This is a genomic window from Lysinibacillus sp. NPDC097214, assembly GCF_050277945.1.
Lineage (GTDB): Bacteria > Bacillota > Bacilli > Bacillales_A > Planococcaceae > Lysinibacillus > Lysinibacillus xylanilyticus_B.
On record NZ_JBNNSS010000011.1, the window covers coordinates 1 to 57,671 of the forward strand.

Here is a 57,671-nt window from a genome sequence, read left to right on the forward strand (position 1 = left end):
CGCAACCAAAATGGTCCCGTGGTGTAGCGGTTAACATGCCTGCCTGTCACGCAGGAGATCGCCGGTTCGATCCCGGTCGGGACCGCCATTTTTTTTTTTTGCCGGTGTAGCTCAGTTGGTAGAGCAACTGACTTGTAATCAGTAGGTCGTGGGTTCGACTCCTATCGCCGGCATCATCCCTTGGAGGGGTAGCGAAGTGGCTAAACGCGGCGGACTGTAAATCCGCTCCTTAGGGTTCGGCGGTTCGAATCCGTCCCCCTCCACCATTTTTAGGGGCATAGTTCAACGGTAGAATAGAGGTCTCCAAAACCTTTGGTGTGGGTTCGATTCCTACTGCCCCTGCCAGGTTTCTAGGTACTCGTTATCAAATACTGCCGTGATTATATATAGTGGCGGTTGTGGCGAAGTGGTTAACGCACCGGATTGTGGTTCCGGCATTCGTGGGTTCGATTCCCATCAGTCGCCCCATTTTAATAATTGGGGTATAGCCAAGCGGTAAGGCAACGGATTTTGATTCCGTCATGCCTAGGTTCGAATCCTAGTACCCCAGCCATTCATTTTTTAATACGAGCCATTAGCTCAGTTGGTAGAGCATCTGACTTTTAATCAGAGGGTCGAAGGTTCGAGTCCTTCATGGCTCATCAGTTTTTATAAATGCGCCCGTAGCTCAATTGGATAGAGCGTCTGACTACGGATCAGAAGGTTATGGGTTCAACTCCTGTCGGGCGCGCCAAAAAAGCCTAATAGTATCGGAATGTAGCTCAGCTTGGTAGAGCACTTGGTTTGGGACCAAGGGGTCGTAGGTTCGAATCCTGTCATTCCGACCATCTTTCCTAACAAGGGGCCTTAGCTCAGCTGGGAGAGCGCCTGCCTTGCACGCAGGAGGTCAGCGGTTCGATCCCGCTAGGCTCCACCATTTATATATTACGGAGGTATACCCAAGTTCGGCTGAAGGGATCGGTCTTGAAAACCGACAGGCGGGTAACACCGCGCGGGGGTTCGAATCCCTCTACCTCCTCCATTTTTTTCGGGTCAGTAGCTCAGTTGGTAGAGCATTAGATTGAAGCTCTAAGTGTCGGCGGTTCGATTCCGTCCTGACCCACCATCTGCGGGTGTAGTTTAATGGTAAAACCTCAGCCTTCCAAGCTGATGTCGTGAGTTCGATTCTCATCACCCGCTCCAAAATAATGGGCCTATAGCTCAGCTGGTTAGAGCGCACGCCTGATAAGCGTGAGGTCGATGGTTCGAGTCCATTTAGGCCCACCATTATTCCGAAGTAGCTCAGTTGGTAGTAGCACCTGACTGTTAATCAGGTTGTCGCAGGTTCGAGTCCTGCCTTCGGAGCCACGGCCCCTTGGTCAAGTGGTTAAGACACCGCCCTTTCACGGCGGTAACACGGGTTCGAATCCCGTAGGGGTCATCAAGCATGTTGCACATTCGTGTAACATGCTTTTTTTATGCCAACTATAAGCTAAAAAGGATCACCCTTCGTTAAGGAAGTTTTATTTTTAATGGACGTGTAATAACGTCTATTCCTAAGTATTGCGAAGGGCTTAATCATGCTAAACAAAATTGGCTATGTAACTGAAGATGTCTTTTGTATAACTAATTTCTACATACAAAAAGGTTTTGTCCTCTATAATCCCCCGAAATTTTCATAATAGCTACTTGAAGGGAAGGTATTTATCTTTTCCCTAATCCCAAAAATAATAAGAAATATTGAACAAAGTATTTCATATATAAAATATGTATGTTTTCAGGCGGATTTTTTCGTGGTGATAATAGTTCCATTCCTCTAATATGAGGGTAGATGGAGGAGTTCGATATGAATTTACATGAAGTACAACGATTTTTAGAACTTTATCAAGTAGAACAAAACGAGTCGAAAACATGGCTAGAAAATAAATTACAGCATATTAAAACTGCTGGGAAATATATACCGACAACGGAAGAATTAATTTTTGGTGCACGAGTGGCCTGGCGTAATAGTAATAAGTGTATTGGTCGTCTGTTTTGGCAATCGCTGCATGTTGTAGATGCCCGTGATCTTTCAAATGAAGAGGATATCTTCAACGCTTTGCTTAAACATATTCAATATGCAACAAATGATGGGAAAATCCGTCCAACAATAACGGTTTTTGCACCAGGGAGAGTTCGCATATGGAATCATCAGCTAATCCGCTATGCTGGCTATGAAACGGAATCTGGAATTGTTGGTGATCCGCATTCCGTTGAGTTTACAAAAGTATGTGAATCACTTGGCTGGCAAGGTGAGAGAACAGCATTTGATGTGCTTCCGCTTGTTGTACAGGTGGATGGTAGAGAGCCACAAGTGTTTATAATCCCTGACGAATATGTATTAGAAGTACCGATTCGTCATCCAGAATCTGCTCAAGTCGAGAAGCTAGGATTAAAATGGTATGCAGTGCCGATTATTTCGAGCATGCGCTTCCAAATGGCAGGCATCGACTTTGAGGCAGCTCCATTCAATGGTTGGTATATGGGTACAGAAATCGGGGCACGTAATTTAGCAGATCATGAGCGTTATAATATGCTGCCCGCTATAGCAGAAATTTTCAACCTTGATACAAGCAAACAGGCTTCTCTATGGCGTGATCGAGCATTAGTTGAGCTGAATATGGCCGTGCTACATTCCTTTAAAGAAGATGGTGTGAGCATTGTAGATCATCATACAGCTGCACAGCAATTTAAATTGTTTGAGGAAACAGAAGCAGCAGCAAATCGTGAGGTCACAGGCAATTGGACATGGTTGATTCCACCTCTTTCACCAGCTACAACTCATATTTACCATAAGCCTTATGTTAATGTTTATAATACACCGAACTATTTTTATCAGAAACCATTTTACTAATAGAGAAAGGCAGCTCATTTTAACTTATTTCAGCGGGTGTCCAAACACCCGCTGAAATGAAGTGACCCCAAAAAGTTAGACACGGTTATTTCATTAGGCTGCTTGCTCAAAATGAGTTCGGTATTGTACCGGACTCATTTTTAATTTTGCCTTCATCCGCTTGGTATTATAGTATTCTATATATTTTTCTAATTCTTGCTTAAAATGCGCTACACTTTCGAAGTCCTTATAATAAAGGAATTCGGACTTCAGTATCCCGAAAAAGTTCTCCATCACAGAATTGTCGTAACAGTTTCCCTTACGGGACATACTTTGTTTAATTCCTCTTGTTTGAAGTGCATGGCAGTATTGTTTCATTTGGTAGTGCCAACCTTGATCTGAATGTATCAGAAGTTGGTGAACTTCTGGTAAGCACTCTAACGCCTTCTCTAACATCTCAGAAACAAGTGAATAGGTCGGTCGTGAGCCGATTGTGTATGTAATAATCTCTCGGTTAAATAAATCTAACACAGGCGATAAATATAGCTTTTCTCCAAATAATTTAAATTCCGTAATATCGGTCACCCATTTTTTGTTCGGGGCATCCGCTGTAAATTGACGGTCTAGGTGATTCGGCGCTATTTTTCCTACAGTACCTTTATAAGATTTATATCTTTTCATACGTACACGGCATTTTAAACCTAGCTCTTTCATGATACGTTGTACCTTCTTATGATTTACTATCTTCCCCCGATTCGTTAGCTCATCACGAATACGACGGTAACCGTAAAGACCTTCATGTTCTTCATAAATTGATTTAATTTCAGCTTTTAAATCGGCATCTGAATCAGGACGATTTATACGCTTAACTAAATCATAATACGTACTGCGTGGAATGCCAGCGAGCTTTACAAGTGCTTTCACCGGATATTTGTGCCTTAACTCATAGACTACTTGCGCTTTGTCTTGTTTGGTGATTTTTCCTTGTTTTGAACTAAGGCATTCAACTTTTTTAAATACTCATTTTCCATTTCTAGTTGCTTAATACGTGCTTCTAATGCTTCAACTGATCCTTGAGATAGTGCCTGTTTTGGTTGTTTTTTTGACTCTTTGTTCATGGATGGACGCCCCTTCTGCTTTGGTTCAAGGGCTTCTAAACCACCAAGCTCCAATTGTTTTTTCCAAATATACACGTCTGTGAAATTCGGAATGTTAAAGTGAGCTGCGGTATCCATTAATGACGCACCAGATTGAACCATGTAATTTAGTACGTCTAGTTTAAAACTTACAGGATAATTTGTATAGTTCTTCTTTAAACCAGCCTCTCCGTGTAACTCATAGACTTTCAACCAGTATTGAAATTGCGATCTTGTCACTTTCATTTGTCTTGCGTATTCTTTTAGTGAAATTAATTTAGGATTAAATCCTTGAATAATGGCCAATTTTATTTCAGTTGTAAATCTAGTCATAAAAAAACTGCACCTCCAATTGTTAGAGTGTGTCTAACAATTGGGGTGCAGTTCAAAATAAGATTATGAGCTGCCTTTTTTAATTCACATATTCGTTTTTAGAAGCCCTAAATGAACATAAGAAGAGTATCAATACTACGACAACAAATAACCAACCAGTGGTACTCCAATCACCGAATAAATCATGTAAATAACCAAATAAGATTGGACCAATTGCGGCTAATAAATAGCCTAGTGATTGTGCAAATCCTGATAAATCAGCTGCCTCAAAAGCGGTACGGGTACGTAATGTAAAGAACATCATCGCTAATGAGAATGAGGCTCCACCGGCTAAGCCTAGTAGCACCATCCACAGTATAGCGAGGCTTGTCCATTCCATTACTAGTCCGATAAAGCCAATTAAGTAAAATGCCGTAAACATTAATACGAGAGGTCGTTGAGATGTCATTTTACTAGCGATAATAGGCACAGCTAAAGCCATTGGGACTTGTGAAAATTGCATGATGGAAAACATCCATCCTGCACGATCTGCAGCTAATCCTTGTGCTATATATATTTCTGGAATCCAAGCCGCGGTTGTATAGAATAATAATGACTGAAATCCCATAGCTCCCGCTACTGCCCAAGTAACAGGTGATTTCCATAAAGGTGTACGTTCTTTCGTAGTTTTAACATTAGGCTCAGGCTTATTAAATTTCAACTGTGGAATCCAAATTAAAATGGTTAACGCCACAAGAACAAGTGCGACTGCCAGTGCACCTTGCCAGCCAATTGATGAATGGGCAACAGGATAGCTAATGCCAGCACCGAGACCAGCTGTCAAATTCATCGACATTGTGAAAAAGGCCATAAGTAAACCTACGTGATAGGGAAACTTCAATTTAAGTAATCCTGGAATAAGTACGTTACCGAATGAAATGGCTATACCAATTAGCGCAGTACCAAATACGAGCAAACTAGTTGTGCCGAGGGAGCGTAGTACAATCCCTAGCCCTAAAAGAATAGTTGATAAAAATAATGTTAATTCTAGCCCGAATTTACGTGCGACAATTGGTGCGAAAGGTGAAATAATTGCAAATGCTAGCAAAGGGATTGTTGTTAGAAAGCCTGCTAGTACATAGGATATGCCGAGGTCTTCACGGATAAAGGAAATAATAGGTCCAACAACTGTTAGCGGCATCCGTAATGTCGAGGCAATACAAATTACGCCGATAACTAGTAATAAGGTTGTACCTTTCCAGTTAATTTTCCTACTAGGATAAGTATCGGTATGTTCATGAGTAGTCAAATAAATCCCCCCTGTTAGAACAATTATGATTGAACCACTATACCACTTTATCACAATAATAAAAATAGTGGAAAATTCACAAAATATAGAATATTACTTGAGTTATTGAAATGTCATAGGTCGTATGTTAAAATAAAAAACATCATAAATTTAATAATATGCCTCATGTTTATATTGAGGTAGAGGTCGCGGTATTTAAGAGTATGCTAATGGAAATGACAAGCATTTGAGATATTAGTTGAAAGGAAATACTGCCGAAGTGTGAGGGGACTTGAAAACCTCATGCTGGGGCTGTCTCCGAAAGGAACAGAACTGTCACGTTTGAACAACGTGTTGAGCTATCATTTTGAAAGAACAGAGGATTTATTTAGCCATCACTGCCGTTCATGTGATGGCATTTTTTTGCCTCTTAAAGGAAGGATGCTATATTGTGAGTGAGATAAAAGTCAATCAGCTTGGCCATAAAGCGCCAAAGCTGAAAAAAGAATTGAAAAGCCGTCATATTACAATGATTTCATTAGGCGGTACAATCGGTACAGGATTGTTTTTAGCTAGTGGTGGTGCCATTGCACAAGCAGGCCCTGGCGGTGCACTTCTTGCTTATGCATTAATCGGTATCATGGTGTATTTTTTAATGACGAGCTTAGGCGAAATGGCAGCCTATATGCCATCATCGGGCTCATTTAGTACGTATGCTACAAAATTTGTAGATCCAGCTCTAGGCTTTGCCCTTGGTTGGAACTACTGGTACAACTGGGCAATTACAATTGCAGCAGAAATTTCTGCTGTATCATTAATTATGAAATATTGGTTCCCAGATAGCTCATCAGCACTTTGGACTGTGTTATTTATTGCTGTCGTTTTAACGTTCAATCTATTATCAGTAAAAAGCTATGGTGAAAGTGAATATTGGTTTGCCATGATAAAGGTTGTAACTGTAATCATTTTTATTATCATCAGTTTCTTAATGATTTTTGGTATTTTAGGAGGAAACGCTCCGGTAGGCTTTACGAATTTCTTTATCAGTGATGGACCATTCCATGGTGGATTCCTTGCTACATTTGGTATTTTCTTAGCTGCAGGATTCTCGTTCCAAGGGACAGAGCTACTTGGAATAACAGCAGGTGAAACAGATGATCCTGGTAAAAATATTCCGAAAGCTGTTAAGTCTGTTTTCTGGCGAATTCTTTTATTCTATATTTTAGCGATTGGTGCAATTGGGCTGCTGATTCCATTTACAGACGCACGTTTGCTATCTGAAGATATCGCTGTTTCACCATTTACACTGGTGTTCGACCGTTTAGGAATTGCCTTTGCTGCATCATTGATGAATGCTATCATTCTAACGGCAATGCTGTCAGCGGGGAATTCAGGGCTGTACGCATCTTCTCGTATGCTTTGGCAATTAGCGGTAGATGGACATGCACCGAAATTTTTCGCTAAACTAAGCCGTCGAGGTATTCCGATTTACGCATTAATGGCGACTTTAGCTGTAGGCTCCCTAGCATTTTTAGCTTCATTCTTTGGTGATGGTGTGGTCTACATGTGGCTTCTAAATGCCTCTGGGATGTCTGGCTTTATTGCCTGGCTAGGAATTGCATTTAGCCATTACCGTTTCCGTCGAGCGTTCGAGGTACAGGGCTTAGATCCGAAATTGTTGCCGTATAGAGCAAAGCTATTCCCATTCGGCCCGCTATTTGCCTTTACGGTTTGTATGATTGTTGTTATTGGACAAAACTACAATGCCTTTACGGGGGATACAGTAGATTGGTACGGAGTCCTTGTCTCGTATATCGGTATTCCACTGTTCTTGCTGTTATGGCTTGGCTATAAAATCAAGCATAAAACAAAGATGCTTCCACTTGAGCAATGTGATTTAAAAGTCGATAATGAATAATAAAACTGTCCTGTGAGTCATAAAAAATGACTTGCAGGGCAGTTTTTTTAGTTGAAAAATGAATTTGTAACACCAAACTTACAATCTTGTCAGAGAAAATACTGCCAGTGAACATCTTTTAAGCTCCAAAACCCCGTATCCCCATAATAGCAATCACTGTTACAAATTTGGTTTTTGGGGTCTTCAGATAAGATTACTGGAGAAAATGAAAGGGGACTTAGTTTTGCAAATCGTCCCTCACTTTTGGTGCACAATCTTAATATGGTAAACTGTTATAGAAATGAATAATCGCCAAATATTGGGGATGGCATTTGTTGAAATGTATACCATTTATATAAGTTGATCTTCGTTACGGCTGGGCGACTCCTTGGGGATCAGCGCTAGAGGAACGAAGGCTAAAAGCATCACATCCTGTGATAACGCCTTTGTGACCAACCTCGGTGCTGTTGCTGTCGCTGCGCTTTCGCACAAAAAACCCCTCTGCTGCCGCTACGTTTGCACTACGCTTTCGCGCAGAAAACATCTGTTGGCCCGAGACCCTGGAGCGAGCAACTAGGGGAACGAAGGCTAAGAGCATCACATCCTGTGATAACGCCTTCGTGACCAACATCGTGTTGGCCCAAGCGGCTCATCGGACGCCCCCAGGAAGCTCTGCTCTGCGCGAAAGCGAAGCGTCAGCAACAAATGTTTTAACTGTGCGAAAGCGAAGCGGCAGCAATTGTTTTATCTGTGCGAAAGCGTAGCGACAGCAACAACAAAGCGCCCAGCCGGAACGGAAATCAATCCTCGTTGTGGTAATGATTCATATAAATGGCAAGTCATATATAGACACTTTATGTTGAGAAGAGGTGCATGCACGTGCAAAAGCATATTTTACTAGTAGAAGATGACGAAGCCATTCGTGAAATGGTAGAAAGCTATTTAACAATGGAGGGGTTCCTTGTCACCACTGCAGTAAATGGAGAAGAAGCCTTACACTATTGTTTAAACAATCCTTTTGATTTAGTGATCTTGGATATAATGATACCGAAACTGAATGGATTAGAAGTTTTAAAGATTTTACGAGAGCAAGCATCGCTTCCAATTATCATTATGTCAGCCAAGGATAGTGATGTTGATAAAGCGTTAGGGTTAGGATTAGGGGCAGATGATTATATTGCCAAGCCGTTTTCGATGCTGGAATTCTCGGCACGTGTTAAAGCCGCGATTAGAAGAGCTACAAAATACTCCAGTCAAGTAGAGGATAAGAAAGATCTAGTGGAGATAGACAACTTATCGATAGACCTTGTTAATTTTTCAGTTGAGAAGAATGGACAAAATGTAAAGCTCACGTCAAAGGAATTTGCCATTTTAACGTTATTCGTGACAAATCGTAATCGTGTTTTTACAAAGCAGCAAATTTATCAATTGATTTGGAATGATGCTTACTATGGGGATGAAAATATTATTAATGTACATATAAGAAGATTACGCGAAAAAATTGAAGACGATCCATCCAATCCTAGGTATATTAAAACACTTTGGGGAATTGGCTATAAATTTGAAGGGTAAACTCCATGATTATATTTCTATTACTGATTATTGTATTACTCGTAGGAATTGTTATTTTTCAAGTGAGAGCAAAAAAAAAGCAAGACGCTACTATTCAATACATGCATCAAAAACTGCAAGCAATCATTGATGAACAATCGAGCGAAAAGATTTTAGTGTCGACAGCTAATCAAGAATTACAGCAGTTACTAATCGCGATGAATGCATTGTTAGACCACAATCAAAAAGTGCAAGCAACACATCGGAAAATGGAAGGCTCCATGAAAAAGATGTTGGCCAATATTTCACATGATCTTAAAACCCCTTTAACAGTTGTGCTAGGTTATACGGAAATGCTGCAGCTTAAGCAATCACTTAGTGACGAGGAGCGGCAACGGTTACTCACTGGCGTTCATTCGAAAACATTGGAAGTATTAAAAATAATTCATACATTTTTTGACCTGGCAAAATTGGAGGCTGGAGATACAGATTATCCAATGACGAAAATTAATGTAAGTGAAATTTGCCGGAAAAACATTTTATCATTTTACGATATGATCACGTCGATGGGATTAGAGATTGATATAGCAATACCAGAGATGTCCTTGTATGCACTTGGCAATGAGGAAGCATTAGATAGGGTTTTGAATAATTTATTGTCAAATGCGATTGCCTATGGGGCGGCAGGAAATATCATTGGGCTTACAGTAAGAAATGATGATGCTAATATTTTTATCGATGTTTGGGATCGTGGTAAAGGGATTGACGAATATCATGTTGATAATGTTTTTGAAAGAATGTATACGCTTGAGGATTCCAGAAATAAATCCTTCCAAGGGAGTGGTCTTGGCTTAACGATTACAAAACGTCTTGTAGAATTAATGGAGGGCTCCATCCAACTTTCAAGTATCCAATATGAGAAGACCATTTTTACAATTTCTTTAAAACGAATGACATACTGAGCAGTCATGCTTGTAGAGCAATTATATGGCTTTACAAGCTTTTCTTCTGCGCTTAAGAAATTTGTAAGAATCAAGTAATAAATTAGAGAGTTTCATTTTTTATAATAAGGATAGCTAAATTTAAGGGAGAGATCTACATGACATATATTGTGAAAACAAATCAGCTTACGAAAGTATATGAGGGGAAAGAAGTCGTTTCTGCTGTTACTATGCATGTGAAAAAAGGAGAGATCTACGGTTTTTTAGGTCCTAATGGTGCCGGAAAAACGACAGTTATGAAAATGCTGACCAACCTTACGAAGCCAACGAGTGGAGATATTGAAATCTTTGGTGAGAAATTAAATGACCGCTCATACGAAGTGCTGAAAAGGATGGGGACGATTATTGAATACCCAATTTTTTATGAAAATTTAACGGCAAAGGAAACTTTAGAATTACATTGCGAATATATGGGCTATTATGACAAGAAAGAAATTGCGCATGTTCTAGATTTAGTAAAGCTAACAAACACGGAAAATAAACGTGTAAAAGACTTTTCCCTTGGAATGAAACAACGCTTGGGTATTGCACGTGCAATTATTACGAAGCCGGAACTACTTATTTTAGATGAACCGATTAATGGGCTAGATCCAGTCGGCATTAAAGAGCTTCGAGAGTTATTCAAGATGCTTTGTAAAGAGTATGGCATTACTATTATGATTTCTAGCCACATTTTGGGTGAAATTGAACAGTTGGCAGATACAGTTGGAGTTATTAAGGATGGGAGATTAATGAAGGAAGTATCTATGGACGCTGTCAATCGTAGTCAGTCAAATTATATTGAATTGATTGTTAATGACGGGAAAAAGGCTGCCTTTATTTTAGAAAGTAAATTAAATATTACTAATTTCAAACTAATGGATGACAATTGTATTCGAATTTATGAATTGACAGCTTCGCAAAAAGTGTTATCTAAAACATTGATTGAGCATGATATTGAAATTGAGGGCATTAGCAAAAAAACAAGCTCATTAGAGGATTATTTCTTGAAGTTAATCAATGGAGGTGTCACTAGTGCTTAATTTAATGCGTTTAGAAATGAAAAAATATCATATTGGTTCATATATAAAACGAGCTGTTTTCGCAAATTTTGTAATACTAGCAGTTATGTTTATGCTTATATTTATCACTAAAGTAGAAGGAGATGCAGATTTTAGAACTTATCAGACGGCATTTGGCCTTATAGATTCAGGTGTAAGAGCAGTATTTATTATTTTTGCTAGTGTGTTAATCGCCAAGTTTATTATTGGAGAATTTAAATATAAAACGATCACTGTAGCATTTATGTACCCGATTAATAGAAAAAAACTAATTGCTTCAAAGCTAGCCATTGTTGTTCTTTTTACCTTTAGTGCAATTATTTTATCGACTATTTTTGTCACAGCGATTTTTTGTGCTGTTAGCGAGGTTTTCCAATTGCTTCCGGATACAGTAACGCTCTCATTCATAATACAACGAATTCCCGTTGTGATTATGAATGCAATTTCAGCATCATGCATCGCATTAATACCGTTGTATTTTGGTATGAGAAAATACTCCATTCCGGCAACGATTGTATCATCTATATTAATTGTATCGGTCGTATCATCAAATTCGGGTAACTTCACCTTGTATGATATTATTTTTATACCTATCACTTTAGCCATTATCGGTATAAGCGTGGCCTACTTATCATTTCGAAACATTGAGCAGATTGATATTTAGGGATAAGAAAATAGCGCTTTAAAACTTAAATGCCAGACACAAAACCAAATCAAGGTCTTTGTGTCTGGCATTTTTTTAACCAAATATTGTTTGCCATAATAAATAAAGATTTAAAGTAACGACAATGACCACGACAATCCATCCTAATATAGTTGTAATACGACGATTGACTAGGCTTCCCATGATGTCACGCTTACTTGTAAACAGTACAAGCGGTACGAGGGCAAATGCGATACCAAAGGATAAAATAACCTGACTTAGGACAAGCGCATAAGTCGCATTCACACCAGATGCAATGATAACCAAAGGCGGTAACATTGTAATAGCTCGACGTAAATAAAGCGGTATTTTCTTTCTAATAAAGCCCTGCATCACAACATCACCTGCAAGTGTACCAACTGAAGAACTAGCAAGACCTGCAATGAGAAGGCCAAGACCAAAAGATACTGCCGCCATCGGACCAAGCGCCTCTTTTAATCCGTTATAAGCGATATCTAAATCTTCAACTACTACGCCTTGTGTATGGAATACTGCCGCAGCAATAACAAGCATACTCATATTGATGGCACCAGCAATAATCATCGCGATGATTATATCAATAAACTCAAAACGGAAAATCCGTTTCTTTTCTTCATCATTTCGGCCAACGATACGATTTTGGGTTAATGAAGAATGCAAGTAAATAGCGTGTGGCATGACAGTTGCCCCTAAAATACCTGTTGCAAGTAAAATAGAATCTACACCCTCAAAGCGCGGTGTAAACATGCCCATTGTTACTTCGCCCCAATTTGGCTGTGCTAAAAATGTTTGGAATGCAAATGCTAATACGACAATAAGCACCATGCCAGAAATACCTGCTTCAAACGCTCTAAAGCCTCTGCGCTGTAATTCTAAAATAGCAAATGAACCGACCGCTGTTATCAGCGCTGCAGGCAGCATTGGAATATTGAACAACAAGTACAGCCCTAGTGCCGCACCAATAAATTCTGCAAGGTCTGTTGCAATAATGACCAATTCAGCCTGAATCCATAAAAAGATAGAAGTCTTTTTAGAAAAATGTTCACGTGCTACTTCGGGTAAATTTTTGCCAGTTGCAATGCCAAGCTTTGCAGACAAAGATTGAATTAATACGGCCATTAAATTGGAAAAGGCGATTACCCAAAGTAATAAATAGCCATATTGTGAACCTGCTGTAATATTCGTTGCGAAGTTGCCTGGATCAATATAGGCAACCGCAGCGATGAAGGCTGGACCAAGAAACGGTAAAATGCGTCGCCAGCCTGTTATATCTCCATCTAAAACCGCCTCAGCAGACGATTTTGTCATTCGTTTGTAAACCATGTTGTTCCCTCATTTCAAAAAGTATCACAGGTGAAATAAAGTTTCCTATAGGAAAATGTTATATTCCTATTTTATAGCTAGAACTAAAAAATGTGAAGGAGTTTGCTCAATTTTTTACTGAATTCAAAATGTTTTTGATATAGTAATCAACTTTAATGGAGGAATTCCGCTTGTGAATCAATGTATGGAAGCAGCATAGCAGAATATTCGATTCATTTGAAAATGATTCAAGGATGAATGTACTTAGCTTCTTTAAAAGTGGGAATATACTTAAAAGGTAGCTTTTTTAACTTCTTTCAGCGAGTGTTTTTTTGTAGCGAAAGCGAAGCGGCAGCTACAGGTGTCTAAATACCAGCTGAAATAGAGGAACTCAGGCTAAGAACATCACATCCTATGAAAACGCCTGGGACCAACATCGTATTGGTAAGCCGATTCCGGATGTAATTATGCCGAGGCATAATTGATTGATTTTCAATTCGGGTATTCATATATTTTCTACTAGTTTTAAAGCATTATTCTTCAAATAAAAGTTCATCATCAAAAAGTTTGGGGTGACGTTTGTTAAAACATATGCGATGTATATAAGTTGAATGAAGTGGAGACTGCATGCCTCTAGGAAGGCGCCGAGTCGGAATGAAAATCAATCACACCCCATTGTAGTGGGCCTAAATAGAAATGTTCAAAATAGCAAGTGAAAAAATTTTTTGTAAGCATTATTTTCATCTTTACTTTTTTTAATTACAGGCGTAATATGACATCATTATAAAAGTTTCAAATTTCTAAATCGCTGAAGCAATGACGCGGGGGACCCAATTTTTACGGATTACATAGGTAATCCTTGGGGTGAATCTCTTCATTTATTGAGGGGTAGGGCTACTCAGGCCCGAATCCGACAGCTAACCTCGTAAGCGTTAAGAGCAGAAAAGTGGAGCTTGGCAGACGAATGAGCGTCTACAAGTCTTATTTAGTGATGACTTGTAGGCGTTTTTTATCTTCATTCTAAAAATGAAACAAGGCCCCGTAAACAGCACAAAAACCGATTATGCTAAAGCGTAATCGATTTAGAAATGCGAAACACATTCTATGGAACTAGAAGGTGTAGAAAATGAAATCTTCATTAAAACGTTATATTATCGGTAAACCATTAAGATCTGAAGCGTTAGGGGAACAAAAGCTTAGTAAAACAAAAGCACTTGCCATACTATCGTCCGATGCGTTGTCATCAGTTGCGTATGGACCTGAGCAAATTTTAATTGTACTTATGACAGTGAGCACTGTTGCTTTTTGGTATTCTTTACCGATTGCTGCTGGGGTAGTTGTGTTACTGACAGCACTTATTTTCTCGTATCGTCAGGTTATTTTTGCGTATCCACATGGTGGTGGAGCTTACGTAGTTTCTCGGGAAAATTTAGGTGTCAATGCGGGTCTAGTCGCTGGTGGATCATTGCTTGTCGATTATATTTTAACAGTTGCGGTAAGTGTATCGGCTGGAACAGATGCCATTACTTCGGCATTTCCAAGTCTGCATTCCTATAATGTGATAATCGCTGTGTTTTTTGTTATATGTTTAACGCTTTTAAACCTGCGTGGAGTCACAGAATCTGCATCCATTTTAGCGTATCCTGTTTATTTATTTGTGATAGTGATGCTGATGTTAATCGGAGTAGGGGCTTATAACGTAATAACTGGGCAAGTTCCAGCGGAGTTGCATCCAAAGGTCGGTACACCAGTTGCGGGTATCAGTCTATTTATATTATTAAAGGCATTTGCATCAGGAAGCTCAGCTTTGACTGGTGTTGAAGCAATCTCAAATGCTATTCCTAATTTTAAAGATCCAGCGCCGAAAAATGCGTCTAAAACATTATTAGCTATGGGCGGTATTTTAGCAGTGTTATTTATTGGTATTGTGAGTCTAGCTTATTTTTATGGAGTTGCTCCCAATGCAAAAGAAACGGTTGTTTCACAAATCGCGGAGGCAAGTGTAGGTCGTCATATCTTTTATTATATAGTACAAGGAACAACAGCGATGATATTAGTGCTTGCTGCGAATACAGGTTATTCAGCCTTTCCTTTACTAGCTGTCAATTTATCGAAGGACGGTTTTATCCCAAGAATATTCCAGATACGTGGGGATCGACTTGGTTATTCAAATGGCATCATGATGCTTGGTTTAGCGGCCATTGTTTTAATCATTTTATTTGATGGAACAACAGAGCATTTGATTCCGCTTTATGCAGTTGGTGTGTTTATTCCGTTTACTTTAGCGCAGGCTGGAATGATGCGAAAATGGTGGCGTGAAAAGCCAAAAGGTTGGGTGGCTAAATTTTCGATCAATACAATTGGAGCGGTCATTTCCTTTATTGTAGCGATGATGTTTTTTGTGACGAAATTGCCTCAAGTATGGCCAGTGTTTATCTTTTTACCAATTATTATTTGGACGTTCCACCGGATTAAACAGCATTATAAAACAGTTGGTGAACAATTAAGATTAGATAATGAGGAAATACCAAATGTGGAGGGGAATGTCTTCATTGTACCTGTCGCTGGTATTACGAAAGTAGTCGAAAACACATTGCATTATGCGCAGTCACTACACGTTGATAAAATTATTGCCTTTTATGTAGCCTTCGATCAAGCGGATGCAAAAGCGTTTGAGGAGAAGTGGAAAGCTTGGCAACCAAATATACGGCTTGTCACATACTATTCACCATATCGAAGTATTACACAGCCATTAATGAAATTTATTGATAAGGTTGAACATCAATGTGCGAAAACAGGCCATCAAGTAACAGTTATCATCCCACAGTTTTTACCGAAAAAAGGATGGCATCATATGTTACACAATCAATCAAGTCTATTAATTCGCACGTCGCTGTTATTTCACAAAAATATCGTTATTATGACTGTGCCCTTCCATTTATCAAAATAATGACTAGCAAGCTCGAAAATTGTCTGATATAATCATAACGTTGATTGTAAAACACGAACGTTTACAATTGAAAGTCAGTAAAATAATAGTAAATTCCGAAAAAAGCAGACTTTGTTCAGTGTGAGATACAAGCACATACCGAATAAAGTGCCATTTTTGGAAATAACGCCATGGCTTATTAAGATCAGGAAGTTCTTACAGCTTAATACTATTTCACTCATATAATAGCGAGAATATGGCTCGCGAGTCTCTACCGATTTACCGTAAAAAAATCGACTATGGGTAGCAATGCTTTAGAAGACTTTATATAAGATGTTTTCTATTCGTTTCGACGTTTTTACGCTGAATGCTTTGCTCCACTCGTAGATGACTGGAATCAAAGTATTCAGCGTTTTTTATTACTTGGAATGAGCATTTCTTCTATAATAACGCCTTCGTGACAACGATATCGTGTTACTGACGCTGCGTTAGCACGGCGCTTTCGGTTATTTGCTCATAAAAATTTATTACTATAAGAAAGAAGGATATAAAGGAAATGAAGTTATTACACGACAAAATTGTGCAAGAAGGTAAAGTTCTATCTTCATCTGTATTAAAAGTAGACTCGTTTTTAAATCATCAAATTGACCCAATGCTTATGAAAGAAATTGGTCATGAGTTTGCCACTCGATTCTCTGATCAAGTGATTACAAAAATATTAACGATCGAATCTTCAGGTATCGCACCATCTGTTATGCTAGGGCTTGAAATCGGTGCTCCTGTAGTGTTTGCACGTAAACGTAAATCATTAACACTATCAGATAATCTTTATAATTCAAAAGTACATTCTTTCACAAAAAATGAAACGAACGATATTTCAGTTTCACGTAGTTTCTTAAATGAAGATGATAACATTCTAATTGTAGACGATTTCTTAGCTAATGGGGAAGCTGTCAAAGGTTTGCTTGATATCGCAGCACAAGCTGGTGCAAATGTTGTGGGTGTAGGCATTGTTATTGAAAAAGGCTTCCAAGACGGTGGGAAATTATTACGCCAGCAAGGGGTTCGCGTGGAATCATTAGCAATTGTAGATTCTCTTGAGGATGGTAAAGTAACATTTGCTGCGGAGGCTAATGCGTAATGAATACCGTTAAATCGACGACGCTAGCTATTCAACATTTACTTGCGATGTATGCAGGTGCCATTTTAGTGCCACTGATTATCGGTGGGGCAATTGGCTTTGATTCAAGACAAATGACGTATTTAGTAGCGATTGACATTATGATGTGTGGGATCGCAACGCTTTTACAAGTGTATTCAGGTAAATTTATCGGTATTGGTTTGCCGGTAGTACTAGGCTGTACATTTACAGCGGTTAGTCCGATTATTGCAATTGGTACTAATCCTGAACAAGGTATTACTGATATTTATGGATCTATTATTGCATCAGGTGTAATCATTATGATTATTGCAGGCTTTTTTGGTAAGTTAGTAAAGTTCTTCCCGCCAGTTGTTACAGGCTCGGTCGTGTCGATTATCGGTATCTCTTTATTACCAGTAGCTTTAAATAATATGGCAGGTGGACAAGGCGCAGAAGACTTTGCATCGGGTTCGAATGTAGCTTTAGCGTTTATTACATTGGTCATTATTTTAGTCGTTTATCGTTTTTCTACAGGCTTCATTCGTGCAATTTCCATTTTAGTCGGATTAGTTGCCGGGACAATCCTAGGAGTATTTATGGACAAGGTTGATTTTAGTCCAGTTTCAGATGCTGCCGTATTACACATGGTTCAGCCATTTTACTTCGGGATGCCAACATTTAATGCATCTGCGATTATTACAATGACACTTGTAGGAATGGTTTCTTTAGTAGAATCAACAGGGGTTTATTTTGCGCTAAGTGATATTTGTAAGAAAAAATTAGATTCAAAAGATTTAGCACGTGGATATCGTTCTGAAGGTCTTGCCTCTGTGATTGGCGGTATTTTCAACGCCTTCCCATATACAACATTTTCACAAAACGTGGGACTAACACGTATGTCAGGCGTAAAAGACCGTAAAGTCATTTACATTACAGGTGGTTTACTAGTAGCACTTGGTTTCCTACCAAAAATCGCAGCATTAACAACGATTATTCCAACACCAGTACTTGGTGCGGCAATGTTAGCGATGTTCGGTATGGTAATAACTCAAGGTATGGGCATGTTAGTACCTGTAATGAATGAATCAGCGGAGAACGCTATGATTGCTGCGATTGCAGTTAGTCTTGGTGTAGGCGTATCGGTTGTTCCGGGGATTTTTGATGCACTACCAGAAAGTGTATCTCTTCTAACATCTAACGGTATCGTTTGTGGTTCTGTTACGGCGATTATTCTTAATATTTTATTCAACATGATTGGGCCTAAGCATAAGGAAGACCCGATGCATGGAGAAGTTTAAAAATTTAATAACGTTCATCTAAATACCTCGCATATTTTGATGAAAAGAACGTTGCCGCCTACTTTTATCTATTGATTTAGATTTAAGGAGGTGGCATTTTTTTATGCGGAAAAAAGCCTGTTTCTACAGAAAAACTTCTTCATGGAACAAGCTACCCCTGACGGAATTGCTTTTTAGCTGTTAAAGCAGTTAATACAATATTTGTAACGAAGAGATATATAAAACTAGTAATGGACAACAGTATAAGCGTAGCTGCTTCTAAATTAAAATCATCCTCTGTTATATTTAAGGTGGAACCTGTGCCTAAAGACATCGCGGTGATTAATGCAACTGATGGTAAAACGATTAAAATACTTAAACATAACGCAATGATATTGACCACTAAAATCGAAGTTTTCCACAATTTAATATTATTCATCGTTTTCTTTGATAAATAAATAATATTAATTATATATAACAGTGTTACTAAGATAAAAGGTAATATACATTTTAATAAGAATAATAACATTCCAAGCACCTCGCTCTTAAACTATTTTATTTGAGTCAATTACCCAATGTAGTGTAATTTTGCACTATTGATGTCATTTTTCAATTCACTTTCTTTTAAGCCGCCTTTTTTATGACGCGCAGTATAATAGAAGAGGATTGAAATGAATGCGGATTTAAACTGCTCAGCGGATGTCCATACACCTATTGTAATAGAGGAAAGCTGTGTTTCTAAAGATAAAGTTTGTGGAAGAAGTCAGTGCTATATTTTGAAAAGAGATGATATAAATGAATGCTTTTTTAATAGGAGGCAAACAAGGATTTATTCGGATAGAAATCATTGAGGTATTTGGATTTCCGAATGAAACTAGTTATTTGGGCGGATACGAAGTGAAAGGGAAAATTGATATAAAAAGTGGTAACTATTTTGTGAAAGATGCAGAACTATGGTTTTCAACTGGTCAGATCTATACGTTTTTTAGCCAACTTCAAAAATGTTTTAAGCAATTGAATGGAAGTGTGACTTTTACAGACTCAAGTTCTAATATTGAGTTTGAAATGCATTTTAATCGATTGGGGCAGATTACTATAGAAGGGTATTTCCAAGAATTTTTGAGTGAAGAAAATAAACTACATTTTGAATTTGAAAGTGAACAAAGCTATTTGTTATCTTCGTTTGAAGAGTTAAGAAAGATAGTTGCCCATTATGGCGGTTTAGAAGGTAAAAGGAGATAGTTGTGTCTTATTGTACTTACAGGCGCAATAGCTGATGGTAAAAATTGGTTATTGTAATACGAATGAATATAGAATATTATGAACCTTATGGAAGGGAGGGTTATAAATGAATTTAAAAACTGCTAAAGAAGTTATTGAAGAACTACATGTAATTATGGAGTCACATATGTCTTCAGAAGAAAAAATGAAATTGGAAGTTTGGCTAAAAGAGTATTACATAGATGAACTAATAAAGAATAAAGTACCGATGAATTCGGATTGCTAGTCATTTAAATAGGGCACTTCTTTTCGGAGTTGTCCATTTGGTTCTGTCACTGCGATTATCCGCAACATTTTGTTCAATATAATTGGGCAAAGCATAAGAAAGACCTGATGCATGGGAAGCATAAAGGATTTCTATAATAAACAAAATGTCATCTACTTTTATAGTAGGTGGCATTTTTTTATGAAAAGTAGATGTTTAAATTTTAATTGTTAGGGAATCTAGGGAATTGGACGGGAGTTCTTTGTACAAGCGGATTTTGAACGATGCCGAGACATAATTGTTGAGAAGAATGCAAGGCAATGTCTGAACATACATTTATAAATATCTGGCTTGTGGGTGTTATTTGTAGCGGGGAGGTGCTCTACTTTCGCCAGCGGAAATCAGCGTCTAATAGATAGTTAAGGTAACGCACTTCTAGTATATAAAACTACTTATTGAAAGGTCTCTTACAAATGCAAAGTATATTTTTGATTGTATTACTTCAATTAATTTATGTGCCTTTTTTAACGTTACGTACAATATTTTTAGTGAAGAACATTACGTTCCTTGCTGCCATATTCGGTATGCTGGAAATGTTAGTGTATGTATTTGGCCTTTCTCTTGTTTTTAATGGAGACCAAAGTATTTTAGCGATGGTTGTTTATGCTGCTGGTTTTGGTTTAGGTATTTTTCTAGGTGCTAAAATCGAGCGGAAACTAGCGATTGGCTATGTCTATGCGACAATCAATACGCAGAATAAAAATGAAGAGCTCGTGAATTTTCTTCGTAATGAAGGCTTTGCTGTGACAATTTATGTTGGTGAAGGTAGGGATAGTAATCGCTATAAATATGAAATATTAACAAAGAGAAATCGCGAGACAGAATTGTTTCAAATTGTGGAGCATTATGAACCAAATGCTTTTATTATTTCTTACGAGCCTAAATCATTTAAAGGTGGATTTTTGCTGAATCGAATGAAGGCAAAAAACAAATAGTTTTTTCCTAGCCCTCTGTGTATATGCAGAAGGGCTTTTTTGGTTCATCACCAAAAGTTGTGGATGACTTTGTTAAAACGTCTATTATGTTAATAAGTTGATTGGAGTGGAGGCTGGACGCCCCCAGGAAAGCGCCAAGTCGGAACGGAAATCAACCACACGTTTTGGTGATGATCCATTTTTTGTATTCACACAATTTATAGAGGAATTTAGCGACCGAGCTCGATAAAAAATATTAATACAATTACACCGACAGACGTGAACAATAACATGTTCAAATTGATTTTTTCATACTATAAAAACATGCAAGTCTCGGAGGGGTGTTGTATGTATTTTTTTACGAAAGGCTTGGTCATTCTCATAGGAAGTGCTGCGGTATCATTAGGAATTAATTTATTCTTAACGCCCTATCAAATTTTAGATGGGGGAGTTGTAGGGATAGCGCTTATTTTACATTATTTATATAAGCTTAAAATAGGTTTAATGATCATCATTATTAGCATTCCAATCTTTATCGTTTCTTGGTATAAATACAGGGCATATTTTTTCAATAGTATACATGGATTATTTGTATCTTCTCTTAGTATCGATTTACTAAAGCCTGTTCGGAATCTTATTCAGGTAGATGCCATTTATAGCGCCATATGTGGAGGGGTCCTTATGGGGTTTGGTGTCGGCTTGATGCTTAGATTTCAGACAAGCACTGGTGGCACAGATTTGATTGGACAGTTTTTAAGTGATAAAACTGGAATTAATGTCGGGATCCTTATTTTTATAATCGATTCCATCGTCATTGTCATAGGGGGACTGCTTTTATCTTCCAGTACATTATTGCTTTCAATTATTACAATTTTGGTAGTAGGGATTACTACAAGCATCATGACTAGTCGTGTTTAAAATAATATAAAAAATAGCTTCAGTAGCACTGAAACTATTTTTTATCGAGAGCTCTTCATCATTCGCTTTTTAGGATGTGCAGGCTTTACTTCTGCTATTAATATGGCGAGTAAAATCATGATAGCCCCTATAACCATACGGCTTGTTAATACTTCATGTAAGAAAATAACGGATAGCACCATGCCGAAGAAGGATTCTGTGGACAGGATAATAGCTGCCTTTGTAGCAGACGTATATTGATTCGCGACATTTTGAAAAAGATAGGCAAGGGTAGTTGAGAAAATGGCTAAATAAATAATCGAATAGATGGCTTCTTTTTCAAGAGTAGTTGGGATATCGCCTTGACTGACTACGACCAAAACACCTAAAAAAGATGCTGTGATAAATTGAATGATCGTCAGGGCAATGGCATCTTCCTTTTGGACAAATAGGTTTGTACAGAAAATATCAAAGGCAAAGGCGACAGCGCAAGCTAAGGAAAGCGCATCTCCGATATTCATCGTCAGTGAACCCTGTAAGGATAATAAACCGATTCCTACAATAGCTATCATCGAACCGATAATTTCGTAGCCATCTATACGCCTCTTGTATACCGCGAACGCAATTAATGGAACAATTATGACATTTACAGCAGTTAAAAATGCATTTTTAGAAGGTGTTGTATATTGGAGCCCTACTGTTTGAAGGGCGAAGGCAATATACAAAATGGTCCCTAACAAAATACCTTTCCAGATAACGGATTTAGAAGCTTTTTTTAATCTAAATCCAAATAAGACTGTCAGTATAATCGAGGCTAATAAAAACCTACCTGCCATTACTTGATAGGCTGTTAAATATTCCAATGCAATAGCCGTTATTACAAATCCGCTACCCCAAACGATTGCAGTGACTAATAGCATACCATCAGCTATGTATTGTTTCATCGTTCTTCCTCCTAACTTCAATAGGATAGCACGAAATGGAAAAAAATAGTTTGATTTTAATTCTAAAAATTCAGGCGTTTTTTTGTACTTATTCCAAAGCTTTCATTCGACATTCATTTTGCTATGTATTAAGTACAATTTAACGGCTGCCGCTATACGCTCATAAAAAACATAATCATTTTCTAAAGGTGCTACTAGCTGACGTATTTTTGCCATGCGATAACGGATCGTGTTTGGATGGCAGAAATGAGCAACGGCTACTTCTTTAATATTTCCTTGTTTTACAACATAGGTGATTGCTGTTTTCATTAAATCCGGATCAACCTTTGCCTTAAGTAGGGGACCAAGATAGCTATTTACATAGTCTATAGCAAATGTAGCGTCCTTACGATGCAATTCAATTAATAACCAATCGGAAGCAAGGTTCTCATAATGACATATAGGAGTCGATTTAATTTCAGCCATAATACGTGCATAAAAGGCTTCACGAACAGCAAGAGGGAATTCTGATTGTGTTAGGTGACAACGACTATAGCCAAAGGTCAATGAATTCGTCGAGATTGCGTACATCGTTAACCATTCATTGAGAAGTTTTTCAAATTGAAATTGCTGTGATGAATGGGTCATTACAATAAAGAGACTCTTTTTATAGCTACAAATCATACCAGATTTCAATAGAGGATCTAATTGAAAAAGGGAGTGCATCCATTGGCTATTTGCATGATCCTGCGATTGAATGTTAGCAACAAATACATACTTGTCGAAGGGCTTATTGATTTGCTGTAAAATAGACTTTATTTGTTCATCTGTTACGTCTTCCTCCAATAGACGTCGCAGAATCGTTTCTAAAAAGAACGAGTAGTCCTGTGTTTTTGCATAGGCCATCGTTTCTAAAATAATCTTTTCAAAAAATTCATCTCCGCCAAATCGCAAGATCGGAAAATTTTGTTCGTCTGCATAGGCTAACACTTCCTCGGGTAACTCCTCATAGATGACAGGTTTATAAGCTAAAGCACTTGCCCCCAGCTCAATTAGGCTTTTCACGGCATTCCATAAATATTCTGGCTTGTGCTTTGCGAATAATAAACTGCTTAACACAACGCAATTCGGTGTGAAAATCGTTTCCCTCACCGTTTGAATATCGGGTGAAAATTCAAAATCTAGAATTTCAACATTTTGAACAGGTTTATGTAAACCATTGCGACCGGCAACAACTGTAAATTCCTTTGTAATAGGCAGTTGTAAAAAGTTCTCTACGTTCATTACAATATCAAGCAACCTTTCTTATGATGGAGTTTCTATTATTCATTATAGAAGTAATTGTCGGTAAAACACTATTAGTATCGCTGATAGGATACAGTGAAATAGCTGATAAGGTAATGCGAATCGTTGATAAGCCATCCAAAAACCGCCGATAAAACCACTAACCTTTGCTCGACCTGCCTTCTCTACATCCTAAATTTATACTACTCTATCAAATGATCAAAAAAGCTTATTTTTATCAGGCGATGCAAGCTATTGAAAAGGAAATCTAGTGCTAGAGACATCTGTTTTTACATGAAATTCACAGTGTTTTTACAATGAAAGCGTACAATAGATCCTAATAACCGATTTAAGAGGTGCGAGAATGGAATCTGCTGTGAGTCAAAGCATAAAAACAAGTAATTTATTTTCTTATTTAAAGTATTTATATGGGCAGCATCAAAACAATGCTCTCTATATAAAACGTTTAAAAGCATTGAAAGAAATAATTCAGGACAAGAATTTACATACTTTTTTTCAACCTATCGTCGATTTACAGACGAGGCAGACGGTTGGTTTTGAGGCACTAAACCGTCCGGAGCCTTCAGAATTGTTTAATAGTGTCGATCAGTTTTATGAATTTGTTGGGCGAACGGACTGTGTATTTTTATTTGAATGCTTTTGTCGTAATCTTTCATTACAACGCTTCAAAGAACGACTGCACGAGGAATGGCTAAACAGAGATTTTTTAGTATTTGTAAATATACATCCTAATGTGTTACTAGATAAGAACTATCATAGTGGTGAAACGTTGCAATTATTAAAGGAGCTTGGCATAAAACCACAGCAGGTAGTGTTTGAGCTAACTGAACGCAGTGCGGTGGTAGATTTTGTAGAGTTTGAACGTGTATTATCACATTATCGATCACAAGGCTATCGAATTGCAGTGGATGATGTGGGTTCAGGCTACAATAGCTTGAAAACGCTTATTTACTTAAAGCCAGAATTTATAAAACTAGACCGTTCTTTAATCCAATTTATTGATAAAAACAGCGAGCAGCAGCAGCTTGTCACATTGCTGATGAAATACGCAGAGCAGGCTGAGACGAAAATTATTGCAGAGGGTATTGAACGCCAGGAAGAGCTTGATTATTTACATAGTATTGGAATCCACTACGCGCAAGGTTACGCGATAGGGAAACCCGCAAAGGAAATACATTTGGGGAAAATAAGGATGGATGACGATGAAGATAGGGGAAGTCATAGAAAACGTTCCTTGTATTGATGAATTTGTGAAAAATAACGAGGTGGATTTACTTTTTACAAGTAATCCGTCATTACGTAGTGTTGTCGTTGTTCGAGATGACAAACCAATTGGGCATATTACACGTACACATTTCTATCAAAAAATTGGTACACGCTATGGCTATAATTTATTTATGGGTCGGCATAATCAGCTTATTATGAAAGAAAATCCTTTAATCGTAGATCGCAATATACCTATAACAGAGGTCAGTACGTTAGCAATGTCTAGACCTCCAGAGGACTTATATGATGATGTGGTTGTAACAAGGAATGACTTATATTACGGTGTAGTAAGTATTCGGGAGCTACTGTTAAAGCTCGTAGACACACAAGTAGCCATTGCTAGCTTTTTAAATCCATTAAGTAGTCTTCCAGGCAATAAATTAATTGATGAAAAGCTAGAGGAAGCATTGCAGCTATCAAAATATAGTTTAATATATTTTGATTTAGATCACTTTAAATCATACAATGACACTTACGGTTTTAATAAAGGGGACAAGATTTTATTGTATTTAACAGATATTTTGAAAAGAAATATTGTAGGTGCAGAAGATTTTTTAGGACATATTGGTGGAGATGATTTCGTTGCGATTCTTCCACATTATGAGGCCGCCCCAATCTGTCAAAGAATTATTGATGAGTTTGATGCATTCATTTTAAGCTTTTATGATGTAGAGGATTTAACTTGCTTACAAGTACAAAATAGAGCTGGTAAATTAGAGCCTTTATCTTGTACGACGCTATCGATCGCGGTTATTACTAATCAAAATCAGCAATTGGAATCTATTGACCAATTGTCAGATGCGGTGACACGTGTGAAAAAACAATGTAAAAAAATTTCGGGAAGCTGTTACCTTATTAACAACAATGGAAAAGAAGCCTACCTCGTTCATTAAACGAAGTAGGTCAGACTATGGGCATGCTCGCAATAATTGGAGCGTGCCCATAGTCTTTTTTCATAACGGACGCTTTTCACGATGGGGAGATGGGCGGCTTTTACTGTACATATATGATGGCGTCATTTGCTGAAAGAAGTTAAATTTCAATAACAGTTGTGCTACATGCGATTTTTATCAATTTTGGTTTTTAGGGCATAATCTAAAGAAATGAGCTGCTTTACTTTAGGAAATTATTAATCTTAATAAAACTTACTTGAATTATCGGGATTAAGGGTATATAATTCGATTTACATTATAATTAAACGTCTTAGGAGGCTGTCCATTGTCTACATTACAAATTATTCTTAACGTTGCCGTGTTACTCGTGTTCGTTGGAATTTTATATTATATGAATAAAAAGCACGTTAAGTTTTCAAACCGTGTTTTTACTGCACTAGGCTTAGGTATTGTACTTGGTCTTGGATTGCATTTAATATATGGTATTGATTCTGACGTTTTAGCAAAAACAACAAGTTGGTACAATATTATTGGTACTGGCTACGTTAAATTGCTACAAATGGTTGCGATGCCATTAATTTTTATTTCCATCTTAATAGCCTTTACGAAAATGAAGGTTGGTAAAAACTTCGGGAAAATGGCAGCTCTTATTTTAGCCATTTTAATCGGTACAACTGCTGTTTCAGCTGCTGTCGGTATTTTTTCAGCAACGGTGTTTGATTTAGATGCTTCTCATATTATGCAAGGTGCTGCAGAGGCAGAGCGTGGAGCGTATCTAGAGGAGAAAACTTCTGGATTAACTGCACCAGATTTACCAACACAAATTATTGAGCTATTCCCAGCAAACCCATTCTTAGATTTAACAGGTGCTCGTTCTACATCAACAATCGCTGTTGTCATTTTTTCAGCGTTCTTAGGTTTTGCATACTTACGTGTAGCACGTAAAGATGAAGACACAGCAGCGACTATTAAAAAAGGCTTGGATGCAATCTATGCACTAGTAATGGGCGTTGTAACAATTGTCTTACGTTTAACACCATATGGTATTTTAGCCATTATGGCGCGTACAGTTGCAACATCTGATTTCGGGGCAATCTATAATCTAGGTAAGTTTGTTGTTGCGTCTTATGTAGCATTATTTATCGTGTTATTAGTACACTTATTAATTCTTACTTTAAGTGGTTTAAATCCATTTACGTATTTAAAAAAATCTGCAGAAACATTATTGTTTGCCTTCACTTCACGTTCAAGTGCAGGTGCCTTGCCGATGAACATTAAAACACAAACAGGCCGTCTAGGCGTACCTGAAGGTATTGCGAACTTCTCAGGCTCATTTGGTTTATCTATTGGTCAAAATGGCTGTGCTGGTGTTTATCCTGCAATGCTAGCGATTATGATTGCACCGACAGTTGGGATTAATCCACTTGATCCGTTGTTTATCATTACTGTTATTGCAGTAGTAGCAGTCAGCTCATTTGGTGTAGCTGGTGTCGGTGGTGGTGCGACATTCGCAGCCATTCTTGTATTATCAGCACTTGATTTACCAATTGCACTTGCGGGTATATTAATTTCCGTTGAGCCATTAATCGACATGGGTCGTACAGCTCTTAATGTAAGTGGTTCAATGACTGCAGGTGTGACAACTGCACGTATTACAAAAGAATTGGACACTGAAATGTACAATGATAAAGAATTAGGTGCTCAAGTATCGGATTTATAAAAATCAATTTCACCTTGGTGAAATTGTAGCTGACGCTTTGCTTTCGCTACAGAAAAACATTTGCTGAATGAAGATAAAGAGCTACTCTCTAATGAGAGTAGCTCTTTTTGATCGGATATAAAAAGTGGGTTGTTATGTAAGAAACAGCCCATTTTAATGATAGGAAATCCAATCATCTCTTTATATTATTTTTACATAAAAATCTTTACCGTTTATAAGCTCGGTCAGTTCAATGTTGTGAATTGTTTTATAGTAATTATAAATATTACGTGCTAACCCAGAGTGTCCATTTAAATATGTTCCCTTTTTAATCTCTTTGCCTGGATTATGGAAATCAAAATACAAGCGAGAATTGGGGCACATTGCATCCAAAATTGCTTTAAACTCTTGCTCTTCAATATGAATCCCACGTGTATATCTGCACTCTCTGCGGTACGTATCATGAGAAACATTCACTGGCGACGACTCAAGAACCATTTCGATTTTTTTACTCAAATGTTAGCAGCTCCTTTTTAGAAATTAGCACTAAAGGGTAATAAAAAAGAGGTGAAATCTTTTTTTAACAAAGATCTACTTTTCTAAATGTTCATCACCTAAAGTTTGGGATGATATTTGTTAGAAGGAATACCATGCGAGTGAAGCGGGGGAACGAAGGCTAAAAACATCACGTCCTGTGATAACGCCTTCGTGACCAACCTCGTGTCGCTGTCGCTTCGCTTTCGCACAAAAAACATCTGTTGGCCCAAAGCCCCCGGGAAAGCGCCCAGTCGGAACGGAGATCAACTACACGCTATTGTGATGATCGGTGAGTCTATGACTAATATAGTTCCAGTATATAATTATCAGAAAATTATATCAATATTTTCCCTACCAATCTTGTTGCTGTATTTCTTCTGCTACTACTTGTAAATCATAAGCGGTAATCATTAAAAGTGTATATTCATGTGTCTCCATATATTTTTCTGCAAGACGTTTCATATACTTCGGGGAGCCTTCGTTTTCTTCGTCATAAATTAGCAGCAGACCATCTGTATTTTGGATAATGAATTTATCTTTTTCGATAAATTGCCATGGAGCCTCGTATGGCTTTTTCGTTACACTCGTCACAAAGTCTGCTTGCGCTACTAATGCTTGATATTTTTCTTTTTTATGTTCTTGCCAATTTTTCTCCTGCTCTAAAAAAGGAGTGATAATAGCATATTGTAAATGAGGAAATTCCTTTTTTAACGTAAGAATAACCTCGGCACCCCATGTTTCGACACCTTGCTGACCACTAATAATCACCCATTCTAAACCTTCGTCTATCAATATACGTAGTCGGTTTTCGAGTGCTTTTTTTATGATGGCAATGCCGGGGTGCTTGTCATTGAAAATGCCTAATTCATGTGGTCTATAGCCAGTAATAATAATTCGCTCTAGCAAAAAAACGCCCCCTAAGCTGTATAGTATGTGTAGTCATAGTATACAGTAGGAGGCATGCGAAAACGAATTACAATATGTTGTTGATAGTTGATGGTTACATTAACAGCTCGGAAAGCCTAATTGATTAAAACGTGTGGGAAAAGATAACAGCACTACTTAATGCTTTACTATATTAAAAAGCAAATAGTGTTAAAACTACAGCAACAGCAGTACAGATTCCTAAAAACCACCATGTATCAGTAAAGTCCTCTTTAGAGTCGCTATTCATGTAAAGTACTTCCTTTCTGTTCTGTTTTTATCTGTCCGTTCCAAGACCAATTCGTCCATACACGCAGTATAGTTTCAAATGGTCCACGTTTAAATTTCTTGAAATAGGCAAGGCTGAAAACACATTGCAAGCTATACACGACGATTCCAAATAAAATACCGCCAAATACGCCTAGCTTGCCGTATAAGCCTAGACCATATCCATAAAATACTGTTGTACAAATAATGGTTTGCATTAGATAATTGGTTAAAGATAATTTACCGACACTTTCAAATGCAGGTGCGAGACGTTGTACAGGGCGAGTTTTATATAGTAAAGCTGCAAGGCAGACATAGCCAACTGCTAATAATTCAGATCCGCCTATTAACAACATTCCGGAAAAGTTGTTTTCTATAAAACTTAGACTCTTTAAAGTTAGCCCTATTGGAACAAGCAGAGCGCCAAGCTTATACCATTTCTTTTCGTCGTCCATATTTACAAAAGCATGCTTTTTAGCGAGCCCCATGCCGAAAAGGGTCAATGAAGTGGTAAACATTGGTGCAAGGAAAATTAATGAGAAAAAGACTAAACCTGCATCATCTATACCCGGAGGTAGAACATTTGCACGGAAATCATAAATGTCTAAGTAGCTTCCATTAGCGTATACATTGTCGGCTTTCTCTATATAGGTTGCCATTTCTTTCTGTTCTTTGTTGGTTTCTTCTAAGGAACGAAATGATAAGGCTGTAATAAGTAATAAGAAGATGCCAGCCCAAATAAATAAAGTTTTTGGTTTGCGATTAATAAATGGGATTAAGAACAATATCATAAAGCCGTAGGAGAACAAAATATCGCCTTCCCATAAAAACGTTGAATGTAGTAAACCTAAGGCTATTAATCCAGTTGAGCGGCGTAAAATGGACCATCGACTCTTATCTTTTTTTCTACGAATAGACTCTATAAGTTTAATAAGAGAGAAGCCAAATAAAATGGTGAAGATCGGCATAAATGAGCCTTCTATAAAAATTTTCACAAAATATAAGGCTCCATTATCGAGAGTGGATAGATCTTTTAGTTCATCTTTGCCATACATGCCAAACTGGAAAATCAACAAATTTGCCATTAAGATGCCAAATAAACTAAATCCACGCATCGTATCTATGAAGGTAACACGGTTAGTTGTCATTGCGTTTTATCTCCTTAATTGGTTATCTTATACATAGTGTAGTTGGTAAAGCTTATGGTGAAATGATGACTACCTTAAAGTAATCTTAAAAGAAGGTGATAGCATGCAAGACGCTTCAATTTTAGTATTAGAGGACGAACGTGCAATTGCAGAAATGATTGAAATTATATTAAGAAAAGAAGGGTTTTTAAACATTACTCTCTGCGAATCCGTTCAAGAAGCAAAAAAGAAAATTGAAATGAAGGTTTTTGATTTTTATCTATTAGATATTATGCTCCCGGATGGTAGTGGACTGGATATGGCGAATATGATTCGAGAGCAAAGTGAAGCACCTATATTCTTTTTAACTGCAAAAGCTAGTGATGCGGATAAGCTTCGTGGTTTTATGAACGGTGCAGACGATTATATTACGAAGCCGTTTAATCCACTTGAGCTTGTTGCGAGGGTGAAGGTCCAGCTTACAAGATATATAAAGAAAAAAGCTATACCCGAAAGTCATTTATTTTCATGCAGTCGATTTACATTCGATATCGATGCGGCAGAGGTGACTGTAAATGGCACAAAGGAAATTATTAGTGGTAGGTTATTTTATTTATTGAAATATTTATGTGAAAATGCAGGGCAAGTATTATCAAAAGAACAGATTTACGAGCGTGTGTGGGGTGACTGTTTATTTGATGATAATACTGTGATGGTGCATATTCGAAAACTGCGTGAAAAAATAGAAAAGAACCCAGGTAAACCAACCTGCATTATTACTGTGAGGGGTATTGGTTATAAACTTGTTGGAGATGTCCCTTCATGAAGCCAGCTAGAAGATTAACGCTTCGTTTTGTATCTTATTTCATCATTTTTTATTTACTAATCATTACAGGCTTTATTATAAGTTTGGTATTTTTCGCTATCTTTATAAATCGTCATGTCGGTGACGATATTCATATAATGTCTTCCTCCGAAATTAAAGATGATGCTGTTGTAGAAAAAGGGGACTCCATTAAGATTGCTGATTATTTAGTGAAGCGAGCCGAGGAGAACTTAGGACAATTATATTTGTTCAATCAATCAATGGACATTGTTGATTACACGGGAGACACGTGTGAACTATGTAGTATGACTGATAACGAAATAATGGTCATTAAACGGCCGGGAATGCACACGTGGGAGATTCCTAAATATCATTTGTTATTCCTTCCGGCTTTACCTGTCCAACCGCTTTTTGAGGAAGTAGTTCAGGATTGGAAGAATAAAGGAGAGATTCCTTCAGAACTGCTGCAACGTTTACAGGATAAGAAAGCCTCAGTTGAAATCTATAATGAGCAGTGGGATCGTGTAGAAGTCATAGGCGAGCGCCATAAAAAGCTCCATAAGCCTCAATTGCTGGAAGAGAACTACGATATTTTTGAGTATAAAGAGCTTACGCGAAATGTTGCTTTAGAGGATGGCTCAACACTAGTTGTACGTATGCCCAATCCATCGTATAAGCCATTTGATGAGCCTTTTAATAAAGCGATGGTTTTATTTGTTTCCGTCTTCTTTGGCGGACATATTATATTGTTAATAGGGATCCTCTTTTTATCGGTTAGTATTTCCCGTCAATTTGTTCGTCCGCTTGTTTATGTCATATCTCGTATCGAGCGACTAACGCAGTTTGACTACAGTAAAGTGAGAGATAATAGTATCCATCATCGGAAGACAGGGAAGTTAAAGAGGAAATTTAAGTTATTTCAGCCAGTGGATGAATCGATTAATAATTTATCAGATCGTCTTTCCTCTAATGAAAGACAGATTAAGCATGCAGAGCAATTTCGTGAGGAATGGATAACGGGTTTATCGCATGATTTAAAAACGCCATTAAGCTCTATTTATGGTTATTCAACAATGCTTGCTTCGAAGGATTATGAGTGGACGAAGGAAGAAATGCGCGTCTTTGCAACTACGATGCAGGAGAAGGCAACGTACATGGATGCCCTTATACGAGACTTAACATATACGTACCAATTAAAAAATAGAGCGATACAGCTTGAAAAAGTATTGATCCCACTCAACGTATGGTTACCTCAATTAGCTGATGATCAAGTGTCCGTAAACGTATATGGGGATGTTATGCTTGAAGCGGACGAGCTTTTATTAAAGCGCATTTTAGATAATCTTATTACCAACGCAAAAAAATATACGCCTGTTGGTACAAAGGTAAATGTAGAAGCGCAAAATATAGGCCAGGAGATTATGCTGACAATTGCCGACCAAGGACCAGGAATTCCCCAAGAGGAGCTTGATAACCTCTTCGAGCGATATTATCGAGGTACGAATACTACGGACGATACAACGGGTACAGGTCTAGGATTGGCTATTACTAAACAGTTAATCGATTTACATGGGGGTACCATTAGTGTCCAATCAGGAGCGGAAGGTACAATTTTTGTATTGAAATTTACATGTAAATAGTAGGTCTTTGGATAAGGAAAAATCGTAAAATAAAATTATTGTAATAGGGTAGAAGCCGAAAAAAGGAGCTATATGGAAAGTCGTGAATGTTTGACTTTCTATATAGCTCTTGTTGTTTATGTGGTTATTTTAAGCAGCGCTCTGATGGTCGCTCAATTTTGACATAGCGCCATAAGCTATTAGCGATATCACGAGCTTCTTCTGCGTGTACGGTTCCAACGAATGCTTTACGGAAAGGTGTAAGAAGTGATTCGATAATAAAGAGCTTTGGTTTCTCACGCTGTAATTCCTCTAATAAGAATTCCACGTATTCTAACCCTTCTACTGTTTCGTTCTTAGCTAATCCTTTTTTAAAGCCTGTTAATTGTTCGATGACCGTTTCCTTATCAACTGTTTTAAAATTCACGACGTTTTGGATCGTATTGATCATTTCCGTACTGATGATAATTTCTTTTGATTCAAGCATAACGGGTATAATTACGCTAATATTGCGTAATGCTACACGTACAATGGCTTCGCGATTTATATATTTATAGTCAGCAATTAAGACTGCGCGCAATGTAAGGTTAATCATACCAAGTGTCTGCACGGCACATTCATAGCTAATTGGACTAATTTCTTCTCCAAAAACTTGTACAAGTCGACTGGCTAGCCACTCCAACTCTTGTAAATGATAGTTTAAAATTATTTTTTTTAATTCATTATCCCTTGAATGGAAAATCGATTCGAAAATTTGAATTAAATTATGTTCTCGATTGACATACATGAGAACTGCAACTTGCTGTGTTAATACTTCCAAATCAGTAGGATCCTTACCGTAAATAAGTTCGTGGCGGCGATTACTTGCCTCTTCGCGCCCTTCATCTAATATGGCGATTAAACATTCATTTTTAGAGGGAAAATGATTATAAAATGTGCCCTTTGAAATTTTTGCTGCATTAATGATGTCATTAATCGATGCATCCACGATTCCTTTTTCAATAAAAAGAGCACGGGCAGCTGTAATGATTTGTCTTTTTCTTTTGTTCATAACCTCACCTTTTTTAAAATATTATACTCTTATTCTATATTGAAAACGCTTATATATCAATGTTTTTTAAAATTTATAATCTTAACTGTTGAAAAAAATAGACTACGAGTATAAAATAAGTTTTATCGAAAAAACAAAGAAAGAATTGAGGGATATAAATGAATAGTGAGCAAACATTGAAAAAGCCCCCCTATGGCATGATTAGTATTTTATTTGTGGGTGCTTTTGTTGCTTTTCTAAATAACACATTGTTAAATGTTGCATTACCAACAATCATGAAAGATTTTGGTATAACGTATTCATCTGTACAATGGCTCGCAACAGGTTATATGCTTGTAAGTGGTATTTTAGTACCTGCTTCAGCATTCTTCGTAACGCGCTTTAAAAATAGACATTTATTTATTGTAGCGATGTCAGTCTTTACAATTGGTACGGCTATGGCTGGATTTGCACCTAACTTTGGTACACTTTTAGCAGGTCGTATGGTGCAAGCAGCAGGGGCTGCAAGTATGTCACCACTTCTAATGAATGTAATGCTAATTAGTTTCCCAAAAGAAAAACGCGGGGCAGCAATGGGTATTTTCGGTCTAGTGATGATTTCTGCACCAGCAATCGGCCCTACATTATCAGGATATATTGTTGAGCATCACGATTGGCGTATGCTATTCCAAATGATTATTCCGTTTGCTGTCATTAGTTTATTGTTTGGTATTTGGAAATTAGAAAACGTGATGGATACACGTGAAGTTCATTTAGATATCTCATCAGTGCTATTATCAACAATTGCATTCGGCGGTATTCTATATGGTTTCAGTGCTGCAGGGGATAAGGGCTGGTCAAGTCCTTGGGTATATGGCACGATTTCAGCGGGCCTACTTGCTTTAATCATCTTCATATTTAAACAACTACGTATGGATCAGCCTTTACTAGAATTACGTATTTATAAATACCCAATGTTTGCATTGGGATCAGCGATCTCGGTTATCGTCTCAATGGCTATGTTCTCTGGGATGATTTTAACGCCTGCTTATGTACAATCAATTCGTGGAATTGAACCATTCGAAGCGGGCTTAATGATGCTTCCTGGGGCACTTGTAATGGGCATTATGTCGCCGATTACAGGGAAAATGTTCGATAAATTTGGACCGCGTGTACTAGCGATTATCGGTTTAACGATTACAACCATTGCGTCATTCGGTTTAACAAAGTTAGAAATAGATTCAAGCTATACATTTATTGTGTCCATGTACACAATTCGTATGTTCGGATTATCAATGGTGATGATGCCGATTATGACGAACGGTTTAAATCAATTACCACAAATGATGAACCCGCACGGTACAGCTATTAACAATACTGTACAGCAAGTGGCAGGGGCAATTGGTAGTGCCGTGATGGTAACGTTCATGAATAACCGTACAAAAGCAAAAGCTGAAGAATTAATTGCAGAAGCAAAAGTCAATGCATCGCAATCTGGTGTTGCACCAACACCAGAACAAATGCAACAAATGCAGGATCACATTACGCAAACTGCTTTATTAGATGGTATTACACACTCATTCTTCATAGCAGCTTGTATTACAGTTATTGCACTTGTGCTAGCGTTCTTCTTAAAACGCGTTAAAATTGAAAGCACAGCGACTTCAATGGATTTGAAAAAACCAACTAAATAATTTTGGTATTTAGACCTGTTAGTAGATTTTTTCTTCTAACAGGTTTTTTTGATAAAAGAAAAGACTAATTGAGCGATAAATGAGGCAATTTGGGTGATAAAACGTAATTAGTGGTCGATAAACTTAAAAAGTTGGTCGATAAATCAAAAAATGTAGGCGATAAATTTTTATTTATTGAGTATTACATGCAGGATGCAGGGGAAATTTAAATAGACTAAACGTCCAGAGGCAACTGGAACGGATCCTTCTTTATCAGTAGGGACAAAAAGCAAACTTAACTACGATATATAGTTACAAATCAATGAATTTTGAAAAGATTGTCGAAATTGTGATTTAGCTCATTGAAATAATGTACAAACAACCTTATAATGGAGGTTGTAACGTCACCAAGACAAGATAAGGATGGAATTATGATGCACTTTTTGCGAAATAAAGTTAACATTGTAATAACAAATTATACGAATTGCTATCCAGCTCTTGAGACTGGTGATTTGTAAGATATAAGCGCTGTAACGACTGTTAAGAAGTGCCTTAATGGTCTTTTTTACATGGAAGTAATAAAAATTAAAATAGTGATAGTGATGGCAAAGGAGAGTTCAAAATGTCAGAAACGAATAACCAAACACAGTCTGAACAATTAACTGTGAGTAAAGAACAACTGGATGTGCTAGATCAATTATTAAAGCCTGAGGTTCAGGAATCACTTACAACTTTAGTTGAACAATTACCAAAGTTAACTGAAATGATGACGTTATTAACAAAATCATATGAGTTTGCTCAAGCTGTTTCAACTGACGAAGTACTGAAAAATGATACTGTTAGTGCGGTAACAGAAATGGCAGGCCCAGTAGTAGGCTCAGCTAAAAACCTTGCAGCTACTGCAATTGAAGCGAAAGACCGTGCGTCTGAAAGCCAAGAAGCAATTGGTTTATTCGGTCTTATGAAAATGTTAAAAGACCCACAAGTTCAAGGTGTTTTCCGTTTTGTTAATGCTTTCTTACAAGTAAACGCTGAACGTAAAGCTAAATAAGACTCGACTTGAGATATATTCAAAACGTAAGGACGGAGGATTAATTAATCATGTCAAAAGAAATCGTCATCTTAGGTGCTGGTTACGCTGGCGTTTTAACTGCATTAACTGCACGCAAATATTTATCAGCTGATGAAGCTAAAATTACTGTAGTAAACCAATTCCCAACACACCAAATCATCACTGAACTTCACCGTTTAGCTGGTGGTACTATTGCTGAAGGTGCTGTTGCTTTACCACTTAAAAAAATCTTTAAAGGTTTAGATATTGATTTACAAATTGCTAAAGTAACAAAATTCAATGTAGACAATAAAAAAGTTGACCTAGATACTGGTTATACTTTAAATTACGATACTTTAGTAGTATCTTTAGGTAGCCAAACTGGATTCTTCGGTATCCCAGGATTAGAAGAAAATTCAATGGTACTTAAATCAGTGAACGAAGCAAACAAAATTAACAAACACATCGAAGACCGTATTAAAGCATACGCTCAAACAAAAGACGAAGCAGATGCAACAATCGTTATCGGTGGTGGCGGTTTAACAGGTGTAGAGCTTGTTGGTGAAATCGTGGACAACTTCCCGAAAATCGCAGCAAAACACGGTGTTAACTTTGCTGACCTTAAAATCAAACTTGTTGAAGCTGGTCCAAAAATCTTACCAGTACTTCCAGATGTACTTATCCAACGTGCTACTGAAAGTTTAACAAAACGTGGCGTAGAATTCATTACTAGCACTCCTGTAACAGGTGTTGATGGTAACGTCATCTCTCTTAAAGATCGCGAACCAATCGTTGCCAATACGCTTATTTGGACAGGTGGGGTAGCTCCACTTCCAATCGTAGGTGAGTCTGGTCTTGCAGCAGACCGCGGTAAAGCTACAATTAACGAATTCTTACAATCTACATCTCACAATGATGTATTCGTAATCGGTGATGCATCTGTAGCATTGCCAGCTGATGGTGGACGTCCACTATACGCACCAACTGCTCAAGTTGCATGGCAAATGGGTGAGTGCGCTGGATACAACCTATTCGCACAATACAAAAACCAAGAGATGAAACCTTTCTCTGCAATTAATTCTGGTACACTTGCAAGCTTAGGCCGTAAAGACGCTGTTGCGACTATCGGTGCTAGCAACACAGAACTTAAAGGTCTTCCTGCAACACTTATGAAAGAAGCGTCTAACATTCGCTATCTTACACACATTAAAGCGCTATTCGGCTTAGCGTACTAATATTTTAAGGGCATGAATCAATAGTAATATTGAATTCATGCCCTTTTTGTTTTGATAAGGTAAACTAGAATTTAAGGTGAAGTGAAAGCCAGACATTTCAGCAGTGAATTTGTATGGAAGAGTCGAAGCGATGGAAAGCGGAGCCAGGGTGACGGAAAGAAATCAGAGCGACGGAAGAAACAGCCGAAGCGACGGAAAGAACAGCCAGAGCGACGGAAGAAACAGCTGAAGTGACGGAAAGAACAGCCGAAGCGACGGAAAGAAATCAGAACGACGGAAAGCAGAGCCAGGACGACGGAAGAAACAGCTGAAGCGACGGAAAGAACAGCCAGAGCGACGGAAAGAAATCAGAACGACGGAAGGGACAGCCGAAGCGACGGATAGAGAAGTCAAAAATATGGATAGAGAAGCCAAAAATATGGATAGAACAGCCAAAGTCGTGGATAGCCTCGCCCAAATCGTGGATAGAACCATCAAATTCGTGGATAGAACCATCAAATTCGTGGATAGAACCATCAAAGCGACAGAAAGCATAACCAAAGCGACAAACAGAGCTATGGATACATCTGTAAAATGCCATTAAATCAAATCCCGACATTTTAGTAGCACCTCTTATAATATGAGGTGCTACTATTTTTATAAGCTATTGCTTCCGTGTGCAAAAGTGAAGCAACAGCAACAAAATAAAGTTTCTTCTAGTCATTAATCTTAGAAATATTTCTATAAAATCTGACCTTCGAAGGTTGTACATTAAAAATTAGTAGTACAGATGCTACCACAAGCATAATAATGGCTGCACATACAACAACGTATCGAATAGATGTAATTTCAGCGGCAACGCCAAAGATGGCAGTGATGATAATAATGAACAAGGCTTCTACAAATCCATAAATACTGCCTATTCTCCCCATGCTATCGACAGGGATATTGTTTTGGTAAAACGTATAGAAGCCGGTATTGGCAAAGGCCATCGCAAAGGACAAAATAAAGCATCCTAAAGAAGCGATAAGAAATGTATAAGAGGATGTGAAAATTAAATAGCCTAATGCTGTTATCAATGACCCCAAACCTATAAGCCAAGCAGTTGGTATTCTTTCAACGATGGCTGTATTCATTAAAGAACCAACTAATACTCCAGCACCTGCTATGCCCACCAAAACACCGTATTTACCTTCGGATAATGAGAGTACTTGAGTAGCAAAAGCAGCTTCTAAAGAATCCGTCGCTGTCATCATGACAATCATCGCACTAAATAAAAGATAGATCATCATAATATAAGGATTTTTAAGGCTAAATCTTATAACAAGCTTCCAATCATTGAATAATACCTTATAGGAAATTTTCTCATCAACAGCTTTACTAGCCAACTGTTGATTGGCTTCAACATTAGGCATTCCAAATGTAATACAGGCTGATAAAAATAAAGCAAGGGCATTTAAGTAAATTGCCATATTAGGCGTTCCAATCGTAAATAGCAGTCCTGCAATAGCTGGACCAGTTACGAACGCGCCGGAATCAAGTAAGCTACGAAGCGAGTTAAAACGTTTTCTTTGTTCAACTGGTATCAATTTCGTAATGTAAGTCATAGAAGTCGGACGATACATAGAACTAGCCATTGTGATAACAAAGACCATGAAATATATCCAAGTCAGAGTAGAGAAGAAAGGTAGTGTGACAATTAGTAAAGATTCGAAAAGGTTGAGAACAATCATGAGATATTTTTTATTTAAACGATCTATCAAACTACCTGACCAAAAACTGGCAAAAAGTGTAGATGACGCTCTAACGATATACAAGCCGGACACAGCGATAGCAGATCCTGTAAGGTTTAAAACAATTAGATTTAAAGCTATAAAATATATCCAGCTTCCAACGCTGGAAACACCAATACTAAACAATAATATAGCCGGATAACGCCACTTTTCTATTAATTTATTCACGCCCATATAAATTCCTCCTTGTAGTTATGACAAGTAACTAAAACAAAAAAATCCCACCCCCAAGACGATTTGTCTTAGGGACGAGATTGTGGAATTTATACTCACGTGGTGCCACCCTAGTTCACTATTATGTCGCCATAATAGCCTTTTCAGTACGGCATAAATACTTATGCTTATACTGTTTCTCTGTAACGGGAGTTCCCGTCGCACCATCATTCAAGCAGAAATCCAATGCGCTACTCCGAGACTTGTTTCGATAATTCGTTCTTACTCGTTTTCAGCAACCCGAGCTCTCTGGGAAGAACAACCTTATTTACTCTTCTCTTCAATGTATTTTTGATAGTGTAGCATATATTTGTAATTATGGTAAAGTGTTCTGGTAAATTTTTAAAACATTCCGATATTTCACGAAAAGATTCCGACATTATTGAAGATAAGCTTTAAGCTCCGTTAAAAGTGATTGGCAAAGAATCACTGACGCTACTGTATGATTTTTTATTTCAAGAGAATGGTCAGCATTTTCTACAATAGCAAGCTTAAATGAAGAAAGTAGTCCTAATCTTTCTTTAGAATAATGAGGATCAGCAGTACCGATTGCTAGAAATTCCTGCTTTCCAAGCAAATTTTTCATCACAGGATCAAGTGACAGTAGGGGTGTCAAAAGCACATAACGAGAAGGAACAGATGACACTCGCTGCATATAAAAATCGGTGATCGGTAATGTTCCGAGTGATTTTCCTATGTATACAGATTCGGTATAAGATTTGGTACTTAAAATATATTCCACAATAGGGTTTGCGGCATTATAAACCATTGCTGAAATAGCTTCTGGCTCCTGTTCAATTTGTTGCGAATCAAACGTATAGCATACTTGTACTACATCATAGCCAAGTTCTAGCATTAGCTCAGTTGAATAATAAAGAAGTGGTTTTTCATACGTATAGCCAGTGCCAGAGAACATTAAGCACACCCTGTCACTTTCGTTATCAAAGTAATTGTATAGTACATCGTTGTATTGTTCTTTTCTCGGTTTGATTTTCATGGAAATACCCCCATTTATTTCATATTTGTTTTATAATCTAACTATAACAAGGGGGGAGAAATTTATGAAGGCTGTGATCATCAATGAGTTTGGTACTTCTGATGTTTTAAAGTACGTAGAATGTCCGAAGCCCACTATTTTAGCAGGGGAAGTATTAATACGTACGACATATACGAGTGTGAATTTTGCTGATATTAAAAATAGAACAGGTAATAAAGCTAAAGCAAATTTTCCAATGATACTCGGTTTAGATGTAGCTGGTGTAGTTGAAGAGGTTTTTGATGAAAATAGTGCATTTAAAGCTGGAGATGTTGTTATTGCATTCCCGAAAGATGGAGCCTATGCAGAATATGTGGTGGCGAAAGAGCAGCTTGTTTTCAAAGTTCCAAATGATGTCCCTTTGGAAAAGGCAGCCGCTGTGCCAACGGTTTTGTTTTTATCCTATCTCTTAACACATCAAATCGCTCCAATTCGAACAAATGATAGCGTATTAATTCATGCAGCATCTGGTGGGGTAGGGACAATGCTTATTCAAATGGCGAAAAAGCTAGGTACTAAAAATATTATTGGCACAGTTAGTGATATGAAAAAAGCGACAATAGCCTATGAACTAGGTGCCCACCATGTACTGACATACGATAATTTTAGTGCGCAAGTCAATGAATTTACGGATGGTCAAGGTGTAAACATTATTTTTGACTCCATCGCTGGAAATATTACGGAAGAGAGCCTTAACTGTTTAGCTCCGTATGGGACGCTAGTGCAATTTGGAAATAGTGGTGGTAAAGCAGGTAATATAAAAACATCTGATTTACATAATAGCTGCCGCAATGTGAAAGGTTTTAGCCTAGGAACGACTCGAGCTTCCAAGCCAGAAATGCTACAACAAGTTACCCAGGAGATGTTTGCATTGCTGAAGGAAGAGAGCTTCCAAGTACCTATTGCAAAGATCTTTAAATTAGAGGAAATGCAGAAAGCCCATGATTTGATGGAAAGTCGACAGCATCAAGGGAAAATATTAATTAAAATATAAAATAATCAAACCTTGGTGTGAATGAAATAACGGAGATGAGGACAACTTTTTCGATTGGTTGCATTACAATCTAAATGTTGGGGATTCTTTAATTATGTAGTCTGTAAATAAAAGGAATCTTAAAAATGTAGTGGTAGATATAAATATTGAATAAACAATGAAAAGATGACTCTGATATGTTAGAGTCATCTTTCTTATACCGGCATAGTTAGCGTTATTGCTTGTCTAGTTCATTGATTTTTTCATATATACGTCGTTTACGATAGAGCATAATTCCTGCTTCAGCAACATCCTGAATCATTCCTTTATTTGCATAGGCACCGAAAATCATCCCAGCTACCGGAATCATTTGAAACAGCTTTTTCCAGCCGAATTGATCGCGATACGTAAAAAATACTTCCTGCCAGCCTTGCAGTTGTGAAATCATATCCTCCGCTGCACGATTCGTAGTATGCATAGAAGAAAGCTCCTTCAATATAGCTTCTTTGCCGACAATATCAGCAGTGGAGAATTGGAGACATTTAACGATGAAAATTCGTTCCATTTTATCGTTTGGATTATAGCCGTGAATGATCGCAATCTCTTGCAATGTTTTTAAAGCCATTCCTAAAATAAAAGGAATGTCTATTGCCAGTGTAAAGATACCACCAAAGCCGGTAGAAGCACCTTGTACTGTTGCTAATTTTACGCGTTCATTTTGAAGTTTGTCACTTAGAGCAATCATATCTTCCAAAGGGATTTGTCCTATATCAGATATAGCAAAAATAGTATGAAACGAAGAATTGTTGCGGATTTTCTGCATCATAGCCTGTTCATTAATTAAGTATTGCCCACCGGATTGAATATAGCTCCCTAATTCATCAACTAGTAATGCTATCTTATTTTGAAGAAAGGTAGGTGTCATCTTATCTAAAATTTTAAACGGAATGCGACCTAATTTCTCCCAAAACCACAAATCCTTTTGATCTTTCTCCCATGCTTGAATTTCTTGCAAATGCTTTTCTAATTGCTCGAGATTCTCCATTTTGTCTATTCCCCTTATATGTGCATTTAGTTTAAATACGAGAAGAATTTTAAAAAGGTTTCGATAGTTTTTATAAATTTTTGAAATTATGCTGGTATGGATGATTGCCAAACTGTTGCAAGTAACGTGATACCTTCATTGATTTGCTCAAGGGTAAGCCCACCATATCCTATAATGACCATAGCATGTTCAGAGTTGTGCTGATAGGAGGTTGAACATGGGTAGACTTGGATACCTTCCTCCTGCGCAAGCCTAATCGCCTCTTGTTCAGAAAGTCTTTTTGGTAACTTCATAACGATGTGTAGTCCAGATTTTTCACCTATTACTTCGAATTCATTCGAAAAATGAGTGTTAATAGCTACTAATAATGTCTGTTGCTTTTTGCGATAAATCGTGCGCATTTTGGCTAAATGCTTATCAAATAAACCTTGAGCAATAAAATCTGCTAACACAAGCTGGTCTATTTTGGAGACAACGGATTTTTGTTCTTGATTAAAATGAGTAAAAGCTTTGACTAACGATTTAGGCAAAATCATGTAACTTATGCGCAGCGATGGGATAAGAGTTTTGGAAAATGTTCCGAAATAAATTACGCGTTGAAGCTGATCCATTTTTGCTAAAGAGGGGATAGGGAGCCCCTTATAACGAAATTCTGAATCATAGTCATCTTCAATAATATATGCTTTTTCAGCAGTAGCCCATTGCAGAAGTGCTGCACGGCGTTCAACAGGCATAACCATGCCTAGTGGAAACTGGTGTGCGGGTGTTGTGTATAACATGTGGATTGATTTTTTCGGTATAGTAACCCCTGAGTTATCAACAGGAATTGCCTGAGTTGTTAGTCCACATTGTTGTAATGTTGCATGTACTCTTTTAAAGCCAGGATCCTCTAAGCCAACATGTGCTTTTGGACCAAAAATGTGACATAGAGCTTGAAGCTGAGTTTGTGTACCACTATACACAAACACCTGTGATGCCTCACAAGTAACACCTCTGGATCGTTCAACATAACGAGCGATTTCCGTCCGCAATATTGCTTCTCCTTCCCAAGGGCTTGTCGTTAAATTATCCACATTGAAGTGCTTTTTCAACAGCTTATGCCAGCTGGAGAATGGAAAAGCCTCCTTATCCACATGTCCGTTATTAAAATCAAATTTTATAGTATATGTAGTTGATGCATTAGCTGTGGATATGTGGGGTTTTTGCTGCTGTTCCCATTCAAATTCAAAGGGCGCTATAAAATAGCCAGAGCGTTCCTTACTATAGATATAGCCTTCAGCGAGTAATTGCTCATAAGCTTCTTTAATTGTATGGACACTGACGTCAAGTGTTTTCGCAAGTGTCCGTTTAGAAGGCAATTGCTCATAGGCCATTAGTTTCTTACTTAAAATGGCCTGCTTTATTTCTTCGTAAATTTGCACGTACTTCGATGAATCTTCCGTAAATGAGATCGATAATTCCAAAACGGTGCACCTCCTGGTACGGTATATTTTTTGAAAATTGGTTCTATCTATCATATCAGAATTATCGTTAAATATTAAAAAGGAGTGAAGCAAAATGGAATTTTTAGCGTTAGAAAATGAGGTTGTATTACTTAAGCCATTAGCACAAGAGGATAGGCAAGGAATATTAGATGCTGGTAGTTATCCAGAGATTTGGTCGCACATGTCCACAGCAATAGAAAAGATGGACGATGTGAATAAATTTGTGGATAAAGCATTACTAACAAAACGAGAAAAAACCGAGTTCCCTTTCGTAATTGTGGATAAAAAATCTGAACAAATCATCGGCTCGACCCGATTTATGGATATTGATGACACGCATAAACGGCTTGAAATAGGTACTACATGGATTTCACCTGCTTTTTGGCGTACGGCTATTAATACGAATTGCAAATATTTATTATTACAATATTGCTTTGAAGTATTAAATCTACAGCGTGTTCAAATTAAAACAGATCATGAAAATGTGCGTTCACAAAGGGCTATTGAACGTCTAGGGGCAACAAAGGAGGGGGTCTTGCGTAATCATATGGTGCGTAAGGATGGTACAACTCGCCATACTGTGATGTACAGCATAACTCTACAAGAATGGCCACAAGTGAAAAAACACTTGCAGCAGTTGCTAATTGACGCTACTGAGAAGTTGAGATAAAGAAATTATTATACTAAAAAAAGAATGGTCATTAGTCGACCATTCTTTTTTTATAGATAAATCCAACTACAATCCAAGTAACTAGTGACCATACAATAATTGTAGCCATTGGAATAATGACATCCATTGTTGTGTATGTTCCTTCTAAAGCCTCTGCTAATAGTAGCAATTGAGAACTTGGTAACCACTCAGCGATTTTTAAAATAGGAAAGGTAGACGATAATGCTAGGGCAAGAGAGCCAAACGAGAAAATAATGATAACCGGTAGAATAATAAGAGATCCTTCCATAATCGTTTTAGCGAATAATCCACATAATGTTCCTATTGCAATATAAAACACAGTCGAAAGTATTAAAGCGATAGCTAAGATGAAAAGGTTAGCTGGGTTATAGCCAACTATGAAAATAGTCAATGCTACAACTACCATTGTAAGGATAGAGACAAACAAGCTTTTACCAATTAAAATATCGCCAAGTGAAGCAGGGGAAAGCATTAGACTACGAAGCGTATTTTTTTCTTTCTCCTCTGCAATTAGACAGCATTGTACATAGGCAGTCACCGTAGAAAATGCAATATTTATTGGAAGGAAATAGGCGTCGATAGTAGCTGCACCTGTTTTGTTGTATAAAAATGCCATAACAAGTGGCATAAGTAACATAACGGATACCGCATAGTTACGTGAAAATTCCTTGTAATCTTTCATTAAAATAGCTTGAATACGTGTCATTGAAAGGTTCATACTAAATCACTCCCTGTTATTTGCATAAAAATAGTACCTAGTGTTGGCTCATTCGTATAAATGCGTGAAACTTCGTTCGATTGCATCCAATGAAACAGTTTTTTTGCATCCTGTTCTCCAGTTTGAATGATTTCACTGGCGCCGCTTTTCAATTCAACGGTAATAGATTCATCACCGAACTCTTTTTTCAAATCCTTTGGCGCACCAATTGCTCGAATTTTTCCTTTATGTAAGAAGGCTACACGATCACAAAGTATTTCTGCTTCACTCATATCATGAGTTGTTAAAAATATTGTTGTACCCATCTCGTTTAATTTGCGTAATCCATTATAAATATGTTGTGTATTAACAGGATCGAGTGCAGAAGTTGGTTCATCTAAAAATAATAGTTCTGGTTTATGCATGATGGCACGTGCTAGCGTAACACGTTGCATCATTCCTTTAGAAAGCTGACTAATTTTCTTTTTACGATCACCGTATAGGTTAACAAAATCCAACGCCTCTTTTACGGCTGATTTAGGTAATTGATATAAATTACTGAATAGTAATAAATTCTCCTCGATTGAAAGTCGTGTATATAGTCCGCTATTATCTGTTAAAATACCGAAGCGTTTGCGATTGTTACTTTGTTTCATCTCATTTGCTGGGCGGCCAAACAATAAAACGTCGCCATCAGTTTTTTCAGTTTGTGCTGTTAATATTTTAATAGTAGTCGTTTTTCCAGAACCACTAGGTCCAAGAAAGCCGAATATTTCTCCTTTTTGAATGGTAAATGAAACATCCTGTAATGCTGTTTCCTTATTAAATGTTTTTTTCAAATGCTGAACATCGATCACTGCGTTCATTTGAAAACCTCCCTGTGTTGTTGTTGATGTCTCAACTATAAGGGACAATGAAGATAACAACATTAAATTACAGGTGAAAGGCAGTAAAATGACCATTAGCGGAGAAATATTTCAGCTGACAGGAGTCGTTTATTTCCTGGGAAATCTACTAAATTCCGAGTATTTCCTTTAAATCTGCAAGCTTATTTTTCGACAAAGGTACTACGGTCTTTTCAGTGCTATTCAGGGCTAAGCTGTAGCTATTGCGAGTCCACGTAATGATTTCCCGTACCTTTTGTAAGTTAACGATATAAGAGCGATGACTTCTAAAGAAGCCGAACGGTGTCAATTTTTGTTCAAGCTCATTTAGCGACAATGTACATGGATAGGCTTCACCTGTAACATACAGTGAAACAACACCTTCAACACTATCGATATAATCGATTTCAGGGGGATTAAATAAAATGATCTTATCGTTCTTCTTTGTAGGGATTTTATCAAGTCGAATTGGTGTACTTTCAAGAGAGGGAGAAGCTTGTTCTGTCTCATCTTCTTTCACATCTAATGCATGTAAGCCCATAGCATCCAGTCTATGTATTTCTGTACTCGAAATGATTAAATCCTCGAAATTGTTAGATAGTAAAATGACTGTTTTATTTTGTTTTTGAAGGACATCCAATAACTGAATGGCTTTTTGCTTGGAAAACTCATCTATATTTTGGAAAGGTTCTTCTAAAACTTGTATCGGTGCCCGATTAAGATATGTATGCAGTAATTTTAGGCGTTGCTTTTCGCTATTTGAGAGCTTGCTAATTTTCATGTTTTTTTGCTCCATCAAACCGAACAATGCTAATACATCCTCCATCTTTTCAGAAGAAGCATTGAAAAGCTTTAAGCAAAAGTTGATGTATTCTCGAACCGTCAGCCGCTCATACAAGGCATTTTCACGAAAATGTGTATACGTATTGCTTTGCTTTGCAAACCACTGGATTAAAGTATGTATTTTTGACACATCCGTATAGATGCCAATAATAATGCCTGGCTGCATAGATAGTTGGAAGTTTGGATAAATTACATTTCCTCCTTCTATATAAGGATCAATAATCATGCTTTCATTTTGATTCATTACTAAGTCCACCTTTACTTCGTTTAATTTCTTTCAGCAAATGTCTTTTGTACCGAAAGTGTAGCAACAGGTACAGAATTCTCCCGCCTTTATATGATGAATGAGGATTTAAGCCACTTTTCAGCGGGTGTCTAAATACTCGCTGAAATAGAGGAACTCAGTCTAAGAACGCCACGTCCTGTGGCAACGACTGAGTGACCAACATCGTGTTGGCCCAAAGCCTCCGGCGGATGTCACGGAATCGGAAAGGAGTTCTTTGTGCATGCACAAAGCCGATTCTGGACGCAATTATGCCGAGGCATAATTGATATCTTCGAAAAATTGCGAGATTTCGTTTTGTGCCTGTAGATAACTTTTATAACAATAGTTTGAATTATTGCAGTCCATAAAACCATGATGACCTTGATATTGACTCGTATGAACAAGTGGTAATGTACCGAGTGTTTCTTTTAATGCATGGACATTAAAACTTTTCTCATCTCTTGGTAAAATGACGAGTGTTGGACAAGAGGGGATTACATCCAGGTATTGACGAATGCGTGAACCATAAACGCAAACGATCCCTTGTAGTGGCAATGTTGATAGTCTCCAAGCCAATGTTGCGCCCACGCTAAATCCGATTAACAGCACTTCATCATAATGTGACCTAGCCCCCAATATTCTTTCGGTTAGTTGTTCTAGAGGAGTATCAAAGCCAATTTTATTTATGTAATACGCATAAGCCTGCTGTTCTTGCTCATATGGGAATATTTTATTGTCTGAATATAAAGAAATGCACTCAACAGAAGTGTTGGCGTTACTGTATGCCTCAGCTTGCATTTTTATAAAATCGTTGACTCCATAAATCTCATGTAATATAAATACTTTCCTTTTCATTTTGACCTCATTTTGTTTTTCCAATAGTGTATCAAAAAGTAATCATTTAGTATATTTTAGAAAATTTTGGTCAGCTATTATTTTGAAAAAATTATTTAACGATTGGTAAGTTTGCCTTACATAAAAAGTGAAAAATCCACGCAGACTTTTGTGGCTCTTGATTTGACCACAGAAAGTGAGGCGGATTTTTCTATTGATATAAGTCTTTATTTTAGGCTGCTTTCTCAAAGATTGTTGCTTCTGGTTTGTCTATCTTATTCAACTAAAGCACCCGTTAGTTTAAGAAGAAAAGCGACGCTTATTAAACAATCGCGCTCGATAATTGAATCCGTATGCTATTTAGTGAAATTTACCATTCGAGACGTAATTATTGCAGTAATTAAGATAATAATAGCGGTTATCAAACCAGATTCTCCAATCCAAATCTCAGTTTGATATCCTGTACTTGCACGTGCGAAAGGTCCTTGAATAATGGCATTCCAAGTAGTATGGATGATAACCGAAGGCCAAATGCTACCTGTGATAAGTCGTAAATAGGCTGTAATATAACTGAATGGCACAATACAAAAATAGATGCCAAGTACTGAAAGAAGGACAGATGGTCCCTCTACATATAGACCAGCAATAACTATTGGAACATGCCACGTTGCCCAAATCAATCCACTAATAAGGATGGGCCGTGAAAACTCTGCATCGACTAGCCTTGTGAGCATATAACCTCGCCAACCCATTTCTTCTCCCAAAACTGGGATTAAGCTAAGCAAACTTCCGAAAATGCCGCTCAATACTACTAGATAAATGAAACTGAATGGGGCCGTTAGATACTGAAGCCCAAGTATATTGTAGATTGGTTCTAACATACCACCTTCGGGATTCTGAAACCCCGCAATTCCGCTCAACCAGGCGATAGAATAAGTAATTCCACAAATAATCATAGGGATTAGCAGAGCAAAACCAATCCCCTTCCATATCTTTAAGTTACCGAGACTAAAAGATACATCTTTAAACCCTTCTTTCAGTATTATGCGAGTCAAAACAGAAGAAAATGCTGGGGTAAACATATATACCACAATAAGCGGCATACTTTTCGTAATTATTACTACTACATTTAGGATGATAGAAGTAATGATTAAAATACTCAGAAAGAGTTGAAGTCCTATTTTAGCACGTTGGATTTTATCTTTATTGTGGAACGATTTTGCGTGTAATATCATTGTAATCCGCCCTTCCCCTTTAATTCATTTGTTTATCGAATTTACTTCCTGTCATTTCCACAGACACAACTTAGAATAAAAATATTTTGGCATACAGATTAATTCATCTTTAAAATCCCTCCCAAATTTATAATCTAGTCTTACTTGCGACTCATCAATGTAATTATTATTTATAAGTTGTCATAGCCGATAGTACAAAAGTGTAATGATTAGCCTATGACCTGTGTCAATTAACCTTATGACAATATGTAACTAGAAAATATGATATGGGATAGATAACAATTGAATTAAGGCAATTGATTCGTGCAAGTACATGAATCAATCTTGCTTTTACAAATAATTCAATTGAGGTGGAAAAAAATGAATAAGAAAAGAATAATTGCAATGGTTAGTACAGCTTTATTAGTCACAGGATGTGGAGAAGTAGGAAAGGCTCAAACAGTAGCAGTCGAAAAAGTAGCAGTCGAAAATTCAGGCCAATCAATCCAAAAAAATATAGTTAAATCAATACAATCACAGGCTTACCCATTAAAAACGATAGAGCCGTCAAAATCATTTGAGGATTTAAAACCACTTAAGAAGATGATTGGGAGCGCACAATATGTAGGATTAGGAGAGAATACTCATGGAAGCTCTGAAATTTTCACTATGAAGTTTCGACTTGTGAAATATTTGGTTACTGAGATGGGTTTTACAAATTTCACAATGGAAGAAGATTGGGGAAACGGCTTAAAGTTAAATGAATATATCCAAACAGGAAAAGGAAACCCTAGGGAATTTTTAAACTTGTTATATCCTACTGATGAAATTATAGCCATGATTGAGTGGATGAAAGATTATAATGCTGATCCATCCAATAAAAAAAAGATCCAATTTATTGGGCTCGACTTAAAGGAGTTGGACCAAGGTTGCTTTAATAAAGTAATTGATTATGTAAGGCTGCATCGACCAGATTTGCTGGCAGAAGTAGAAGAAAATTATAAAGAATTGTCGGCTTTTAATGGAAGTACACAGGAATATATGGACCTTGCTCCTGAAATAAAAGAAAAGTTCAAGGCAAACGCTGAGAGAGTAGCTCGATTACTAAAAGATGAGAATAAGCAAGCCTACACAGAAATAGCTTCACCCGAGTACATCTGGGCGAAAGTAACGGCAAGTGCAATAGAGAAATTTACCACAATGCTAATTCCTAACGACTATCCAAGTATGTTAAAGCTACATGAGCAATACTTGGCCGATCATGCAATGTGGGCACAAGAGACATTGGGTGGTAAAACGATGGTATGGGGACACAATGTTCATATAGCTAAAGGAATTATCGATGAGAAATTATACCCTTATGTTGCGGGGCAGTATTTGAAGGAACGTTTAGACAATAATTATGTCACAATTGGCAGTACAACTACGGAGGGGAATTTCACCTTATACAACGACACCGCAGATAAGATTATAACGGATCTGATTCCACAAGATGTAAATAGTTTCAATTATACCCTCGGAAAAGTACCATATAAAATGTTTTTATTGGATAACCGTCACCTTAAAGGACCAGCAGAGAAATGGGTTAAAGCAAAAAGGCCATTACTAAGTATAGGGGGACGACTCGTACCGAACGAATCGGCATACTTTGATAAGTCATTGCTTGAGCAATTTGATATTATTTTTCATATTCGAAAAACAAGTCCATCTCATATTAAATAAAAGTGCAAAACAATCCGTTCTTGCATCTGCAAGAACGGGATTGTTTTGTGGAGGTTAATAAAAGCATCTTTTTTTAATCAGAAGTAGGTTACTCTCCCTTTTTTAGCATCATTTAGAAATGTCATATGACACTTTTACACTAGTGAGAATGACAAAAAAAGCAGTACAATTCGGTTATTACATAGATAGGAGCGATGAACTTTATGAAATCAAGATTCATCAAGAATGGTTATTTTTTATTGCTAACTTTCGTTACAGGATTGTTTTATTTTTGTTTTTATCTAATAGCTCTGCTATTCAGCTTCACCCTTTCATTTACGGTAATTGGGATTCCACTAGTTATACGCGTACTACAGACTACTACACCTTTTATCCAATTCGAGCGCATACAGACGAAAATTTATACAGATATTTCAACAGACTCTTATGATAGAAGTATAACAATAGATACATCGAACTGGACTCAGGTGAAATTAGTGCTTACCGATCGTCGCAATTGGTCTGCTGTCTATTGGTTAATGCAGAAATTTGTGATTGGCATTTTTAGTCTCATTTGTGCAACCATTTTTTATATAATGCCACTTATGTTGCTGTTCGCACCACTACTGTATCGCTACTTCGAAATGAATATTATATTCATACAGATAGATACTTTTGCAAAGTCACTCTTTGTAATGTCTATGGGTATAGTATTTATCGCCATAAGTAGTAGAATAGTAGATGGTTTGACAAAGAAAATTGGGGGCTATACACGTAGCATGATTCGGCAACTAAATCGATAGAAGTTTGCCTTCTGTGAGAGAATTGTAGTGTAAAATTAAAAATTATAACAATGTATGAAGGATTAATTTATAAAATAGGAAGTAAAAAGGTAGGCTATTTAGGGGGTAAATGACTTGTTAGATATGGTTAAGTATTGGGTTTGGTACGATTGGATTATGTTAGGAGTCCGTATACTTGCTAGTATCTCTATCGCCATAAACACATTAGATTATCCGGATAGTTTAACATTGCCACTTTGGATTATTATTTTTTGGGAGGTTGTTGCCTTCTCGATTCCATGGGTAGCCTTACTATTCAATTATAAATATTATTTGTTCACAGAAATACTGCTATATGGTGGACTATGTATATATTTAACCTCATTATTTCCGGAAGCTTACATCACATTTCTTATATCGGTGTTTCTAATTGCTGCGAATAGTAAGCATTTGTCCTATTATTGGACAGCTCCAACAACAGTTTTTATAACAACTGGAATTCTCTATGCGGTTGCGCCAAGTAATAGCTATTGGATTTTGGTTACCTACTATGGACTCGCTTATGTAATGGGCTTCGCTTTCCATTTATTAATCGTCAATCATAAGCAAAATGAAGCGATTCGTAAACAAAACGCGGTACTTGAGCAATATATGTCTCAGATTGAACGCATTACACTGGCAGAAGAACGGAACAGACTGTCGAGTGAGCTTCATGATACAGTTGGTCACGCTTATACTTCTATTATTATGGGGATGGAAACGTTGCGTACCGAACTTGCTACTGAAATGGGTATACATAGGCTAGATTCTTTGCTTGAAATGGGACGTAAAAGCATCGAGGACGTGAGAGGTTACCTACATCAAATGGATTCTCCGTGTCAATCGTCTTCCTTGATTCAATCTCTACAAAATCTTGGAGCCGAATTTCAGGAGCACGCTCAGGTAAATGTAAGTTTTAGGACATTCGGAGAGGAATATCAACTGTCTCAGCAAGCGAAGATCGCATTCATTCGTTGCTTACAAGAATCTCTTACAAATGCAGTACGTCATGGTCAGGGGACTGAAATTATAGTTTCATTGCAGTTTGAACAACAATATACGAGGTTAGAAGTTCAAGATAACGGAAAAGGAAATGTAGAATGGCAAGAAGGCTTCGGTATGAATGCGATGAAAGAACGGGCAATGAATTTGCAGGGGCAATTGTCTGTATATACAAAGCCAGAGGAAGGAATGCTTGTTACATGTACCATACCGCGACAAATTGAAATAAAAGTTGGACTTATTCGTTTGTTAATTGTAGACGACCAGCCATTTGTTCGGGAAAGTTTGAGGACACTACTCGATAGATATGAAGATTTAAATGTAGTCGGTTTGGCTGAGGATGGCAATCAAGCCATCGATTTGTGTGGGCGCCTTCAACCCCACGTTATACTTATGGATTTAGATATGCAGCACATGGATGGAATCGAAGCAACCAAAAAGATTAAGCAACAATGGCCACATATCCGCGTATTGATTTTTACAACGTTTCAAGATACCGAACAGGCGTTAGAATCGCTTCGCAACGGTGCGGATGGTTTTTTACTCAAATCTATTGAAACGTTGGAGCTAGCTAATACGATCCGACTTATTCACAAAGGTGGGACACTGATTGATCAGGGGATGTCTCACAAAATATTTGAGAAGTTTGATGAGCAAAAAGAGACACTACAATCAAAAGCAACCGCTTATGAGCTAACAGCTAGGGAGATAGAAATATTGCAGCTAGTAGCAAAAGGACTTCGATACAATACGATAGCTTCAAGGCTATATTTATCGAATGGTACGGTCAGGAACTATGCTTCAACAGCTTACACAAAGTTAGGAGTGCGTAACAAGGAAGAAGCTGTCCACAAGGCTCTAGAAATTGGAATTATTGATTGAACTACCCCCACTTTCACTTCGTTTAAAAGTGGGGGATTCCTAAGTAAAGAGTTCTATCGAACTCTAATTTATTAGGCTAGCTTAACAAGAACTATCCAATTTTTCTAAGAATTCATTAATTATTTGAAGATATTTATTTAAATCTGGCTCCCATAGTTCATGTCCCGAACTAGCTATCTCAATTATGTTCACATCATTAAGGTAATTCCTATATTTTTCAACTTCCATTTCTTTCAAAAGTGAACCATCAGTTCCACCCTTAATAATTAATACAGGTACTTTAATCAAGGATAATTCACTATAAAGGTCAATTTGTCTTGATTCTTTCTGGATACCTGTTACAACATGTCTCCTGTCTTCGTTTAAATAACCACTATTAAGAATTCTATCTGACCATGTTTCAGGTATGTAAGGGTATTTTGCAGGGTAATCGCAGATAATCAAACCTTTTATATCAGTCTGTTCCGAAGCAAACTTAATCGCATATGGAACACCCATAGAATATGCCATTAAACAATAATTCTTAACTTTACAATCTGATATTATAGCATGTAGGTCTTTAACATGGTCATCAAAAGAATATCCACCTTTGGGGGCATCACTATTTCCACGGCCTCTTAGACTCATCGTTATACATTTTCTTGATAATAGTTTTCCCAACAAATCAGTTGATTGTTCTGCAAAATTTAAAGCACCTGGCACATAAACTAAAGGGGTTACAGACGTATTATAATCAGCACTTTCAAGGTAATGAATTTTAACTTTTTCTGAATTTGCCCATCTATCTATAAACCTCATATCAACACCTCATTTTCTGGTTTATCCTCTTAATTATTCTTTATTAACTTATAAGTCCCCTTATTAAACTAACCTGCCCCATTAGTTTAATAAGGCTGTTTTCTCAAAGATTGTTGTTAATCGAACAAGGGGCCCATATTTAAAAGAGTATGTTATATTTTGGATTGCAAGAAAGGTCGAATGAAATAGTATAATTAAGCGTTATTTAACTTATTTCGTAAGAGGTGCTTAGTATGTTTAAAAAGAAAATATTGATTGGACATTCAGAAGATACTGCCCAGGCAATTATTGAACACAGAGAAAAAGGGAACGTTCCGTCAGAAGATACCGTCCAGGCAATGATCGAACACTTAGAGTTAAGTAACATTCCGTTTGAAGATACTGTCCAGACAATTCTCGAATACTTAGAGAAAAGTAATGTCCCATTGGAAGTAGATATCGAAGCCTTTTTAAAGCCGTCGTCTGAAGTATACGAGCTTTTTTATACGGTCAAAGTTCAAAAAAAATATGCAAAACAAGCGGAAGCCTTTGTTACGCAGTATGTGTCGCAAGAAGATCTGATGCATCGGTATAAAGTGGCGAATAAGAAAAGTAGAAAATTAGAGAGAAAGGAAAAAGCTCTTTATTTGTTTGTAGCTTTTATATACTTTATAGCGGTAGCTGCCATCGAAATGGGTAAGAGCTTAGGATTGGAGATCGTTCCGTCTATCGGTTGCGCCGTGTTATTGATGGGTGGTATGTTTATGACGATAAAATTTTACAAAGAGATGAAAAAAGAATCGGGTGATTCGAGAGAGACCTATAAATGGTTGATGATTGTCGGTATTGCTTGGATATTTTATGCTGTTGCTTCTTTTATATCTGTATTTCGACTTTTTAGTTTGCTTTCTTTCATTTACTTACTGCTTCTTTCACATATCTCCGCATTTTTCTAGTTCGCAGAAGCAACAATCTATACGAAAACAGCCTTTAATAAAAAAAAGAGCTGCATAAACAACTCAACGATCTTCAAGTAAAGCACCCCGTTACATTCGAGGCTTTTTGTTGTATTTCCAAACTTTCATTTGGGAACTTTATTTGTATATTGAATTAATAATATCGTACATTTTTTACATACATAATTACTAGGTTTAGCTATTTAACATATTGAATATACCCTAGCATATCAGCAGCAATGAAAGTAGCTATAATGCCCAATAATAGACTTAAAAGTAATCTAAACTTTTGCCATGTAAAATAAGGTGTATCTATATCGCTATGGTTATCATTCGTCCGTTCTAACAAATACCACATAGAAGGTAGAATGATGAAGGATACGATTAGTTGTTTCCATATGGGTAAATGTAATGGTAAACCTGGTCCTTCTTCAATAAAAATAAGAATTGTAGCCATAATCATACCCATAGCATACTTTTCAAGATATTTCTTCATGTAATACCACATTTCATAGTCATTTAGATATTATACCAAAAAATAAGCGTACTTAATTATAAACATTTTAGCTTTCTGGTTCCCTCAAACCTTCAGAAAATTACCAAAGCGTCGTTTGGTAACATTTTTATAAAAGGTTGTTTTATTCAATAATATGGCCCGATTGTTGAACAACAAGTTAAACAACACTATTCAACTAAACTGCGCCGTTAGTTGAAGTATAAAAAGATGGGATCTCTGTGGAATCCCATCTTGAAGTAAAGCACCCAGTTAGTTTAATAAGAAAAGCAAATCTAAAAAAGAATAGTACATACTTATGATACGGTTCACCTTAATGTAGTTAGTTTCCATTTTCTATATATATCCTTACCAGCGATTCATCGCTATTTCCACCAAGACAACGTATAATAAGAGAAGCAGAAGAAGAATTCATTTTTCCTCTAGTTAAAAAAAGAGGTGCAATTACTTGAAACATTTTGAAACAGCATTACCTGAGCAGTATGAAACATTAAAAAAACAGGCCAATTATACGTCTAGCTGGCGAGAGCGTTTAGACGCAGTCGAAATGTTATCGGCTTATCAACATGACAAAATCATAGATTTATTAAAAAACCGTATGCAGCATGATACTGTCAACAAGGTGCAATTAGCAGCCTATGAAGCACTTGTGGCGCTTGGCGAGGACGTAGAGAAGCCATCACCTGCACGTTTTGATATTATCAAAGGAACAGACAAAATTTTCCTGCGGGTTAAAAAGAGCTTGCCGAAGGACCATACAGTGGCAGACTTTGCGGATAAACTAAAACGTATGCGTTTAGATGTCTTTGATGCGTATGAAGGCGACAAAGGTGTACAATTTATGAACTGGTTAGAGGAACGTTGGGCAAAACTGTAATCAGTAGTTTTGCGATTTATGAAGGAAAGTCATTCTCTCCGCTTGTGGAGG

General features: G+C 37.3%; 50 protein-coding genes, 16 tRNA genes, 3 riboswitches and 1 other annotated feature. Of the genes, 44 read left to right on the plus strand and 22 right to left on the minus strand.

Annotated elements, in window-relative coordinates; translation table 11 throughout:
- Positions 1–12 precede the first annotated feature (12 nt).
- The 17 genes from ACQKMI_RS20410 (at position 13) to ACQKMI_RS20490 (ending at position 2,872) form a co-directional block, all read left to right on the plus strand.
- Positions 13–88: transfer RNA gene (locus ACQKMI_RS20410), tRNA-Asp, on the plus strand.
- 12 nt (positions 89–100) lie between these two features.
- Positions 101–173: transfer RNA gene (locus tag ACQKMI_RS20415), tRNA-Thr, on the plus strand.
- A 9-nt stretch (positions 174–182) separates the two neighbouring features.
- Positions 183–266: transfer RNA gene (locus ACQKMI_RS20420), tRNA-Tyr, on the plus strand.
- Positions 267–271: 5 nt separating this feature from the next.
- A tRNA-Trp gene (locus ACQKMI_RS20425) sits at positions 272–345 on the plus strand.
- Positions 346–392: 47 nt separating this feature from the next.
- A tRNA-His gene (locus tag ACQKMI_RS20430) sits at positions 393–468 on the plus strand.
- A 10-nt stretch (positions 469–478) separates the two neighbouring features.
- Positions 479–553 (plus strand) — tRNA-Gln (locus ACQKMI_RS20435).
- A 15-nt stretch (positions 554–568) separates the two neighbouring features.
- Positions 569–641, plus strand: a tRNA-Lys gene (locus ACQKMI_RS20440).
- A gap of 15 nt (positions 642–656) precedes the next feature.
- Positions 657–733 (plus strand) — tRNA-Arg (locus ACQKMI_RS20445).
- A gap of 17 nt (positions 734–750) precedes the next feature.
- A tRNA-Pro gene (locus tag ACQKMI_RS20450) sits at positions 751–827 on the plus strand.
- A gap of 13 nt (positions 828–840) precedes the next feature.
- A tRNA-Ala gene (locus ACQKMI_RS20455) sits at positions 841–916 on the plus strand.
- 12 nt (positions 917–928) lie between these two features.
- Positions 929–1,021: transfer RNA gene (locus ACQKMI_RS20460), tRNA-Ser, on the plus strand.
- An 8-nt stretch (positions 1,022–1,029) separates the two neighbouring features.
- Positions 1,030–1,105, plus strand: a tRNA-Phe gene (locus ACQKMI_RS20465).
- 3 nt (positions 1,106–1,108) lie between these two features.
- A tRNA-Gly gene (locus tag ACQKMI_RS20470) sits at positions 1,109–1,182 on the plus strand.
- 7 nt (positions 1,183–1,189) lie between these two features.
- Positions 1,190–1,266, plus strand: a tRNA-Ile gene (locus tag ACQKMI_RS20475).
- Between the two features lie 4 nt (positions 1,267–1,270).
- Positions 1,271–1,347, plus strand: a tRNA-Asn gene (locus ACQKMI_RS20480).
- 1 nt (position 1,348) lies between these two features.
- Positions 1,349–1,420 (plus strand) — tRNA-Glu (locus ACQKMI_RS20485).
- Between the two features lie 405 nt (positions 1,421–1,825).
- Positions 1,826–2,872 (plus strand): nitric oxide synthase oxygenase, encoded by a 1,047-nt coding sequence (locus tag ACQKMI_RS20490; protein ID WP_427491883.1) that lies wholly within the window; start codon positions 1,826–1,828, stop codon positions 2,870–2,872.
- A 93-nt stretch (positions 2,873–2,965) separates the two neighbouring features.
- On the opposite strand, the gene ACQKMI_RS20495 is transcribed toward ACQKMI_RS20490, so the two are convergent.
- Both ACQKMI_RS20495 and ACQKMI_RS20500 read right to left on the minus strand, forming a co-directional pair.
- Positions 2,966–4,320, minus strand: a protein-coding gene (locus tag ACQKMI_RS20495; RefSeq protein ID WP_427491886.1) for an IS3 family transposase whose coding sequence is annotated in 2 segments (ribosomal slippage) — positions 2,966–3,867 and positions 3,867–4,320 — 1,356 coding nt in all. Because the reading frame shifts where the segments join, the coding sequence is not laid out codon by codon here.
- Between the two features lie 79 nt (positions 4,321–4,399).
- Complete coding sequence (locus tag ACQKMI_RS20500; RefSeq protein WP_427491888.1) at positions 4,400–5,608, minus strand: CynX/NimT family MFS transporter; 1,209 nt, start codon at positions 5,606–5,608, stop codon at positions 4,400–4,402.
- 172 nt (positions 5,609–5,780) lie between these two features.
- A riboswitch (Lysine riboswitch) is annotated at positions 5,781–5,957 on the plus strand.
- A gap of 81 nt (positions 5,958–6,038) precedes the next feature.
- On the opposite strand from ACQKMI_RS20500, the gene ACQKMI_RS20505 reads away from it, so the two are divergent.
- From ACQKMI_RS20505 to ACQKMI_RS20525, 5 genes are all read left to right on the plus strand, one after another.
- Positions 6,039–7,505 carry an amino acid permease gene (locus tag ACQKMI_RS20505; RefSeq protein WP_427491890.1) on the plus strand — a complete coding sequence of 489 codons (1,467 nt, stop codon included), beginning with the start codon at positions 6,039–6,041 and terminating at the stop codon, positions 7,503–7,505.
- Positions 7,506–8,363: 858 nt separating this feature from the next.
- Complete coding sequence (locus ACQKMI_RS20510; protein WP_427491892.1) at positions 8,364–9,056, plus strand: response regulator transcription factor; 693 nt, start codon at positions 8,364–8,366, stop codon at positions 9,054–9,056.
- A gap of 5 nt (positions 9,057–9,061) precedes the next feature.
- Positions 9,062–9,997, plus strand: a complete 936-nt coding sequence (locus ACQKMI_RS20515; protein ID WP_427491894.1) for a sensor histidine kinase — start codon at positions 9,062–9,064, stop codon at positions 9,995–9,997.
- Positions 9,998–10,134: 137 nt separating this feature from the next.
- Positions 10,135–11,058, plus strand: a complete 924-nt coding sequence (locus ACQKMI_RS20520) for an ABC transporter ATP-binding protein (RefSeq protein ID WP_427491896.1) — start codon at positions 10,135–10,137, stop codon at positions 11,056–11,058.
- On the plus strand, positions 11,051–11,740 hold the full coding sequence (locus ACQKMI_RS20525; RefSeq protein ID WP_427491898.1) for an ABC transporter permease: 690 nt from the start codon (positions 11,051–11,053) through the stop codon (positions 11,738–11,740). The genes ACQKMI_RS20520 and ACQKMI_RS20525 overlap by 8 nt, the downstream gene beginning before the upstream one ends.
- 75 nt (positions 11,741–11,815) lie before the next feature.
- Here the strand turns inward: ACQKMI_RS20525 and ACQKMI_RS20530 are convergent, their stop codons facing one another.
- Entirely contained in the window at positions 11,816–13,081 is a 1,266-nt protein-coding gene (locus tag ACQKMI_RS20530) for an Nramp family divalent metal transporter (RefSeq protein WP_427491900.1), read from the minus strand.
- A gap of 775 nt (positions 13,082–13,856) precedes the next feature.
- Positions 13,857–14,006, plus strand: a riboswitch (cyclic di-AMP (ydaO/yuaA leader).
- Positions 14,007–14,186: 180 nt separating this feature from the next.
- Here ACQKMI_RS20530 and ACQKMI_RS20535 point away from each other — a divergent pair.
- The 3 genes from ACQKMI_RS20535 to ACQKMI_RS20545 all read left to right on the plus strand — a co-directional run bounded on the left by ACQKMI_RS20535 (position 14,187) and on the right by ACQKMI_RS20545 (position 18,428).
- A complete protein-coding gene (locus ACQKMI_RS20535) occupies positions 14,187–16,010 on the plus strand; it encodes an APC family permease (protein ID WP_427491902.1) in 1,824 nt (607 codons plus the stop codon).
- 197 nt (positions 16,011–16,207) lie between these two features.
- Positions 16,208–16,309: riboswitch (purine riboswitch) on the plus strand.
- A 236-nt stretch (positions 16,310–16,545) separates the two neighbouring features.
- Positions 16,546–17,130: a xanthine phosphoribosyltransferase gene (locus ACQKMI_RS20540; RefSeq protein WP_323651023.1), complete on the plus strand. Its 585-nt coding sequence runs from the start codon at positions 16,546–16,548 to the stop codon at positions 17,128–17,130.
- Complete coding sequence (locus ACQKMI_RS20545; RefSeq protein ID WP_427491904.1) at positions 17,130–18,428, plus strand: nucleobase:cation symporter-2 family protein; 1,299 nt, start codon at positions 17,130–17,132, stop codon at positions 18,426–18,428. The genes ACQKMI_RS20540 and ACQKMI_RS20545 overlap by 1 nt, the downstream gene beginning before the upstream one ends.
- A 151-nt stretch (positions 18,429–18,579) precedes the next feature.
- On the opposite strand, the gene ACQKMI_RS20550 is transcribed toward ACQKMI_RS20545, so the two are convergent.
- Positions 18,580–18,831 (minus strand): hypothetical protein, encoded by a 252-nt coding sequence (locus ACQKMI_RS20550; protein ID WP_427491906.1) that lies wholly within the window; start codon positions 18,829–18,831, stop codon positions 18,580–18,582.
- A 371-nt stretch (positions 18,832–19,202) separates the two neighbouring features.
- Here ACQKMI_RS20550 and ACQKMI_RS20555 point away from each other — a divergent pair, with 371 nt between their 5' ends.
- The 4 genes from ACQKMI_RS20555 (at position 19,203) to ACQKMI_RS20570 (ending at position 21,785) form a co-directional block, all read left to right on the plus strand.
- Positions 19,203–19,649, plus strand: coding sequence for a WapI family immunity protein (locus ACQKMI_RS20555; RefSeq protein WP_427415154.1), 447 nt, complete (start codon positions 19,203–19,205; stop codon positions 19,647–19,649).
- A 106-nt stretch (positions 19,650–19,755) separates the two neighbouring features.
- Positions 19,756–19,914 (plus strand): hypothetical protein, encoded by a 159-nt coding sequence (locus tag ACQKMI_RS20560; RefSeq protein WP_427415153.1) that lies wholly within the window; start codon positions 19,756–19,758, stop codon positions 19,912–19,914.
- A 452-nt stretch (positions 19,915–20,366) separates the two neighbouring features.
- Positions 20,367–20,888, plus strand: a complete 522-nt coding sequence (locus tag ACQKMI_RS20565; RefSeq protein WP_427491908.1) for a DUF2179 domain-containing protein — start codon at positions 20,367–20,369, stop codon at positions 20,886–20,888.
- Between the two features lie 327 nt (positions 20,889–21,215).
- Positions 21,216–21,785: a YitT family protein gene (locus tag ACQKMI_RS20570; protein WP_323651029.1), complete on the plus strand. Its 570-nt coding sequence runs from the start codon at positions 21,216–21,218 to the stop codon at positions 21,783–21,785.
- 41 nt (positions 21,786–21,826) lie between these two features.
- Here the strand turns inward: ACQKMI_RS20570 and ACQKMI_RS20575 are convergent, their stop codons facing one another.
- Both ACQKMI_RS20575 and ACQKMI_RS20580 read right to left on the minus strand, forming a co-directional pair.
- Positions 21,827–22,708 carry a DMT family transporter gene (locus tag ACQKMI_RS20575; RefSeq protein WP_427491910.1) on the minus strand — a complete coding sequence of 294 codons (882 nt, stop codon included), beginning with the start codon at positions 22,706–22,708 and terminating at the stop codon, positions 21,827–21,829.
- Between the two features lie 102 nt (positions 22,709–22,810).
- Positions 22,811–23,971, minus strand: coding sequence for a PucR family transcriptional regulator (locus ACQKMI_RS20580; protein ID WP_427491912.1), 1,161 nt, complete (start codon positions 23,969–23,971; stop codon positions 22,811–22,813).
- A 364-nt stretch (positions 23,972–24,335) separates the two neighbouring features.
- Between ACQKMI_RS20580 and ACQKMI_RS20585 the strand changes: the two genes are divergently transcribed.
- The 3 genes from ACQKMI_RS20585 to ACQKMI_RS20595 all read left to right on the plus strand — a co-directional run bounded on the left by ACQKMI_RS20585 (position 24,336) and on the right by ACQKMI_RS20595 (position 27,871).
- Complete coding sequence (locus ACQKMI_RS20585) at positions 24,336–25,235, plus strand: EAL domain-containing protein (protein WP_427491914.1); 900 nt, start codon at positions 24,336–24,338, stop codon at positions 25,233–25,235.
- A complete protein-coding gene (locus ACQKMI_RS20590; RefSeq protein ID WP_427491916.1) occupies positions 25,195–26,151 on the plus strand; it encodes a GGDEF domain-containing protein in 957 nt (318 codons plus the stop codon). The genes ACQKMI_RS20585 and ACQKMI_RS20590 overlap by 41 nt, the downstream gene beginning before the upstream one ends.
- 391 nt (positions 26,152–26,542) lie before the next feature.
- A complete protein-coding gene (locus ACQKMI_RS20595; protein WP_427492076.1) occupies positions 26,543–27,871 on the plus strand; it encodes an L-cystine transporter in 1,329 nt (442 codons plus the stop codon).
- Positions 27,872–28,051: 180 nt separating this feature from the next.
- On the opposite strand, the gene ACQKMI_RS20600 is transcribed toward ACQKMI_RS20595, so the two are convergent.
- The 3 genes from ACQKMI_RS20600 to ACQKMI_RS20610 form a co-directional block, all read right to left on the minus strand.
- Complete coding sequence (locus ACQKMI_RS20600) at positions 28,052–28,366, minus strand: hypothetical protein (protein WP_427491918.1); 315 nt, start codon at positions 28,364–28,366, stop codon at positions 28,052–28,054.
- Between the two features lie 372 nt (positions 28,367–28,738).
- Entirely contained in the window at positions 28,739–29,293 is a 555-nt protein-coding gene (locus tag ACQKMI_RS20605) for an SLOG family protein (protein WP_427415146.1), read from the minus strand.
- A gap of 260 nt (positions 29,294–29,553) precedes the next feature.
- A complete protein-coding gene (locus ACQKMI_RS20610; RefSeq protein WP_427491920.1) occupies positions 29,554–30,726 on the minus strand; it encodes a DUF418 domain-containing protein in 1,173 nt (390 codons plus the stop codon).
- A 103-nt stretch (positions 30,727–30,829) separates the two neighbouring features.
- On the opposite strand from ACQKMI_RS20610, the gene ACQKMI_RS20615 reads away from it, so the two are divergent.
- Together ACQKMI_RS20615 and ACQKMI_RS20620 are read left to right on the plus strand one after the other, a co-directional pair.
- Positions 30,830–31,531 carry a response regulator transcription factor gene (locus ACQKMI_RS20615; protein WP_427491922.1) on the plus strand — a complete coding sequence of 234 codons (702 nt, stop codon included), beginning with the start codon at positions 30,830–30,832 and terminating at the stop codon, positions 31,529–31,531.
- Positions 31,528–33,171, plus strand: coding sequence for a sensor histidine kinase (locus tag ACQKMI_RS20620; RefSeq protein ID WP_427491924.1), 1,644 nt, complete (start codon positions 31,528–31,530; stop codon positions 33,169–33,171). Before ACQKMI_RS20615 ends, ACQKMI_RS20620 begins: the two co-directional genes overlap by 4 nt.
- Positions 33,172–33,295: 124 nt before the next feature.
- Here the strand turns inward: ACQKMI_RS20620 and ACQKMI_RS20625 are convergent, their stop codons facing one another.
- A complete protein-coding gene (locus ACQKMI_RS20625) occupies positions 33,296–34,201 on the minus strand; it encodes a TetR/AcrR family transcriptional regulator (RefSeq protein WP_427491926.1) in 906 nt (301 codons plus the stop codon).
- Between the two features lie 158 nt (positions 34,202–34,359).
- On the opposite strand from ACQKMI_RS20625, the gene ACQKMI_RS20630 reads away from it, so the two are divergent.
- From ACQKMI_RS20630 to ACQKMI_RS20640, 3 genes are all read left to right on the plus strand, one after another.
- The gene (locus tag ACQKMI_RS20630; RefSeq protein WP_427491928.1) at positions 34,360–35,874 is read left to right on the plus strand and encodes a DHA2 family efflux MFS transporter permease subunit; all 1,515 of its coding nucleotides are present in this window, start codon (positions 34,360–34,362) and stop codon (positions 35,872–35,874) included.
- Between the two features lie 601 nt (positions 35,875–36,475).
- Positions 36,476–36,904: a DUF1641 domain-containing protein gene (locus ACQKMI_RS20635; RefSeq protein ID WP_427491930.1), complete on the plus strand. Its 429-nt coding sequence runs from the start codon at positions 36,476–36,478 to the stop codon at positions 36,902–36,904.
- A 50-nt stretch (positions 36,905–36,954) separates the two neighbouring features.
- A complete protein-coding gene (locus ACQKMI_RS20640) occupies positions 36,955–38,139 on the plus strand; it encodes an NAD(P)/FAD-dependent oxidoreductase (RefSeq protein WP_427491932.1) in 1,185 nt (394 codons plus the stop codon).
- 265 nt (positions 38,140–38,404) lie between these two features.
- Here ACQKMI_RS20640 and ACQKMI_RS20645 read toward each other — a convergent pair whose 3' ends face one another.
- The 3 genes from ACQKMI_RS20645 to ACQKMI_RS20655 form a co-directional block, all read right to left on the minus strand.
- Entirely contained in the window at positions 38,405–38,737 is a 333-nt protein-coding gene (locus tag ACQKMI_RS20645; RefSeq protein ID WP_427491934.1) for a hypothetical protein, read from the minus strand.
- 97 nt (positions 38,738–38,834) lie between these two features.
- Entirely contained in the window at positions 38,835–40,085 is a 1,251-nt protein-coding gene (locus ACQKMI_RS20650; RefSeq protein WP_427491936.1) for an MFS transporter, read from the minus strand.
- A 67-nt stretch (positions 40,086–40,152) separates the two neighbouring features.
- Positions 40,153–40,417 (minus strand) — a binding site (T-box leader).
- 86 nt (positions 40,418–40,503) lie between these two features.
- On the minus strand, positions 40,504–41,121 hold the full coding sequence (locus ACQKMI_RS20655) for a hypothetical protein (protein ID WP_427491938.1): 618 nt from the start codon (positions 41,119–41,121) through the stop codon (positions 40,504–40,506).
- 64 nt (positions 41,122–41,185) lie between these two features.
- Here ACQKMI_RS20655 and ACQKMI_RS20660 point away from each other — a divergent pair, with 64 nt between their 5' ends.
- On the plus strand, positions 41,186–42,154 hold the full coding sequence (locus ACQKMI_RS20660) for a quinone oxidoreductase family protein (RefSeq protein WP_427491940.1): 969 nt from the start codon (positions 41,186–41,188) through the stop codon (positions 42,152–42,154).
- Between the two features lie 214 nt (positions 42,155–42,368).
- On the opposite strand, the gene ACQKMI_RS20665 is transcribed toward ACQKMI_RS20660, so the two are convergent.
- A complete protein-coding gene (locus tag ACQKMI_RS20665; protein WP_427491943.1) occupies positions 42,369–43,178 on the minus strand; it encodes an EcsC family protein in 810 nt (269 codons plus the stop codon).
- An 86-nt stretch (positions 43,179–43,264) separates the two neighbouring features.
- Positions 43,265–44,641: a PLP-dependent aminotransferase family protein gene (locus ACQKMI_RS20670; protein ID WP_427491945.1), complete on the minus strand. Its 1,377-nt coding sequence runs from the start codon at positions 44,639–44,641 to the stop codon at positions 43,265–43,267.
- A 94-nt stretch (positions 44,642–44,735) separates the two neighbouring features.
- Here ACQKMI_RS20670 and ACQKMI_RS20675 point away from each other — a divergent pair, with 94 nt between their 5' ends.
- Entirely contained in the window at positions 44,736–45,332 is a 597-nt protein-coding gene (locus tag ACQKMI_RS20675) for a GNAT family N-acetyltransferase (RefSeq protein ID WP_427491947.1), read from the plus strand.
- A gap of 31 nt (positions 45,333–45,363) precedes the next feature.
- Here ACQKMI_RS20675 and ACQKMI_RS20680 read toward each other — a convergent pair whose 3' ends face one another.
- From ACQKMI_RS20680 to ACQKMI_RS20700, 5 genes are all read right to left on the minus strand, one after another.
- Positions 45,364–46,071, minus strand: coding sequence for an ABC transporter permease (locus tag ACQKMI_RS20680; RefSeq protein ID WP_427491949.1), 708 nt, complete (start codon positions 46,069–46,071; stop codon positions 45,364–45,366).
- Positions 46,068–46,916, minus strand: coding sequence for an ABC transporter ATP-binding protein (locus ACQKMI_RS20685; protein ID WP_427491952.1), 849 nt, complete (start codon positions 46,914–46,916; stop codon positions 46,068–46,070). The genes ACQKMI_RS20680 and ACQKMI_RS20685 overlap by 4 nt, the downstream gene beginning before the upstream one ends.
- Before the next feature lie 148 nt (positions 46,917–47,064).
- Positions 47,065–48,021: a LytTR family transcriptional regulator DNA-binding domain-containing protein gene (locus tag ACQKMI_RS20690; RefSeq protein WP_427491954.1), complete on the minus strand. Its 957-nt coding sequence runs from the start codon at positions 48,019–48,021 to the stop codon at positions 47,065–47,067.
- A gap of 288 nt (positions 48,022–48,309) precedes the next feature.
- A complete protein-coding gene (locus ACQKMI_RS20695; RefSeq protein ID WP_427491956.1) occupies positions 48,310–48,921 on the minus strand; it encodes a dienelactone hydrolase family protein in 612 nt (203 codons plus the stop codon).
- A 311-nt stretch (positions 48,922–49,232) separates the two neighbouring features.
- Complete coding sequence (locus tag ACQKMI_RS20700; protein WP_142510004.1) at positions 49,233–50,111, minus strand: CPBP family intramembrane glutamic endopeptidase; 879 nt, start codon at positions 50,109–50,111, stop codon at positions 49,233–49,235.
- Positions 50,112–50,471: 360 nt separating this feature from the next.
- On the opposite strand from ACQKMI_RS20700, the gene ACQKMI_RS20705 reads away from it, so the two are divergent.
- The 3 genes from ACQKMI_RS20705 to ACQKMI_RS20715 all read left to right on the plus strand — a co-directional run bounded on the left by ACQKMI_RS20705 (position 50,472) and on the right by ACQKMI_RS20715 (position 54,496).
- The gene (locus ACQKMI_RS20705) at positions 50,472–51,812 is read left to right on the plus strand and encodes an erythromycin esterase family protein (RefSeq protein ID WP_427491958.1); all 1,341 of its coding nucleotides are present in this window, start codon (positions 50,472–50,474) and stop codon (positions 51,810–51,812) included.
- 203 nt (positions 51,813–52,015) lie between these two features.
- Entirely contained in the window at positions 52,016–52,594 is a 579-nt protein-coding gene (locus ACQKMI_RS20710) for a sensor domain-containing protein (protein ID WP_403000213.1), read from the plus strand.
- Between the two features lie 114 nt (positions 52,595–52,708).
- Positions 52,709–54,496, plus strand: coding sequence for a response regulator (locus ACQKMI_RS20715; protein ID WP_427491960.1), 1,788 nt, complete (start codon positions 52,709–52,711; stop codon positions 54,494–54,496).
- 81 nt (positions 54,497–54,577) lie between these two features.
- Here ACQKMI_RS20715 and ACQKMI_RS20720 read toward each other — a convergent pair whose 3' ends face one another.
- Positions 54,578–55,294 carry an alpha/beta fold hydrolase gene (locus ACQKMI_RS20720; RefSeq protein WP_427491962.1) on the minus strand — a complete coding sequence of 239 codons (717 nt, stop codon included), beginning with the start codon at positions 55,292–55,294 and terminating at the stop codon, positions 54,578–54,580.
- Positions 55,295–55,527: 233 nt separating this feature from the next.
- Here ACQKMI_RS20720 and ACQKMI_RS20725 point away from each other — a divergent pair, with 233 nt between their 5' ends.
- Complete coding sequence (locus tag ACQKMI_RS20725) at positions 55,528–56,229, plus strand: hypothetical protein (protein WP_427491964.1); 702 nt, start codon at positions 55,528–55,530, stop codon at positions 56,227–56,229.
- A gap of 199 nt (positions 56,230–56,428) precedes the next feature.
- Here ACQKMI_RS20725 and ACQKMI_RS20730 read toward each other — a convergent pair whose 3' ends face one another.
- On the minus strand, positions 56,429–56,725 hold the full coding sequence (locus ACQKMI_RS20730) for a hypothetical protein (protein ID WP_427491967.1): 297 nt from the start codon (positions 56,723–56,725) through the stop codon (positions 56,429–56,431).
- Between the two features lie 466 nt (positions 56,726–57,191).
- Between ACQKMI_RS20730 and ACQKMI_RS20735 the strand changes: the two genes are divergently transcribed.
- Positions 57,192–57,620 carry a HEAT repeat domain-containing protein gene (locus ACQKMI_RS20735; RefSeq protein ID WP_427491969.1) on the plus strand — a complete coding sequence of 143 codons (429 nt, stop codon included), beginning with the start codon at positions 57,192–57,194 and terminating at the stop codon, positions 57,618–57,620.
- The last annotated feature ends 51 nt before the right edge of the window (positions 57,621–57,671 follow it).

Coding starts and splice junctions, on each gene's coding strand:
- ACQKMI_RS20490 (WP_427491883.1), top strand. CDS start 1,826: ATGAATTTACATGAAGTACAACGATTTTTAGAACTTTATCAAGTAGAA.
- ACQKMI_RS20515 (WP_427491894.1), top strand. CDS start 9,062: ATGATTATATTTCTATTACTGATTATTGTATTACTCGTAGGAATTGTT.
- ACQKMI_RS20520 (WP_427491896.1), top strand. CDS start 10,135: ATGACATATATTGTGAAAACAAATCAGCTTACGAAAGTATATGAGGGG.
- ACQKMI_RS20530 (WP_427491900.1), bottom strand. CDS start 13,081: ATGGTTTACAAACGAATGACAAAATCGTCTGCTGAGGCGGTTTTAGAT.
- ACQKMI_RS20535 (WP_427491902.1), top strand. CDS start 14,187: ATGAAATCTTCATTAAAACGTTATATTATCGGTAAACCATTAAGATCT.
- ACQKMI_RS20540 (WP_323651023.1), top strand. CDS start 16,546: ATGAAGTTATTACACGACAAAATTGTGCAAGAAGGTAAAGTTCTATCT.
- ACQKMI_RS20545 (WP_427491904.1), top strand. CDS start 17,130: ATGAATACCGTTAAATCGACGACGCTAGCTATTCAACATTTACTTGCG.
- ACQKMI_RS20555 (WP_427415154.1), top strand. CDS start 19,203: ATGAATGCTTTTTTAATAGGAGGCAAACAAGGATTTATTCGGATAGAA.
- ACQKMI_RS20560 (WP_427415153.1), top strand. CDS start 19,756: ATGAATTTAAAAACTGCTAAAGAAGTTATTGAAGAACTACATGTAATT.
- ACQKMI_RS20565 (WP_427491908.1), top strand. CDS start 20,367: ATGCAAAGTATATTTTTGATTGTATTACTTCAATTAATTTATGTGCCT.
- ACQKMI_RS20570 (WP_323651029.1), top strand. CDS start 21,216: ATGTATTTTTTTACGAAAGGCTTGGTCATTCTCATAGGAAGTGCTGCG.
- ACQKMI_RS20575 (WP_427491910.1), bottom strand. CDS start 22,708: ATGAAACAATACATAGCTGATGGTATGCTATTAGTCACTGCAATCGTT.
- ACQKMI_RS20580 (WP_427491912.1), bottom strand. CDS start 23,971: ATGAACGTAGAGAACTTTTTACAACTGCCTATTACAAAGGAATTTACA.
- ACQKMI_RS20585 (WP_427491914.1), top strand. CDS start 24,336: ATGGAATCTGCTGTGAGTCAAAGCATAAAAACAAGTAATTTATTTTCT.
- ACQKMI_RS20590 (WP_427491916.1), top strand. CDS start 25,195: ATGAAGATAGGGGAAGTCATAGAAAACGTTCCTTGTATTGATGAATTT.
- ACQKMI_RS20595 (WP_427492076.1), top strand. CDS start 26,543: ATGAATAAAAAGCACGTTAAGTTTTCAAACCGTGTTTTTACTGCACTA.
- ACQKMI_RS20610 (WP_427491920.1), bottom strand. CDS start 30,726: ATGACAACTAACCGTGTTACCTTCATAGATACGATGCGTGGATTTAGT.
- ACQKMI_RS20615 (WP_427491922.1), top strand. CDS start 30,830: ATGCAAGACGCTTCAATTTTAGTATTAGAGGACGAACGTGCAATTGCA.
- ACQKMI_RS20620 (WP_427491924.1), top strand. CDS start 31,528: ATGAAGCCAGCTAGAAGATTAACGCTTCGTTTTGTATCTTATTTCATC.
- ACQKMI_RS20625 (WP_427491926.1), bottom strand. CDS start 34,201: ATGAACAAAAGAAAAAGACAAATCATTACAGCTGCCCGTGCTCTTTTT.
- ACQKMI_RS20630 (WP_427491928.1), top strand. CDS start 34,360: ATGAATAGTGAGCAAACATTGAAAAAGCCCCCCTATGGCATGATTAGT.
- ACQKMI_RS20635 (WP_427491930.1), top strand. CDS start 36,476: ATGTCAGAAACGAATAACCAAACACAGTCTGAACAATTAACTGTGAGT.
- ACQKMI_RS20640 (WP_427491932.1), top strand. CDS start 36,955: ATGTCAAAAGAAATCGTCATCTTAGGTGCTGGTTACGCTGGCGTTTTA.
- ACQKMI_RS20645 (WP_427491934.1), bottom strand. CDS start 38,737: ATGTCGGGATTTGATTTAATGGCATTTTACAGATGTATCCATAGCTCT.
- ACQKMI_RS20650 (WP_427491936.1), bottom strand. CDS start 40,085: ATGGGCGTGAATAAATTAATAGAAAAGTGGCGTTATCCGGCTATATTA.
- ACQKMI_RS20655 (WP_427491938.1), bottom strand. CDS start 41,121: ATGAAAATCAAACCGAGAAAAGAACAATACAACGATGTACTATACAAT.
- ACQKMI_RS20660 (WP_427491940.1), top strand. CDS start 41,186: ATGAAGGCTGTGATCATCAATGAGTTTGGTACTTCTGATGTTTTAAAG.
- ACQKMI_RS20665 (WP_427491943.1), bottom strand. CDS start 43,178: ATGGAGAATCTCGAGCAATTAGAAAAGCATTTGCAAGAAATTCAAGCA.
- ACQKMI_RS20675 (WP_427491947.1), top strand. CDS start 44,736: ATGGAATTTTTAGCGTTAGAAAATGAGGTTGTATTACTTAAGCCATTA.
- ACQKMI_RS20680 (WP_427491949.1), bottom strand. CDS start 46,071: ATGAACCTTTCAATGACACGTATTCAAGCTATTTTAATGAAAGATTAC.
- ACQKMI_RS20685 (WP_427491952.1), bottom strand. CDS start 46,916: ATGAACGCAGTGATCGATGTTCAGCATTTGAAAAAAACATTTAATAAG.
- ACQKMI_RS20690 (WP_427491954.1), bottom strand. CDS start 48,021: ATGAATCAAAATGAAAGCATGATTATTGATCCTTATATAGAAGGAGGA.
- ACQKMI_RS20700 (WP_142510004.1), bottom strand. CDS start 50,111: ATGATATTACACGCAAAATCGTTCCACAATAAAGATAAAATCCAACGT.
- ACQKMI_RS20705 (WP_427491958.1), top strand. CDS start 50,472: ATGAATAAGAAAAGAATAATTGCAATGGTTAGTACAGCTTTATTAGTC.
- ACQKMI_RS20710 (WP_403000213.1), top strand. CDS start 52,016: ATGAAATCAAGATTCATCAAGAATGGTTATTTTTTATTGCTAACTTTC.
- ACQKMI_RS20720 (WP_427491962.1), bottom strand. CDS start 55,294: ATGAGGTTTATAGATAGATGGGCAAATTCAGAAAAAGTTAAAATTCAT.
- ACQKMI_RS20725 (WP_427491964.1), top strand. CDS start 55,528: ATGTTTAAAAAGAAAATATTGATTGGACATTCAGAAGATACTGCCCAG.
- ACQKMI_RS20730 (WP_427491967.1), bottom strand. CDS start 56,725: ATGAAGAAATATCTTGAAAAGTATGCTATGGGTATGATTATGGCTACA.